The organism is Chryseobacterium sp. VD8 (assembly GCF_037149975.1).
In the GTDB taxonomy this organism is placed as follows: domain Bacteria; phylum Bacteroidota; class Bacteroidia; order Flavobacteriales; family Weeksellaceae; genus Chryseobacterium; species Chryseobacterium indicum.
Genome location: NZ_JBBCQL010000009.1, coordinates 1 through 40,608 on the forward strand (window position 1 = coordinate 1; position 40,608 = coordinate 40,608).

Below are 40,608 nucleotides of genomic sequence, written 5' to 3' on the forward strand. Positions count from 1 at the left end.
TTTCGTCTTTCTCATTGTTTCTGTACCTTATTTAATGATTATTTTTTCTTTCCTTTTGCTGGTGCAGCTGGTGCCTGACCTGGTTTAGGTCTCTTAGCTCCGTACTTCGATCTTCTCTGCGTTCTCCTATTTACACCTGCAGTGTCTAATGCACCTCTTACGATGTGGTAACGTACTCCCGGTAGGTCTTTCACCCTTCCGCCTCTAACCAATACTATCGAGTGCTCCTGAAGATTGTGTCCTTCGCCCGGGATATAGGCATTCACTTCTTTACCGTTAGAAAGTCTTACCCTTGCAACTTTTCTTAGTGCAGAGTTAGGTTTCTTAGGTGTAGTAGTATATACTCTCGTACATACACCACGTCTTTGTGGACAAGAATCTAGGGCAGCCGATTTGCTCTTCTTGGCAAGCGTGGCTCTTCCTTTTCTTACTAATTGTTGAATAGTAGGCATTTAATTGCTTTTTATTTTAGGGTGCAAAAATAGTAATATTTTTTTAATTAACAAGCAGTTATATAGAAATAATATTTTTATTTAAAATTTAATTAACAGATAGTTACGGTTTATCAACAATTGCAACACGAACATTCCTATTCCAGTGAAAATCTTTGATATTATTTTTAAGTTCTTCCAGATTATTTATTAATACAAATGGGTATTGTTAAAATAAGCAGTGGCTCCAGCATCATTATCTACAATTTTTGACTTTACTATATAATAATATGTATATAGAACAGGGTTATTAAATTGGTGCCACAAATTGGAATGCAAAAACTACCACATTTAAATTCATTCTAAAAATATCAAAGATAAGTATCATCAATCATGAAACCGCATTTTCGGCACAATATTTACTTAATTTTGTTTCAGAAAAATAAACTACAATATAGATATGAAAAACGCCAACATTATCGGTCTTAAAGAAACCGACTGCAAAAAGATTTCAGAAAAATTAAATATTCTTTTAGCTAACTATTCCGTATTTTATCAGAATACAAGAGGCTCTCACTGGAATATTAAAGGAGATCAGTTTTTTACACTTCACCCTAAATTTGAGGAACTATACAACAGTCTTGTTTTAAAGATTGATGAAATTGCAGAAAGAATTTTAACATTGGGTGCTACACCGGCTCACAATTATTCAGACTACCTGAAAGTATCAACCATAAAAGAAAGCGTGGAAGTAAGCGACGCTACGAAAAGTGTTGAAAACATTTTAAATTCATTCAAAGTAGTTATTGATCTTCAGAGAGAACTTTTAGATATTACTGATGCAGCGGGAGACGAAGGAACAAACTCTCAGATGAGCGATTACATTACAGAACAGGAAAAAGAAGTATGGATGTACAACTCTTATCTTGGGAAGTAAAGAAAAAAATTTTCCTTAAAAAGTAAAAAAATCACCTTACATTTAGGTGATTTTATTTTTAATAACTATATTTGCGTATAAATTACACAATTATGCACAACGTACGATTAAACTCTATTTTAGATAACGACTTTTACAAAATAACCATGCAGAATGCGGTAGTAAAATTATTCCCAAGCTCTGTAGTAAAATATGAATTCATTAACCGCGGAAAACATCAGTTTCCTGAAGGTTTCGATGTTGCTTTAAGAGAAGCGGTTAATAAAATGGCAGAACTGAAGTTGACGAAAGATGAAAAAAAATTCATGGCAAGAACCTGCCCTTACATTGATCTTCCCTACTTAGATTTTCTGGAAGGCTATCATTATGATCCTTCCGAAGTTAAAATTCATCAGGAAGGAAGCGATCTTTCTGTAACGGTTGAAGGACTCTGGTACAGAACAATTCTTTGGGAAGTTCCTTTACTCGCACTCATCAGCGAGCTTCATTACGAAATGAACCACATGGAAAGAGATTCCAATGAAGTAGTGATGAATAAAACCTTGGAAAAAGCAGAAACACTGGCAAAACTGGGCGTTAATTTCGCAGAATTCGGAACCCGCAGAAGACATTCCCATAAAGTTCAGAATCTGGTTATGGAAGCTTTAACACAAAAGAAAGAGTCTACATTTATAGGTTCTTCCAATGTGCATTTCGCAATGAAGTATGGTGTAAAACCTATCGGAACCCACGCTCACGAATGGTTTATGTTCCATGCTGCGGAATATGGTTTCAAGATGGCAAACGAACTGGCTCTGGAACACTGGGTAGATGTTTACCGCGGAGATTTGGGAGTTGCCCTTTCAGATACCTATACAACGGATGTTTTCTTTCAGCAGTTTGATAAAAAGTTTGCAAAACTTTTCGACGGTGTTCGTCACGATAGCGGCGATCCTCTGGAATTCGCAGATAAAACCATTGCCCATTATGAAAGACACGGCATTAATCCGCTATTCAAATATATTATTTTTTCAGACGGTTTAAATCTTGAAAAAGTAGAAGAAATCACCAATTACTGCAAAGGAAAAATCGGAGTTTCTTTCGGAATCGGAACTAATCTTACCAACGATGTCGGCTTAAAGCCAATGAATATTGTCATGAAACTTATCGGCGTTCAGGCTCCGAATAAAGAATGGATTCCAACTGTAAAATTATCCGATGAACACGGAAAATATACCGGAGATCCTAAAATGATTGAATTGGCGAAAGAATTTTTAAGAATAAAAGATTAAAACAGAAATGATGAAAAAAATTATCTTATCAGCTTCAATTTTTGCAACAGCATTTTCGTTTGCTCAGAAAACTACAGAAAAACCGAAGTTCAACGAAAAATTAGCTACAGAACTGGGAGCCGATAAATACGGAATGAAGCCGTACGTAATCGTAATGCTGACGACAGGAACTACAAAAATTGAAGACAGGACAAAAATGGCTGAATTAATGAAAGAACATTTAGCCAACATCGGAAAACTTGCTAAAGAAGGAAAAGTTGTAGTGGCAGGACCGTTTACCTCAGATAACAAACAAAATTTTGAAGGGATGTTCATCTTCAATACAAAATCCCAAGAAGAAGCAGAATCATGGGTAAAAACAGATCCCGCTGTAAAAGCAGGAGTCTTCGGATATGAAATCTTGCCATGGTATGGATCCGCAGCTCTGCCTTTATACCTGAAGCACCATGAGGAAATTGCAAAAGAAAATCCTTAATTACTAAGGTCAATGAGAAAATTATCTTACGTTTTATTGTTACTATTATTAATTAACTGCAAGAATAAATCTTCCGTATTTGAAGTAAAAATAAATCATGTTTCAAAAAATATTATTGATGAACTTAAGCATTTAAAAGAAGAGGAAACCAACTTTTCCGGATTACTTTATAAAGATAAAAAATACGAAGTGCGGAAAAGCTGCTCTGGTGAATGGGGAGGAACTGTTTATTTTAAAAACAGACAAAACAATGTCATTCATTATGCCGCTGCAACCTGCCCTGTTTCTGTAAATAAAATAGATGGAAAATACTACATTTCAAATTCTTTAGCACATATGCAGGGATTTTCAGAAATTCTGGAAATTTCAGATCCTGAAAAAATGGAAATAGCTAAGAAAATTCCAGTTTATCATCCCGATATTATAACTCGGGAATATGAATCAGAATCAACTTTAGGAACAAAAAAAATTCTTGACACAACCAGAGTTCTCATCATATCAAGTTTTGTATATAATAAAAAGCTGTATTCAATAATTTCAGGTATTGACGGAACAAAAACAACCATTTCAGAATTAAAAAATAACCGGTTTGAAACAGTAACTGAACTTCCTGAAAAGATTTTTTATTCAGAACCCATTATTGTTAAAAAAGCAGAGAATGATCTTGAATTGTATTTCCAACATCCCCAAAAAGGAATTATGAAACTTCATGATAATAAAATTCAAATAACGTATTACGAAAAATAAAAAACAGGCTGTCAAAATTATGACAGCCTGTTTTTCTAATAATCAATGCAAATATAAGGTTTACGCGCAAGTACACAACAATAAGGATTACTGCAGAAGGTATATCCCGGATTACAGACTCCGTATTCTAAAGGAACTTGACAGTTTTCATAAAGCCCTCCTGAAATTGTTTTCAGCTCTTTTCGGCTTAAAGATTTTAAATTTTTCATAGTATTTTGTTTAATTTGCTCCTACTCTTAAGATTTTCGGACACCTCTATAATAATTCCTTTTATAGAGATTTAAATATACAAAATATTTTTACACAAGGTTTTCTTATCTTTATAAAAAACAAAACAACATGAAAACCATTGAAGAAGTTCTGAAAAAATTAGACGAAATCATTATTTGGGCGAAAGAAAATCAAAGTCCTGTCGGATATTTTGCTTGTACCTACAGAATTATGACGGCGCAGGTTCTGAAAGGAATTCAGCAGAAAAAATTTGAAGACAATCCGAGAATGACTGTACTGGATATCGCTTTTGCCACACGTTATCTTGAAGCATGGGAAGCCTATTCGAAAGGACAAAAATGCACCAACTCCTGGTTTTTAGCTTTTGAAGCCGCAAAAAACAAAAATCTGCTCATCTTACAGCATATTTTCTTAGGCATGAATGCTCACATCAATCTCGATTTGGGAATTTCCGCTGCATCCATTATGCCTTACCGAAAAATCAACCCGCTGAAAAAAGACTTCGAAAACATCAACAATGTGATTGCCTCCATTAACCAGAAAGTTCAGGATTCTTTAAACAAGATTTGTTATCCAGTAGAATTAATTGACAAATTTTCCAACGGAAAAGACAACGCTGTTCTGGACTTTGCCATTTCAAAAGCGAGAGATACCTCTTGGGCGACTGCCGTTATTGCATCGAATACACCCAACTTTCTGAGAGAAAACGTGATCGGAATCGTAGATTACGCCGCCGCAAAAGTTGCCACCCAAATTTTGAATCCTAAAATTCTCACTCCTTCTTTATTAAAGGAATTGAAAAAATGCGAGAGCAGTGACGTGGTGAAAAATATAGAAATTCTGGCTTCTACCAAAAATGTTTAACTTCTTATGTAACCTTACCATTAATTTAATTCGATTAGAGCAAGACTCTTAGTTTTTGCCTAGTTTTTTCAAAAGAATAGCTTCCATCTTTTCGTAGCCTTTTGCTGTAGGATGGATCTCATCTTCGGTGTAGATTTTATCCAGTCCGTTTCGGGAATCTTTCATTTCCGAATGATAATCCACGTACGGAATATTATTCTTTTTCGCATACGCTTCGATCATTTTATTCAGGGCAATTACTTTTTCCGCCGGATGCATATCTTTTCTCCAGCCGAAATCATAAGCAGGAAGTACCGAACAAAGTACCACTTTTATATTATTCTCTTTTGCAAGTTCCACCATCGAAACAATATTTCCAAAAACTTTATCCAGAGAAATCGGTCCCTGATTTTCCGCAATATCATTCGTTCCGGCAAGAATAATAACGCGTTTCGGTTTTAGATTGATGACATCTTCACGGAACCTTAAAAGCATCTGCGAAGTTACCTGTCCGCTAATTCCCCTTCCGACAAAATTATTCTTTGTAAAAAATGAAGGATCTGTAGAAAACCAGCCTTCCGTAATAGAATCCCCCATAAAAACAGTATTGGGAATTGTCTTCTTTGCTAAAACTTCCTGATTTTGCTTTTCATATTTAGCATAATTGGCAAAATCCTGCGCTGAAAAAATGGATGAAAACATAACCGCTGCAATGCTTAAGAATTTCATGAAACTTATTTTTGATTTGAAAAGATGAAATAACGGAAAACAAATTGATCCTGCAAATATCTTTCCCGAAAAACCAAAACTTTTAGTTGATTAATTTTTAACCACAAAGTCACAAAAGATTTTTAATTTTTTATTATACCGAAAGTTTTGAATATCGTAATCAACGTATTATAATGATCTTTTGCAGCTTTTGCGGTTAAAAAAAATAATTTCTAATATAAAACTTACGGTTTTCCATAAAAGAAATCAATTTTCCTTTTTGTAATTTTGAAAAATGGAGATGACATATTTAATTATAGGATTTATAGCCGGAGGAATTCTTGGTGCGGTTATTTTATATTTCGCCCAGAAATCGTCTACCGTTTCGAGGAATTCTTACGATGAACTCAATAATTTACACATTAAAAACAGTTCCGATTTAGAAAATTCCAATCAGAAAATTCAGGAATTAACACAGAATATCAGCAAAGAAAAAGAAATCAATGCACAGCAGAGCGACCTTCTGAATGACCTGAAAAATGAATTTGCCAAAATTTCTGCGGAACACGCTTCTTTAAGCACTCAGTTTTCCGAACAGAAAGAATTTAGCGCTAAACAGAATCTTCAGATCGAAAATCTTTTAACAGAAAAACAGACTTTATATGCAAAAAATTCAGAGCTTTCCGCGATTAACGAAAGCTTACAGAAATCTTTGCAGACGCAGAAAGAAGAAATCGCGAAAATTCAGGAGGAATCTAAATTGCAGTTCGAAAATTTAGCCAATAAAATCCTTGAAGAAAAGACAGAAAAATTCACCACCTTAAATCAAAACAACCTTAAAACCATCCTTGAACCATTTCAGGAAAGAATCACGGAATTGAAAAACCGCGTGAATGAAGCCTACGAAAAGGAAAACAAAGAGCGTTTTTCTCTTGCCGAAAAAGTAAAAGAATTAGCAGAACTGAATCAGCAGATTTCTGAAGATGCAAAAAAACTGACGAGAGCTCTGAAAGGCGAAAGCAAAACACAGGGAAACTGGGGAGAAATGATCCTCGAAAGCATTCTTGAAAAATCCGGTCTGGTAAAAGGTAGAGAATATTTCCTTGAACATGAGCTTCGTGATGAAGACCACAAAGCATTGTTCTCAGAATTTTCCGGTAAAAAAATGCGTCCCGATGCGGTTATAAAATATCCCGATGAAAGAAATGTCATCATAGATTCTAAAGTTTCGCTCACAGCTTTTACCGAACTGGTAGACGAAACCGATCAGGATGTTTATTTAATGAAACTCAATCAGCATTTATCTTCCATTAAAAATCACATTACGCAGCTTAGTCAAAAAGCATATGATGATTATGGAAAATCTCTGGATTTTGTGATGATGTTTATTCCGAGCGAACCGGCTTATATTGCAGCGATGCAGGCAGACCAGAATCTTTGGAATTTTGCCTACGAAAGAAGAATTCTGCTGCTGAATCCAAGCAACCTTATTACTTCTTTAAAACTGATTGCCGACCTTTGGAAGCGCGAATATCAGAACAGAAATTCCATGGAAATTGCGGAAAGAGGAGCAAAACTCTATGATAAATTCGTAGGTTTTATCGAAAATCTGGAAAAAGTAGGGAAAAATCTGGATCAGGCAAAAAATGTTTATAACGATGTTTACAAACAGCTTTCAACAGGAAATGACAATTTGGTGATCCAAACCCAAAAGCTGAAATCTTTGGGGATAAAAAATAAGAAAGACCTTCCGCAGAGTCTGGTAGAAAACTCCCAGACCGCACTGGAAAATTTAGAAGAATAAAATGTACAACCTCAGATCGGCTCTGAGGTTTTTATTTAACTGCAAATTTTAACTAATTTTGCAGGATGTTAATAGAAAGCTTTCAGAACGAAAAAGTAAAATATATTACCAAACTTCTTACCGATAACAGATTCCGTAAAAAATCGGATGTTTTTGTGGTGGAAGGACAGCAGGAAAACGACCGCGCTCAGAAGTATCATTTTGAACCGCTGGAATTTTTTATTTGTGAAAGTATTTTTCAGAAAGAACTTCCCAAAGGAAAAATTCATCTCGTTAGCGAAAAAGTATACGAAAAAATCGCCTATCGCGGAACTTCGGAAGGAATTATCGGGGTTTACAAAACAAAAGAAGCGGATTTATCTTCATTTAAACCAAAGGAAGATTCTACGATCATTATTGTAGAAGGTGTTGAAAAACCGGGAAATCTGGGTGCCATTTTGCGCAGTTGTGAAGCCTTCGGAATTGATGCTTTGATTGTTTCAGACGGAAAAACCGATTTTTATAATCCGAATGTAATTCGCTCAAGTGTTGGTTGTTTATTCGGAATGGAAGTTTTTCAGGCAGAAAACCATGAAACATTAGATTTTCTTCAGAAAAACAATTTCAATATTTACACAACGATTATGGATGAAACTGCCGAAGATCTTTACAAAAGAGATTTCAAGCAGAAATCTGCCGTTTTATTCGGGACAGAACATTCGGGCTTAAGTGATTTCTGGATCGGGAAAGGAAAGAACACATTGATTCCGATGGCAGGAAGCATTGATTCTTTAAACCTGAGCAATGCGGTAGCAATCACGTGCTACGAAACACTGAAGCAGAAGAAGGGATAATTTGGCTGTTGGAGATTAGTTGATTGTTTATCGTTGATCGTGATCAGATCAACTGACAATCGTTACAATATAAGCATAAAAAAACCGTTCCACTGAGTGAAACGGTTCTTTTATTTTTAAGCTTAGATTATTTCTTAGCAGCTTCTTCTTTCTTAGCTTCAGCTTTGATTTCTTCTTTAGCAACTTTTGCATCAGCTTTAACTGAATCAGTAGTAGCAGCACCAGCAGCTTTAACTGAATCAACTTTAGCAGTTGTAGTAGAATCGATAGCAGCAGTAGCAGAATCTGTAGCAGCAGTTACTGAATCTGTAGAAGCTTCAGTAGTGTTAGCTTCAGTTTTTTTACAAGCAACTAAAGAGATTGCAGCGATAGCAGCTACGAATAATGACTTTTTCATAATAAATTAAATTTAATTTTGTTAATATTGTTTTATAAAATCTTTTCTCTGTTCTGTTATTTGAACAAGACAAAGGTAGAGCAGATAGAAAATTTGTTTAGGAAAAATAATTGTAATACCTTTGTAAAATAGTTTTACAAAAAAACATTACTGATAATCAATAATTTAATTATTTTAGAATAAATTGACGGACTTAGATCTATTACATTTTGAGCAGCTGAAAAAGGATGTCCAGGCTCAATATCTGAAAGAATACACTCCTTCCTATGACGATATTTCGAAATGGAAGGGTATCGACATCATTTATTTTCAGGAAGATCTCAGAAAAAAGGCAAAAGGGAACATCAGCGAAAAATCTTTTTATACTTATTTCAAGAATTCTCCGGTTACTAAACTGCCACGAATCGACATGCTGAATTTACTCAGTATTTATGCGGGATACGACTCATGGTATGAATTCAAAAAACAGCATCTTTTTGCAGGTGAATTGCTGCAGGATGATGAAGATTTGAAAGACGATGAGCTGAAAGAACTGGAAAAAACAGTTTCTGCATCTCTGGATTTGCCTAAAGATGAAGATTTGCCTAAAAAACAGGAATTTAAAACCCCTGAAAACTCCGATTTACAAAAATCAATACCTGAAAATCAATTAATTAATAAAAATTCAGAGACTGAAAAAATTTCTTTAGCAGACGCTGAAAAACCGAAGAAAAATTTCTTCAAAAAGAACGTTTGGGCAATTGTAACGACTATTTTAGTAATTCTTACCGGACTTTTAGGATTTAAAGATGCGATCTTCCAAAAAACTTATGTCTACTGTTTTACGGATGCCGACAGAAATTTGAGCATTCAGCGTGAAATAGAAATCAAGGTAATCAAGGAAAACGAATCTCCCATTCTTTACAGAATAAAACCCGGAGAATGTTTCAGGTATGCTACAAAGGATAAAAATCTTAAAATGCAGATCAGTTCTCCGTTTTATGAATATCTCGAAGTGAACCGAAATTTGGAAAATGCCCCTGAAGAAGAAACCATCGAACTTAAACCTGATGATTATAAGATGGCGCTTTATTATTTTTCCACAAAGGATGTAAAAGGCGGAAATTCTGAGGAGCAGAATGATCTTATCACCCAAAAAAGAAGACAGCTGGAAAACCGTATCAGCAATAACGCCGTAATTACACAGGTTTACGACAGCGATATTTACGGACTTGAAACTTTAGACAAGGAAGATTACATCACTTTAGTCACTACACCTACAACATCACTTAAAAACCTTAATGTTATCGAAATGAAAACAGATAACAAAGGAAAAATTGTATCTATTAAATTTAAAATCTCAGCCAATGAAAACAATAAATAACTTTTTGTTTTTTATCATATTAATAGGATTCACCATGACTTCGTGCGTTAAAAAGGAAGAAAACGGAGTACAGAGCGATCTGGAAAAACTAAGAAACACCAACAACAAGACAGTAAAAATGGATAGCACACAGGCTATTAATTCCATTACCTCCCAAAAAGTACAGGATGTTCTGGATTTGTCTACCTTATATCTTTCGGGACAGAGAAATACGGAAATTGATACGGCAATTTATTCCAAAATAGAAAAGTATTTCCAGTAGTCTGATTCTACTACCTTTAAGGATCTTTTTAAAGAACTAGAAAGCCTGAATGTAAAAAAAGTACGTGTCAGCAATCTGAATGTTTTCCAGAAAATAAAGGAAAAAGACACGCTGAATTTCGCCAAATTCAATGTGGAATATTTTGGGGATAAAAATAAATCGTTGGGAAATTTTGAACGGAATGCTCAATACACTTTGGTATCAAAACCGGCTCAGAAAAGCAAGGAATTTAAATTTTACTTTGTGAAATTTTACTCCGATGCTCTTGAAAAAGACAGTACATCATCCGGCGTTACCAAATAGTCGAGCGGAATATCATTTTTCCAGACATCATCGATATTTTCTTCGGGGTTAAAGTAATTAACTCCGATTTTTTTTGTCTTTTCCGAAAGTGTTTCAAAAAAGCCATCGTAAAAACCTTTTCCGTATCCCACCCTGTTTCCTTTAGAATCACAGTACAGCAAAGGGGTAATAACAAAATCAAAGTCCGGAACTCCCGAATCTTCATTAGAAACCGGCTCGGAAATTCCCCATGAATTTAATTCATATTCTGTATCGGAAAAAATTTCAACAGAGATCAGTTTTGTTTCAATAATTTTAGGTATAAAAACTCTGATCTTTTGGCTTAAAAAGTAATCGATAAAAATCTGTGTATTAATTTCCTTAAATTTCTCAATCGGGATGAAAATGTGGATTTTCTGGCTTTGAAAAGGTTTGAAATATTCAATGAAATTTTTAAAAATCTTTCCAGATAACAAGAAAGCCTCATCAATCGACAAGGCTTTTCTTTTTTGCATATATTTTTTTCTTAATTCTGCTTTTAACATAGTTTTTATGCGTTATCAGAATCGAGGATTTTATACAATTTATCAGACAGACGAACTCTGAAAGGAAGTTCGAAAGTAATCTGATCTCCTGATTTTGCAACATCGCTGAAAGCTCCGTTCACAAAGATCTGAGAGATGGTTATTTCCTGATCTCCCGTTGTCGGCCCGGAAATTAACACTTTATCTCCTACTGCAAGTTCATTGTTTTCAATTAAAAATTGAGCAATTTTAGATTTTGAATAATAATGTTCCGCCTTTCCGATCAAAGTCTTTTTAACTTTTATTTTCTGACGGATATCTTTTGTTTCAGCTTTTGCCAATGGTGCATCCGGCAAATTTCCTGACTTTTTAAATTTCAAAGCTTCAGATTTTCCTTTTCTGAATACTTTATTTCCTACCTGAAGACCCTTTCTTTTAGCAACCTGCTCTTCCCATGGCAAATGAATGGTTTCCTGACATTCTGTCGAACAGCAGTTTTCCATCGCCGCTTTACATTCATCACACTGGATAAACAATAAATGACACGCATCGTTCGCACAGTTCGTATGATTGTCACACGGTTTTCCGCATTGGTGACACTGCGCAATAATGTCGTCGGTAATTCTTTCGCCTAATCTATGATCGAATACAAAGTTTTTACCAATAAACTTACTTTCTATGCCTTCTTCTTTTATCTGACGGGTGTACTCAATAATTCCGCCTTCCAGCTGAAATACATTTTTGAAACCCTGATGTTTGAAATAAGCACTCGCCTTTTCGCAACGGATTCCTCCTGTACAGTACATCAAAAGGTTTTTATCTTCTTTGAAATCCTGTAGCTGCTCGTTAATAATCGGCAGACTTTCTCTGAAGTTTTCCACATCGGGAGTAATTGCTCCTTCAAAATGCCCTACTTCACTTTCGTAGTGATTTCTGAAATCAACGACAATAGTGTTCGGATCTTCAAGCAAACTGTTAAATTCTTTTGCTCTTAAATGAACACCTTTATTGGTAACATCAAAAGTCTCATCGTTCAGACCATCGGCTACGATTTTGTTTCTGACTTTGATGGTTAATTTTAAAAATGAATGATTGTCCTGCTCTACTGCTACATTCAAACGAATGCCTTTCATGAAATCATATACTTCGAGAGTGTCGCGAAATGCCTCAAAATTATCCGCAGGAACGCTCATTTGTGCATTAATTCCTTCGTGTGCTACGTAAATACGCCCAAGCGCATCAAGTGCATTCCAGGCTATAAATAAATCATCGCGAAATTTTTTGGGATCTTCAATTTTGGCATACGCATAGAAAGACAGAGTAAGGCGCTCTTTTCCGGCCTCATCAATTAATCGAGCTCTTTCTTCTGCGCTTAAGGTGTTGTACAGTTGCATGCTATAAACGTTTTAAGTGAGAAAATTTTTGCAAAGATAATTATTTTAAGATAAATCCGAAATATAAAATTTATCAGGTATACATTAAGATTGGTACTCTTTTGGCTTCCGTATTGTCAGCATGATTTAACTTGTGACATTTCAAACATCAATATGCCATAATGTCATTAAGATTTTTTTAAGGATCGTTAATTGAGATTTTAAAATTTATGGGATAATGCATAAATTATTGCAATCGCTGTTAAATTTTAGTTAAAAATGAAACATTACACACCAATTGCATACGTATTTAGCATTAAATTTGTTTACAGTAAAATGAAAAAGTTAACATCAATAAATAACAAAGAAAGATATACAATGAAGAGTACTTTAAAAAAACTATTACCATTTGCAGTAGTGGGAGTTATTTCCGGTGCTACTACGGTTGGAGGATTACAATATTTTAATCACGATTCCAACAGTGCAGATCAATCATATTTTACAAAATCTTCCAATGTTTCCTTTGCGGGAATGAATTCTGCTGCAGTAGGAGATGATTTTGTAAAGGCTGCCAAAACGACAGTTCCGGCAGTGGTAACCATTAAAAACTATCAGTCCAGAAGTACAAGCAGAGCTTCTGAACAGGATATGTTCGATTTCTTCTTCGGAGATCCTTTCGGAGGAAGAGGACAGCAGAGACAAAAGCAGCAGGTTCCCGATAATATGCCTTCAGGAATGGGATCGGGAGTAATTATTTCGCCGGATGGATACATCATTTCGAATAACCACGTTGTTGCAGGAGCCAATAAGCTGGAAGTTGTTTTAAGCAATAAAAAATCTTATATCGCCACTTTAGTAGGAACAGATCCGAACACAGATATTTCCCTTCTTAAAATTGAAGAAAAAGGATTGCCTTATTTAAATTTTGCAAACTCTGATAATATTGAAGTAGGACAATGGGTACTTGCCGTAGGAAATCCTTTGGGATTAAATTCTACCGTTACAGCAGGTATTGTATCTGCCAAAGGAAGAGGAATCGGAATTTTAAGTTCACAGGGAAAAGCAGCCAATCCGATTGAAAGTTTTATCCAGACCGATGCGGCTATTAATCCGGGGAATTCAGGAGGAGCTTTGGTCAATACAAACGGAGATTTAATTGGTATCAACTCCGCTATTCAGTCTACCACAGGTTATTACCAAGGGTACGGATTTGCAGTTCCTGCAAACTTAGCGAGAAAAATTGTTGAAGACATCAAAAAATTCGGTATCGTACAGAGAGGATTCTTAGGGGTAACTTCTTTAGATCTTTCAGACGATCAGCTTGTTGCAGCATACAATAAAGATAAAAAGACCAATTATAAATCCGGTTCAGGAGTTCTGGTAACAGGATTTGGAGAAAGCAGCGGAGCAGAAGATGCAGGATTAAAAGTAGGCGATATCATTACTCAAATTGATACAACACCAATTACAGATTTTGCAGATCTTTCCATTGCGATCGGAAGCAAACGTCCCGGAGATAAAGTGACGGTAACTTATCAGAGAAACGGAAAACCTTCCACAACAACGGTTACTTTAAGAGATCAGAAAGGAGGCACTTCTACAAGAACCAAAGCGGATCTTAGTGTAACGGAAAAAATCGGAGCCGATTTCCAGAGTATTGATGATAAAACAAAAGCGTATTATGGGCTGAACAGCGGAGTAATCGCCAAAAATGTAATTGAAGGCGGTGAAATGGCTAAAGCAGGAATCGTAGACGGATACATCATCACAGAAATCAACGGGAAACCTGTAAACTCACAAAAAGACGTAGAAAACATTCTGAATAAGTTCACCGGAACTGCTCAGATCAAATACATGGATGATTACGGAAGAGGATATCAGAGAGGATTTAAAATGCCTTAATTTACAGAGCTAAACTTCACTTCATATCAAAAACCCGGCTGCCTCAAATGAGGCAGCCGGGTTTTTTTAGTTTAATATTCAGAAATATCTTATTTATTGAAAAAGAAATCCTGCAACTGAAATCAGCAAACCAGCCTTCCGGAAAGCTTCCTGCAACCCTGCAACAGCTTTTCAGGGAATCGGGAAAGGATGTTTCACCCCTGCAGCAAACTTTCCGGAAACTGATACACAAACAAAAAACGCTGCAACCTGCAACGTTTTTATAATTATGATTTATTCATTTTTTCAGCGATTCTTCTTTTCTTCTTTCGTTCATAAATGACTTCTACAATCTTACCTCCGATCCACGAAAACGGGAAGAACGTAAGAAAAATAGAGATTTTATAGAAGGTAGGATGATAAGGAAAAACAATAACATCCAGCATGGCTATAAAAAGCATAATGAAACCGATAAGAATAGCATAAGCCACCTTAGCATATTTTACGATAATGGCAGTTGCCACACCTCCCACTGTAGTTCCCAATCCGGAAATAAACAGCAGAAAGCCGAAAAACGCACCGTCGTTCTGCTTGCTCTGAAGAAATCTCTGCCAATGCTCAAACGGAGCAAAAGCGTCGAAATTTACCCATTGCGGAAATGCTCTTATCCCAAGAGTAATAATGAGTCCTGCAATTCCAAGACCTACGATAACCGCAATTGTATTTCTTATAAAGTTCATTAATCCTGATGTGCAATCATAGAAATTTCAATATCCACATTTTTCGGCAGGCAGGAAACCTGTACCGTTTCGCGCGCAGGGAAGCTTTCAGCATCCAGATAGGAAGCATAAATATCATTCATTACAGCAAAATCATCCATACTTTTAAGAAAAATGGTAGCTTTTACAACATTTTTAAAAGTCATTCCTGCTTCCTTAAGAATAGCATCCAGATTCTTCATTACTTGATGCGTTTCCTTTTCAATCCCTTCTACCAGCTTTCCGGTTGCAGGATCTACAGGGATCTGTCCGGAAATATACAATATTCCGTTTGCCATATTGGCTTGTGAATAGGGTCCAATAGCAGCAGGAGCATTAACAGTGTTGATTACTTTTTTCATGAAAATTTATTTTGGATGCAAATATAAAATTTATATTCTATTTCTAGAATCAAATATTAGAAAGGTGCATTAGGCTGTGTAAAACTTCTGTCTTTATACTTCAGCGCATCGCTTAAGATATTGGCTTTGATGCCGATAAAGAAGTCATATACTTTATACTGCCCGAAAGGAACCCAGTTGAAATTAATGGTAAAACTTCGCTGATCTCTTGCAAAACCAATTCGGGTATATGCCAGTTTCTGCGTTACCATATCATAGTGCGTACTCCCATTGATGTTCCAGTACGGGGTAAGTTTAATACTCCCGTCGAGCCCTACAGAAGCAAGCTTGGTCGGGGTTCTGGATGCCGAACTTTTCGTGTAGGCATAATTTGCATTTACGTTTAATGTCCATGCCTGATTGAAATGCGCATAATTATCATCATCAAAATAATAATTTTCATTTCTAACCTCCCCCTTCGTTTTATACTTTTTGGCATAATCTGTTTTCTCACCAAAAATTTCGCTGCTTAAAGGATAAGACATCTGAACATTGAATCCCTGAACACTAAAGTACCCGAACTGCTCTGTTCGGATTCCCGCATCCTGCCCCGGAAGGAAGATAATTTTATACGGATCTAAAGATAAACTCGTATTAAGGCTTAGCTTATTATTAAAGAAAGAAGACTGCCCCGTAATCGTAATAATAGAAAAAGGGTGATCTTTTGCTGCAAAATTATAATTTCCGGAAAGGTTAAGAGATTCAAAAATCTTTATCTTCTTCACGCCTGTAGAATCACTTTTCGATCTTACTTTCATTTCCAGATTGTTTCCGATGTTAAAGCCTAAAGCTCCCACCAACCCTGTGGTCGGGCTTCCGATAATTCCGCCTTCAAAAATAGAATACGGGGTTAAAGCTCCGTTCGCGTCGTAATAATTTTTAAAATATCCATAGCCGGAACCTCCGAAATCCGGAGAATAGGTAAACCCGATACTTGGTGTCATCATGTGTCTGATGGCTTCAATCGCAGAACCTTTCTTAAAGTTTGCCTGTCCGTACAAAGTCGTCTGAATACTTGCTGTGGTAGAAAATGTAGAATATCCGGAAATTCCTTTATTGGTTTCCGTGATTACTTTATTCTGAAGCGGATCGTAGAATTTATTGATGGTTTTTGTAGTTAACGCATTATCAATATTCGCCCCTAAACTGAATGTGAAATATTTCGCAACAGTTGTATTGGTTCCTAAAGCAATGTTATTTTTAACTCCCGTCTGTAATTTATCCCACATTGCTGCTTTAAACAGTTCCCCTTCATTGGTCTGAACAAAATTAGATAAATTCACCCCAGTATTTACGGTTAAATTCTCAAGCAGACCGGCGCGTACTCCCGTTTTTGACTTAAATAAGTAAAACTGATTAATTGCCACGTTCATCTGTGGCAGACGCAGATCTGATAAACCGGTTGCAAAATTCTGAGAATACGAAGCTGTTCCCGTAATGGTAACCGGAAGTTTTAAAAATCTCTTTGTAATGGTAACCGTAGAGTTCTGCTGGGTGTTTAAAACATTCTGATTTAAGATATAATTGTTGTTCAGTGTATTGTTATAAAACTTCGTACTTACAATATCTACCGATGCCGAAAACGTGAGGAAAGGATTGGCTTTTGAATCCTGCGTATGTCTCCACGCAATTCTGTATGTTCCTGTTTTGCTGTAATTATCCAGACCTTTGATTCCGCGAACCATGGTTCCGATGTCCGCAGAAAAATTTCCGGAATAGCGGTATTTCTTTATATAATTCATCTCCGGCCGCAAATTCCAGCTTCCTTTCGTATAAATATCCGAAAGAATTTTCAGATCGAAATGCTCTCCTATCGGCTGATAGTAGCCCAGACTATTCAGGAAAAATCCTACATCCTGTCTTTCCCCGAAACTCGGGATCAGAATACCTGCGGATCTTTTGCTTGAAAAAGGAAGAATCGCAAAAGGCATGATAAGCGGAGTGGGAACCTGCTCTATATACATCTGAATCGGTCCCGAAACAATGGAAGATTTATTTTTTGTTTTTACAAGTTTAAGATATCTTGCTCTTAAAAAATAATCTGCCGCTGTATCTTTTTTCTTGATGTAATAATCGTCGGTTGTATAATCTGCGCGGCTCATCGCGAAAATACTGTCGTTGTATTTTTTGGTTTTGTTTGCCGTAATTACCCCTTCACTTTCTTCGGTTCTTGCATTATAGGCAATTGCCTGTCTTGTTAAGGTGTTATACTGAAATTCTGTGGTTTCATATTTCTTCCCGGCCTGCGTTGTAATAACAGGCTCGATAATTTTACCCAAAGAATCCTGTTTTCCGCGTGCATACATGAGATGTTTCTGCTCATCAATGGAAATATAATCCGCATCAATCTGCATATCCTGGTATTTCACCTGGGCATTTTTGTTCAGATACACCATTTTTTTCTGGAAATCTCTTCTCTGATAGTCCGCTTTTGTCTGCAGCACAGATTCCAGAGGCTCCTTTTTCAGAACAATGGTATCTTTTTTGGAAATAGTATCATTAACCGCATTTTCAGGCAATTTTTCAGGCTTTTGCTGTGCTAAAAAATTGTTAAAAATTAGGATAATTAAAATTTGTAATATATTTTTGGAGACGGTTTTGACCAATTTTTTGTTATATTTATATGTAAACAATTAAGGCTCAAAATTAATATAAATTTTAAAACTGTAAGATGCACAAAGTAAATTTTAAAATAATTTTATCATTTCTCTTCATCCTGTTTACCAACTTTATTTTTTCGCAAAAGAAATTTACCATTGTTTTGGACGCCGGACACGGGGGAAGTGATTACGGAGCTAACAGAACCTACACCGATATCGGAAGGATCTCCGAAAAGGATGTAACGCTTGCCATTACCCTTAAAGTTGGGGCAATGCTGGAAAAAAATAAAGATTTTAAAGTAATCTATACAAGAAAGATCGACGAATATCCTTCGTTATCCGACAGAACCAATCTTGCGAACAGAAGCAAAGCAGATCTTTTTGTTTCCATACACTGTAATTCTTCCAAAAAACCAACTGCTTACGGAACAGAAACTTATGTACAGGGACCGGATCAGAACGACACCAATCTTGAAGTGGCAAAAAGAGAAAATGATGTAATTTTCCTTGATGAAAAAGATAAGCAGACCTTTGGCTCTTATGATGCAAGCTCACCGGAGTCTTTAATCGCCCTGAAGCTTCAGCAAAGCAAATATCTGGAATCCAGTCTTCTTCTTGGCGGACTGGTAGAAAATAATTTTGTGAATAAAGACAAAAGAAGTTCCCGCGGGGTGTTCCAGAAAAACCTGCACGTTCTCCGTATGAATGCGATGCCTTCTGTATTAATTGAAACCGGATTCATCAATCATCCCGAAGAAAGCCATTATCTGGCATCTGAAAAAGGACAGGATGAAATTTCGGAAAGTATTTATCAGGCAATTATTGATTATAAGAAAGCGATCGACAGGAAATCCGGTGTTTCGGCAGTGGTGAAAAAACCTGAACCGGATAAACTGGCGGAAGTAGCGCTGAAAAACGATTTCAGAATCCTATTGCTTAGCTCTCCTGAAAAATACAACGACGGAGATCCTGCTTTGAAAGGTTTAAATTACATCCTGCCTATCAAAGAGAACGGACAGTACAAATATTATTACGGGGTTACCAACCTTGCTTCTGTAAGAGATATCAACATTAAAACAGCAAAAGACGCAGGGTTTAAAAATGCATATGCAGTTGGATTTATGCCGAACCAAAAACTGAGTACAGGATACTATACGATTGAAGTATACGTTGGTGAAAAACTGAATGGAAATTCTTTCATTCTTCAGACGCTGAAAGATGTGGAAAGAAATAAAGAAAGCGGAGTTTTCTATTATACATACGGAAAAGTGTATTCTCTGGAGGATGCAGTGAAATTACAGAAAGATCTTGAGGCTAAAGGAATTAAGAATACTGTAATTCAAAAAGTTTTCAAATAATAAAAAATAATTTTGAAGTTAAAAAGTTAATTATTACTTTTGCGACCTCAAAATTTGGCCTATTCGTCTAGTGGTTAGGACTCAAGGTTTTCATCCTTGCAACAGGAGTTCGATTCTCCTATAGGCTACCAAATTTATATCATGCCGGATTTAAAAATACAAGAAGCAAAATTGCTTTTTAAGAAAATCCACTCTAACCCAAAAAGTTACGATTTAAAAATCAATGAAGGCGGGATAACAGGCAGTGATGATAAAATAAGTTTCAGACTTGACAGGACTGGAGAAAGGGTCACTTTTGAAGTAACGATTGACGGACTTACCTTCACCAATACCACTGGAGAATGGAACAATGCGATAGTAATGCTCAGCAACACTATCAAAAAAATAGAAAGAGAAGAAGAGAATATTAAAATAGAACAGGCAATAGATAAACTCAGAAAATATTTATCCGAAGAAAATTAAAAATTTTTGAAAATAAATTTGGAGAATAAAAAAAAAGTTTTTACTTTTGCACTCACATTTGAACGATATGGCAAATCATAAATCAGCATTAAAAAGAATCAGACAAAACGAAGTAAGAAAACTTCGTAACAGATACTACCACAAGACTGCTAGAACAGCAATGAAAGTGTTAAGAAATGAAGAAGATAAGGCTGCTGCTGCAGAGCAATTGCCAAAGGTTATCTCTTTGTTGGATAAGTTAGCTAAGAAAAACATTATCCACAAAAACAAAGCAGCTAACTTAAAAAGCAAATTAACTAAGCACGTTAATAAACTAGCTTAATAAGTATAGTTGGCCCGTTCGTCTATCGGTTAGGACCTCAGATTTTCATTCTGGTAAGAGGGGTTCGATTCCCCTACGGGCTACAAGACTTAATTACTACTCTAACCTGGTAATTAATAAGAGTTGAAACTTATAAAAACAAAAAAGCTAACCCTGTGATTATTCGCAGAAATTAGATGGCCCGTTCGTCTATCGGTTAGGACCTCAGATTTTCATTCTGGTAAGAGGGGTTCGATTCCCCTACGGGCTACAAAAGAGATTCATTATTGGATCTCTTTTTTTGTTTATTCATCTTGCAGAAAACCATCTATTTCATCTCATTCTTAATATTAATTACTACAGTTTAGAAAAGAAAAACCTCCACTGTACAATGAAGGTTTTGGGTAGAATTATATATTAAAGTTATATTCCGAAATTCACGAAAACGCTGAAACGGGATTTGGCTTCTATGTCTCCTCCGGCAAGATTTGTGTAAGCAGGAAGCATTACTTCACTTCCCAAACTGAATTTTTTGTAGGAGGCTTCAAAACCCAGCTTTCCGTATAAAGCGCTTCCGGCGGTTTTAGGCATTACTTCTCCAAACTGTCTGTTCCAGTCGAAGACTTCCCCCTGCATTCCGAATTTTCCGGATATAATACTGTTTTCATTTTTCCAGAGTCTGTAAAATCCCGTTGCCGCATAATTCCACTGGTTTCCGAAACGGTAATGTTTTTTATTTTCTGTTTTTAAAGTATAATCGGTGTTCAGCAATACCGCCAGTTTATCTTTCTGAAATTTATAATTCAGAACCATCTGATAATCCCAGCTTCCGGTTCCGAGCTGAAAACTCGGATTTACTCCGGTGATTCCTTTTTCATCGAATCTTCCGATCGGAATTTTCACTCCGAAACCTCCGTTCAGTTGATGGGAAGAATCTTTGGAATCAATGATCTGGTAAATTCCCATCACATTTGCATCCCCGATTCCTTCAATTCTGATATCTCCCTGTAACGTTTTCTTGGTGTGAAACTGAAACGGAATACTTGCATACACACTTACATTTTTAGCAACCGGAATTTTTCCCCAAAGCTGAAGCGTATTGAAATACTGATCCTGCGTAAGATCATTGACGAATAAATTTTCTTTGGCTCTGTAATGTTGTGCAAAATATTTAACGCCGATAAACTGAGGATTTAGTAAAGATTCAAAACCGGAAGAACCGTTTCCTGCGGCACAGCCACACGCATCACAATCATCAAGTATAATTGGAATAAATTCTTTTGGAATAAATAAACTGTCGTGGATTTCTTTTGCCTGACTAAAAAAACATCCGGCTAAACCCAATGTTAAAAATATCTTCTTCATGATTTATTATTCTGCAAATTTTGGATTCGTTATAAAATTTTTATCGCTTAACGTTTTCAGAAATGCGATGATGTTCTGTTTTTCAGAAGCGGTCATCGGAATTCCGAGGTGCCCGTTTTGTTTCATCAGCGGATCGAGGTTGGGTTGATTTTCTACATTTTCAGAATAAAAATTCATGACTGCTTCTAAACTGTAAAATCTTCCGTCGTGCATGTACGGAGCGGTATATTCTACATTTCTGAGACTTGGAACCCGAAATTTCATATTATCATTCCAGTTCAGTGTTACACGATATCTTCCTCTGTCGTCAAACTGCGGATTATAATACATTCCTGTATTTCGGTAACTTTCGTCGGTAAATAAGTCTCCCGAATGACAAGCCGCACATTTATTCTGAAACAGAGCCATCCCCTGATTTTCTTCAGCGGTGAAAACGGCGTTTCCTTTTTTCATTTGGTCGTACTTTGAATCGGCGGAAATCATGGTTGCCATAAACTGGGAAATAGCTTTGAGAATTCTTTCCCCGGTAATATTTTCGTCCCCGAATGCGGCTTTAAACATTTTCTTGTAATTTGCATCGGCATTTAATTTTCCTACCGCTTCAGGAAGAGAACTGTCCATCTCGAAATCTGTGGTGATGGGAACCAGAGATCTTTCGTCCAGATTGTGACCGACTCCGTCCCATGTATAATTTTTCAGAAATGCCATATTCTGTATCGGCGGCGCATTTCGGATGCCTAATCTGTCATCGATTCCATGACTTACGGTATGACCGTGATGGGTGAAAGCATATTCCTGAATATGGCAGAATCCGCATGAGATGGTATTATTTCTGGATAATTTCCCTTCATAAAAGAGTTTTTTTCCAAGCGCTACTCCATTCACCGTGACCGGATTTCCTGTAATATCAAAAGTGATTTCCGGAAATCCTGATGGTTTGTCAAGACGATAGGCTTCATCTTTTGGCAAAGGTTCAATAACCTCATCATTTGTGCAGGAAATTGATGCAAAAGCTAAAAAGAACAGGAAAATCCAAAGAGAGCCGGATTGCCCTCTTTTGGATTGCTGGAAACAATTAATCATTGTGAACGTGGTCTACTTTAAACATTTTTGAAACATTGTTCGTCACATTCACCAGATGCTGGTTCGATCCCATTGCCATCTCATTGGAACTGTCCAATGTTAAAGCAGTTTGTCCGCTTAAATATTGATTAAGATCTGCCAAAATATGAACGGAAGGGGTTATTTCTTTTGATACTCTTGCTGTTGAAGGAAAATCAAGGGTGATTTCACGGTAAAGATCAGGTGTATTGTTGGCTGAAGTATTGCCCATATTTCCGCAGTGGTTCATGAATTCTGTAGTGACTGAAGAGGTTCCGTATTTGCCTTCGAGTTTTGTGAAGATGTATCCTGCCGCCCAAGACCAAGCCATTCCTGCTGTTTTTGCTTTCTGCCAGAAAACGCCCTGCCCGCTTTGTCCCAAAAGATAAGCGGACTGACTGATTCCCAAACCGATTCTTACTTTTTTGTAATTGTTTTTAGGAATTTCTTTCAGGTTGATGTAATTGATTCCGGCAACAGCTTCTGCCTGATCTACGATAAAGGCTCCGTTATCCGGATCGTTGTAATGGTATTTGAATTCTCCTCCGTTTTCATCGATTAAAGTGATGTTGCTGATGACATATTTCAGGGTTGAAAACTGGTGTTTTTGTCCGTTGACGGAAGTTTGTGTGGTCTGGTTCAACACAATGTCTCCAAGGTTATTGAATCCGTTTTCGAATTTTAGCTGAAGGTTTCCGGGAGTGGAATCTGCTGCCTCATTGTCATCGCCGGTTCTGCATGATGAAAGGGTAAATAAAGTAAGGGCAATAAAGAATAGTGATAAAAATTTATAGATTTTCATTGTTGATTTTTTAGTGATAAAATATATTGATATGCCCCATCGCGATAGGGATGGAAGCGGTTATCCTTTTTTTGGATTCTGACGAATGGAAGAATCTAAAAAAAGATAGTAGCGGACAGCCCGACCCGTGCAGCGGGAAAAGCCAGGGAAAGGGGATCGCCCAAAATGATAAAATGATGCACTAAAAAACCGGTGGTCTGAAAATAGGTTTTAAAAACAGAAAGGAATACGCGGTTTTGTACAGAAAATGAGCGTTTGAAAAGAATGCGCTTTCTGTTGTATGGATTTTGGTGATTTCAGGAAGAAGGTATATATCAAGAAGTTTCTGTCCTGAATTTTTTGTTTTGTTTAAAGGGGAAGAATCGGTGTCATTGGTTTTAGCAATCTCCTTGCTCAGGTAACATTTTCCGTTACAGTGAATTTCGGGATTGCTTTTATTGATACATAATACTTCGGAGATGTAATCATAATTTACAGCATATTCCACCAAGGGTACCAGAGGTCTGAATACCACAAATAAGGTAAGAAATATGCTGCAAATTAAGTTCATTGGATTATTTTTTGCTGATGGCTTCTTCGTATCTTCTGCTGATTTCTTTCCAGTTGGTTACGTTCCAGATCGCGGTTAAATAATCTGCTCTTTTGTTCTGATATTTCAGGTAATATGCGTGTTCCCAAACATCGATCCCGAAAATCGGTGTTCCTTTTTCTTCCACAACATCCATCAAAGGATTATCCTGATTGGGTGTCGACGAAACAAATAATTTTCCGCTCTTATCCACAGAAAGCCATGCCCATCCTGATCCGAAACGGTCGGCTCCGGCTTTTGCCATCTTTGCTTTAAAAGCATCCATGCTTCCGAATGTTTCGTTGATCGCTTTTGTAAGTTTTGCAGAAGGCTGTGTATTTTTTTCCGGGGTTAAAACCGTCCAGAACAACTCGTGATTGTAATGTCCTCCTGCGTTATTTCTTACAGCAGCCGGTAATTTTGAGGCATTCGACATGATTTCGAACAAGGTCTGTTTTTCCTGCGGCGTTCCTGCGATTGCCTTATTCAGGTTCGCAACATACGCTGCTGCGTGTTTGGAATAATGAATTTCCATTGTCTGTGCGTCGATATTTCCTTCCAACGCATTGTAAGCATACGGCAACGGCGTCTGCTTAAACTGTGCAAACGCAAACTGCGCTGCAAAAACTGCACTGAGGGCAGCTACTTTCAAAATCTTCATAACGTTTTGTTTTTTGTGGTTTATTTTGGCTGGAGATGGGTGATGGAAGCTTGAAGTTCTCTACATACTCCATAAAACTTCCAGCCTCTGACTTCCATCTTCCAAATCTCTATTTCAATAATTTCTTAATATCTTCTATTAATATTTCTCTGTCGGGATGGTATTTTCCGGTAAGCTTCGGCGTTTTACCTTCCGGATCTTCATAATTTAATCCCGAATAATACAAAATCGGCATATTGTCTTTATTGTAGCGGCAACGGATATTTCCTTCTTTATCCACAAGGGCAATCATTCCGCTGTGATTAAGGCTTTCGCTTTCGTCTTCTTTATCTCCGACATAGATATTGAACTGATCTGCCAGTTTCCCGATATAATCTCTGTCTCCTGTAAGAAAATGCCAGTTCGGAGATTTTACTCCGATTCTGTCGGCGTGTTCTTTTAATGTTTTCGGCGTATCATTTTCCGGATCGATGCTTATGGAGATGATTCCGAAACCGGGATTGTTGATTTCTTCTTCAATGGCTCTCATGTTGGTGTTCATGACCGGACAAATCGTAGGGCATCTGCTGAAGAAAAATTCTACCAGATAAACTTTTCCGAGCATGTCTTTATTGGTGACGGTTTTGTTGTTCTGATCGGTTAATGTAAAGTCCGGAACTTTCATTACGGTGTACAGATTTTTTTTTAAATACCCCATTCCGACACCGATCCCCAGAAAAAGCAAAGCTATAATTACAATCGGAACGATTACTTTGCTTTTGGAATTGCTGGTCTTTTTATTTTTTGGCATATTTCTCAGGATTCTTTTTGAATTCGTCTTTACAGTAAGCACTGCAAAAACCGTACGTTTTATTTTTATAGACTGCCGTATCTTTCATATCGGCTTCAGTGGGCATATTGCAGATCGGGTCTACCGCATTGGCAAATTTCACTGTTTTTGTTCCGGAATTTGCGGCTGTTTTTGCTTTTTTATGCTTTACTTTAGGGGTTTCCTGTGCACATGCCATTAATGAAACAGACAATAATGCTGTTAAAATAAGTTTTGATTTCATTTTTATTTACATTGAAATTAATAATGTTTGAATGGATTGATTTCTTAACTAAACTTACTGATGAATTCCTTGCTTATCCTTAATTAATCATAATGCTTAATTTAAACGCAAAGGTCCGCAAAGTTTATTTTAACTACTAACTGTTTTTAAGTTTGCAAAGGCGTTCTACTTAGCAAAGAACCCAAAGATTTTTATGACGACAAATTACGGACAGTCATATATTGCTTAATTTTAACGCAGAGTTTGTAAGAGATTTTGAATAGTAACTTCTTTTTAAGTTCGTGAAGGTACTTCGACAAGCTCAGCATAAACTAAACACTTAGCGAGTGATAGCTAGAAACTTTATTCACAATTAATTCAGTTAAAGAATTAGCTGAAAATAATATTAAACTAAAGGAGGATGGAATATTCTGGAAAAATATTCTGAAGTATGGAAATTGATGTAACGTGAGTCTGAGTTTTTGTTTAAAACGCTAAACTGAATGTTATCTGAAAAGGAAAGAATTTCATGGGAGATAAAAACATCAATTCCTGAAATTTTTACTGTCTGATTGTTATTGGACTGTTTTTCTGTTTTTGCCAGTTCTTTGGCAACGTAGCATTTTCCTTTGCAGGTAGATTGTGGAATGTTTCTGTTTTCGCAAAGGTTTTTTACGATATAGTCATAATTAACGGCATAATTAATCAAAGGCAAAACGGGACGTAATGCAATCGTAAAAATGATAAATATGGAAACGAAAAACTTCAATGCGATATTCTACTCTACAAATATACTACTGAAATTTTGTTTAAAGGCAAATTATGATGAAAGTCAGTTTTGGTAATGGTTTAATTGTACGCTATATTTTCGCAAAGATTTCTTAGATTCCAAAGCTTTGGATAAATAATTTAAAGCATTAAAAATCTTAATAATCTGCGGGAGCTTTATATTTCTCACGCGGATTATGCAGATAAAGCTGATTATTATTTTATGATGCCCCCCGATTTTCACAGATGAGTAAGATACTTTATGATGACTAAAAAGAATCTGCGTAACCTGTAGGAGAAAAATAAATTTTGGCTAAAGCCGAATTGAAAAATTTATCCTTACAAACGGGCTAAAGCCCGTTCCTATTGATGTGTAAACTTATTTTGACAATATATGCGGAATACAATAAACTTCTATCATCCCACTTCCCTCTTCCGGCTTATTAAAACCTCATCTTTTGAATTCTCACGGCATTCAGGATAGCGAGTAAAGCGACTCCTACGTCGGCGAAAACAGCTTCCCACATAGTCGCCAAACCTCCGGCTCCGAGAATTAGAACAACGGCTTTGATAGAAAATGCCAGAATGATATTTTGCCACACAATTTTCTTTGTCTGTTTTCCAATGTTTATGGCCATCGGGATTTTACTGGGCATATCATCCTGAATGACAACATCTGCTGTTTCAATTGTCGCATCACTTCCCAATCCGCCCATTGCAATTCCGACATCGCTTAACGCAACAACGGGAGCATCATTCACTCCGTCTCCTACAAAAGCAACGGTTTGATTTTTTGCCTTTATCTCCTTCACTTTATTCACTTTGTCTTCGGGAAGCAGATCTCCGTAAGCATTCTGAATGCCTAAAATATCGGCGACGTGCTTCACCACAGAGGATTTATCTCCGCTGAGCATTGTGGTTTTTACTCCTAAAGATTTTAATTTATTAATGGTTAATTGTGCATCAGTTTTAACAGAATCTGCAATTGTTAAATACCCGACAAATTTGTTGTCATACGCAACCGCTATTAGAGTATACACGATATTTTCAGTCTGAATATCGTATTTGATACTGAATTTATCCATCAGTTTAAAGTTCCCGACAAGCAGCTCTTTTCCGTTGATAACTGCCTTCAAACCGTAACCCGCAATTTCTTCTGCATTTTCCAACAGAATCGAATGATCGACTTCTCCCACATATTCATGAATGGCGGTTGCTACAGGATGTGAGCTTTTGCTTTCCAGAGCATTGACGAGTTTTAAAATTTCATCGTTATTAAATTCATCATTAAAATTAACTTCCTGTACTTTGAACACGCCTTCCGTCATTGTTCCGGTTTTATCCATAACAACGTTTTGAACGTTTGCGAGAATATCTAAGAAATTGCTTCCTTTAAATAAAATTCCGTTTCGGCTTCCTGCTCCGATTCCTCCGAAATACCCCAAAGGAATAGAAATCACCAAAGCACAAGGACAGGAAATCACAAGAAAAACCAATGCTCTGTACAGCCACGCTCTGAACTGATACTCTTCTACAAATAAATAAGGTATAAATGTGATTCCGATTGCAAGAAATACGACAATCGGGGTGTAGATTTTCGCAAATTTCCTGATGAATAATTCGGTGGGAGCTTTTTGAGCGGTTGCATTCTGAACGAGTTCTAAAATTTTGCTCAGTTTGCTGTCTTTGTAAGCAGTTGTCACTTTTACTTCGCTTACAGTATTGAGATTGATCATTCCGGCTAAAACAGTTTCACCTTTTGTTTTGGTATCAGGTTTACTTTCTCCGGTTAATGCAGAAGTATTGAATGAGGCGGTTTCGGACAGCAGTTCTCCGTCCAGCGCCAATTTCTCTCCGGATTTTAATTGAATAATGTCTCCGATATTTACTTTTTCGGCTTTTACAATTTGTGGTTTTCCGTCTTTTAAAACGGTTACTTCATCGGGACGCTGATCGAGTAAAGATTTGATGTTGGTTTTGGCTCTTGTTACCGCCATTGCCTGAAAAACTTCTCCAACAGAATAAAAAAGCATGACTGCAACGCCTTCCGGATACTCTCCGATGGCAAAAGCGCCCACGGTTGCGATTCCCATCAGGAAAAATTCAGAGAATATATCTCCGTTTTTTATGCTTTCGAACGCTTCTTTCAAAACCGGAAGACCAACAGGAATATAGGCGATTAAGTACCAAACCAGACGAATCCAGCCGGAAAACCATTCTGCTTTGATGAAATTATCTAAAGCGATTCCTATTAATAACAATCCAAAAGAAATGATTGCGGGAAGAAACATCCTGAAAACAGACTGATCTCCTGTATCATGAGAATGATCGTGATCATGGTTGTGACCTTCATGATGATGTTGATGTTCTTTTTTCGGTTTTGTGTTGCAGCATTCTTCCATAACTTAAATTTTTATTCAAAATTACAGTCAAAATGCGTGCAATACTATTGCAAACTTTCCAGGCAGTTTTCGCAGATTCCTTTGGCAAAAAGTCTTATTTCATCGATCCTGAATTGGGTCTGAATGTTTTCGGGAAACGAAATATCTTCTTTACAGGTGGTCTGTTTGCAGATTTTACAATAGAAATGGAGATGCCAGTCTTTGTGGGTATGTTCATCACAGCCATCGTGGCAGAGTTTGTATTTTGTTGTTGTATTTTCCTGAATGCTGTGTACGATTCCTTTTTCTTCAAATGTTTTCAGAGTGCGGTAAATGGTTGTCCGGTCTGCACTTTCGAAATGATTTTCAATTTCCGAAAGAGAAAGGGCGGCTTCCTGAGAACTCAAAAAATCGTATACCAAAATCCTCATGCTTGTAGGCTTGGTATTCTTATTCATTAATTTATTCTCAATGTCCTTTTTCATACTATTTATATTTGATGGATCTGCCCTTTCAAAGTTAGCAGTTTTAAAATTTGTTTAATTGTTATAGAGCATAATTTATATAAACTTAGTGTAAGAATTCTTAATATTATCTCTGTTTACCTGAAAAATACAAATCTCAATCTTCCATACTGCGATAAAAATGTTCCACAGTGCAATAAAAATCTTCAACAGTGCAATAAAAATCTTCAACAGTGCAACAAAAATCTTCAACAGTATAATAAAAATGCTTAATACTGCAATAAAATTACGCAACACGGCTTTAAAGATGGTGTAAAAAGTAAAATTTATCCTAAACAATACACCGTTTCATGTAAATACTAAATTAAAAATAATCAACAGTATTAATAATCTTCTAAACAGTGCATTAAAACCATACAAACCTCTAAAGATGAGTGATTAAAGTGTATATTTATTTTCCGAATTTTTAAAATAATTATATAATGGGAATCTTAAAAGAAGAGTATGTACCGATTGCTGATGCATTACTAACTAGTTTAGCTAGAGACTTAGCCATTTTTGAAGAAGAAAATCATTTGTTCAATGCTTCCTATCTTTCGGCAATGCAAAGCAAGACGGATGAGGTAGGGCAAAGGAAACCGGAGACGCATTGCTGATACAGCAAAAGCAGACTACAAAAGAGCTTTATACATTGGGCAAAGAACTTTCTAAACCTATGAAACTGCTGAATCTGGTTTTTGATAAAGCGGGAATAAAAAATTCTTTAACCAGCGAGGTACTGAAAAAAGTAAACAAAAGAAATTTTGAAGGCGTCCTGGTGGGGCTTAAATCTCTGAAAGATGTTGTTGCAGCCAACAACGCTCTATTAACATCCTGTGGAATGAAAGCCGATACCGAAACGGTGCTTCAAAACGCGTTTGATGCCATTACGGCAAAAAGCAATGAACAGAGCAGCTACCAACAGCAAAGAAAAGCGTTTACCTCTGCCAACAAAGGCATTTACAGGGAGCTGTATGTCTATATAGGTGACGTGGCAAGATTGGGAAAAATTATATTTCAGGGAGAACAGAAGGCTTCTGAATACACTCTTGAAAACCTTATTGCTTTGGTAAATTCTTCCAGAAAAAACAAATCTATAGATGATACCCAAAATAAAGGATAACCTTTGAAAAAAATTTTGATGCGCTACAAAAAGTAATATTTTTATTTCTATATTAGCATCCATAATTTTAACGAAACAAGCGTAAGCTATCAATTTGTACAAAGAAAACTGCGAATCTTCTTAAAAGGACAAATTATGATAGACTTACGCCCGTGTACCTATAACTGGCACGGGCGGAGTCTTTCTTGTCCTTTGGGTTCTTCGCAGTACCTCTTTGTCAGATTGGCTTTTGCTCCGTGCCTTTTGCATGATTCTATCTCCTGATCAATTTTGTCTAAGGCTTTTTATTAAAATTAATACGGCAGCTTTTGTCGTACTGCAAATTTATTTTTGCACATGAAAATGTTTAATTAAAAAACTTAAAACGATGAAAACACTGAATAGGTCGGGATAAAATAAACCGTAAGACAAAAAATGTAAAATATAGGATTCTCCCTATGTTGAAATATCAAAAAAAATTATAATTTAACACTCGAAAAAAAATTAATAACAAAATGAAAAAATCTTATTTCATAATGCTTATGGCATTAATGTGTATTTTCTCCTGCAGAACAGAAAACACTTCAGATACTCTATCTGATCAAACGCACAAATCGAAGTTTGATGCAAGCTTTAAAGAAGTATTGCAGGCTACAAAATCTCCGGATGAAAGCTCTTTGATGGCAAAAGTACAGGACTTTACGGAAGATTATAATCCTTCTGATTTTATCATGGATACAGCCAAAATAAAGAAAACCTTAAAGAATGGCGAGGTTACCGAATACGCAATATATCTAAAAAAGAAAAATGAAACTGAAATCGGAGTCTTTTATAATCTGGTATTTACTAAAAAGATAGACAGCTGGAAAAAATATTTAGTAAAATTTACCCCTGCTATTATTCCTGAGACCAATAACAAGATTGGTTACAAATGCGAGTTTATTTCAAAAAAAGCACAGGCTTCCAAGTGCGGATCTTCTTTTTATATGACAGAGTATTTCCAATGTTGGGCAGGACATACAGACTCCAATGATGGAGATTGTAATGGATGCTGGAGATTAGGCTCTTATGGTATTGCAAATACCTGCGATGAGGAAGCTCCGGATGATTTTAACGGAGCAGGAGATAATTACGGTGGCGGTGTAACTCCTAATGTGGATGGGCTTATCCATGTGTATGCAGACCCTTCTCATTGGGCTCTGTATAACAGTTTATCGGCTGAAAATAAATTTAAATGTTATCAGGCTTTGCTTTTGTCGAGTGATACGAGTTATGTAAATTTTTCAATAGATTTCTTTAGTAGTAATCCTACGGTAACAATACAGCAGTTTCTGAATTGGTTTATGTACGATATACACATTACCACAGATATGGATGCGCGTGTAAAATGTATCCTGCAAAAGATGGCGGGTGATACCAATATTTCAGATGATAAAATTACGCTTCCCATTACTCCGGCATCAGACAATCTGTTTCAGAAAATGCTGCGTATGTTTAATGGCAATAATGCTCCAAAACTCACTTTTAAATATGATCCTAATCTTCCAGCAACAGGAGCATATGCTTCAACAAAAAGCTATGATGGCGGAGCATCTTATGAAATTGTTTTAGGAGCTGATATCCTACAAAGTTCTAATATAAGAATAATGACTATTTTAGCCCATGAATTAACTCATGCATTTATGCTAAATGATTTAACCCAACTAAACATGATTGAATGGTATAACGACGGAACAGCACATATTTCAACAGGGAATGCACAGAATGCTTGTAATCAGAATGATTTTTTCAGTAATAATCCTGATCATTATTTCGCGAATTTATTATGCTTATATATGACAAATTCGCCTAGTAGTCTAAACCAGTGGCAACACGAAATTTTTGAAACTCCAACTTTTGATATAAATTCTTATATACAAAAACTGACAAACTATGTGAAAAATAATCATGATTGGAATAGCGAATCTGCAAGCTGGACTTCATCAATGCAAACATATTATGGAAATAATTGGAAATATGAAGTAGCTTTAAATTTACAAATGGATGGAATTAGACAGACAAGCCATTTTGCAAGTTGGTCTAATAAAACTCCAACTCAATTTCATAATGAAATAGTAAGTATAATAGATAATGGTCATTTACCCAATACAAATAATAGTTATCCAGCAAATAAAAACTGCAATTAATTATGAAAATATATAGCTTTATAATAATTATTTCCCTATTGAAAATTAATTTTTGTTTTGCTCAGGAAAAGAAATCAGACACTCTATTTATTTTAACAGATTTTGCGAGAGAAAAAGAATTATATTTTAACAAAATTTCTCCCTTACAAATAGAAGTAAGGGAGGAAAAAGAAATTCCTAGGGTCTCTCCCAGTGGTTTGATTTCTTACAAAGAAAAAATACCTGCAATAAAAATTATTCCAAAAAATAAGGTTCTTTATGATTTGATGTCAAAGAAGCGGTTGAATACTTTTCCTATTGGCATTCAGAAAAATATTTGTTTTAGTGATAAGAAATTTCAGAAATCAGGGTGTAACGCTATACGTCAAGGAATTACTTTTATCCATAGAGATATAGATAATGAGTTTTTAAAGGATTATAATACCTATCTTGATGTAAAAGATACTATTGAGAAACGAATAGAGATAATTTTACTTCCTCATAAAACTCCAAGAAATACTTATGGTAAAATTATTATGAATTTAGATATTATTAAAAATAAATATAATTATACAGATCTTTCGGAATTTACTAAAAGAACTTTTTTCTTTGATTATCATGGATTAACTGAGCTGGCAAAAAAGTATAATACTATTTATATTGAAAGTGAAAGAATTGACCCTAATACCATTATTTTTGAGAAAGTAGAATATGAATATTATATTGATGATATGTAATTTATAGACAATAATAAATTCTATTGTTTAAGCAATTAAGATGAAAAGCCGCAAAAAATCTGCTGTTTATAATTTTTTAAAATATTATTGGTTCAACATTTTCCTTTTAAAATTACAAAATCATAAATAAGTATATATTTTTATTACGTATCGTTTTTATCATTGCATTCATAATTCATTTAATCATTAGATATTTGAATCCTTTTTCCGAAAAGGTAAATGATAAATTATTAGCAGTATCTCTTTATGTTTCTATTATAAGTCTTGTTAGTGTATTACTAATCTATATACTGAGAAATTATTTACGATTACAAGATAGAAAATAATAGTATGGAAATAAATGAATTTAGCCTTGGATTATTTGTATGGCAATCTATTATATTTTTATTGCTCATACTATTAATTTATTTTGTTTATAAAATTTACAAAAAGCTAAAATGAAAAGAAAACCGCAGAAAATTTCTGCGGTTTTAACTTTGTTAAATTTTAAAATACCATCAAATAAAATTTTAAGAATAGAGGAAATTTTGCATTTAAATGTGTTTTTAAAATGTGCTATCTTTGAATAAATTATTTTCAATGAAAATTCTTATCGTGAATGGTCCCAATCTGAATTTATTAGGAACCAGAGAGCCAGAAATTTACGGAACAGTCTCCATGGAGGATTATCTGGATCGTTTAAGAACCGATTTTCCTTCGCATCAACTGGAATATTATCAGTCTAATATTGAGGGTGAAATTATCAACCAGCTTCAGAAAAATGAATTTGATGCCCTGATTATTAATCCGGGAGCTTTTACACATTATTCTTATGCTATTGCCGACTGTTTAAAAAACATCCGTAAACCAAAAGTTGAGGTTCATATCAGCAATATTTACAAAAGAGAAGAATTCCGCCAGAAATCTGTTACAGCTGCAAATACGGATGCTGTCTTATCCGGTTTCGGAATGGATGGTTACAGACTGGCTATTCTGAGCCTGAAGTAATTTATTCAACGAAAATCTGCCGGAATACAAATAAAAAATCCTCATCGCATGATGAGGATTTCTATTTTTAGTTGGTTGTCTGCTCTTGTAACTGAGGACCGGAAGGAATTAATTTTTTACCTTCTTCGGTGTTGCAATACTGCTCAAAGTTTTTAATATATCTTGAAGCTAAGTCTTTTGCTTTTTCTTCCCATTCAGAAGCATCATTATATGTATTTCTCGGATCTAAGATTCCTTCAGAAACATTTGGCAATGCGGTAGGAACTTCAAGATTCATGATCGGAATTCTTGTTTTCGGAGCATTTTCGATAGAACCATCAATGATCGCATCAATAATTGCTCTTGTATCTTTCAGAGAAATTCTCTTTCCTGTTCCGTTCCAGCCTGTGTTTACCAGATATGCTTTTGCACCGTGTTCTTTCATTTTCCCGATTAATGTTTTAGAGTACATTGTTGGGTGCAATGTTAAGAAAGCTTCCCCGAATGCAGGAGAGAAAGACGGTTCCGGAGAGGTAATTCCTCTTTCAGTTCCCGCTAATTTTGATGTATACCCGCAAAGGAAGTGGTATTGTGCCTGATCTTCATCCAGAATAGAAACCGGAGGCAATACTCCGAAAGCATCTGCTGAAAGATAAACGATCTTTTTAGCGTGTCCTGCTTTTGAAGGCAGAACAATTTTATTAATATGATAAATAGGATAAGAAACTCTTGTGTTTTCTGTGATCGATCCGTCTGTATAATCTGAAACTCCGTTGTTTACCACCACGTTTTCCAAAAGCGCATCTCTTTTAATGGCTCTGAAAATATCCGGTTCTTTTTCTTCCGAAAGATCGATTACTTTTGCGTAGCAACCTCCTTCATAGTTGAAAACCCCGTTGTTATCCCAACCGTGTTCGTCGTCTCCGATCAGATATCTTTTCGGGTCTGCAGACAAAGTTGTTTTTCCTGTTCCTGAAAGTCCGAAGAAAAGAGCTACGTCTCCTTCTTCTCCTACGTTTGCAGAACAGTGCATTGAAGCCATTCCTTTTAGCGGAAGGTAATAGTTCATCATTGCGAACATTCCTTTTTTCATTTCTCCGCCGTACCATGTTCCTCCGATAATCTGAAGTTTTTCAGTAAGGTTGAACATCACGAAGTTTTCAGAATTCAGTTCCTGTGCTTCCCAGTTTGGATTCGTTGTTTTAGAACCATTGATTACGGTAAAATCCGGCTCACCAAAGTTTTCCAGCTCATAATGAGAAGGACGGATAAACATATTGGTAACGAAATGTGCCTGCCACGCTACTTCAACGATGAACCTCACTTTTAGTCTCGTATCTGCATTGGTTCCGCAGAAAGCATCTACTACATAAATTTTCTTTGCAGCAGCAAGTTGGTTCAGCACTAAATCTTTACAAGACGCAAAAATTTCCGGAGTAGTCGGCAAGTTTACTTTTCCGTCCCAGAAAATCGTTTCTCTTGTAACATCATCCTGAACTATGTACCTGTCTTTAGGAGAACGACCTGTGAAAATTCCTGTTTTTACTGATACTGCACCAGATTCCGTAAGCTCAGCTTTCTCAAAGCCCTGATTTTCAGGAGAAACTTCAGCCTGATACAATTCTTCGTAAGACGGATTGTACACTACTTCGTAATTTCCTTTAATCCCTAATTTTTCTAAATCTTGGATGATTTTAGCGTGTTTCATTTTACTTATATTTTCTATTTCTTTTTTGGGTATAACAAAATTAAATATTAATTAATTGTTAAAGGTGGTTAAATATAATGATATAAGTCAGAATGACAAATAAAAAATAAACCTTATAAAAAATTGAAAATCAAGCAATTATTTCAGACCATCCGAAAATTGTGTGAAAACCTTTTCCCCAAAAATAGTCCTTAAAGCCGTCAAATTTTGAGCTCATTACAAAATCTCCTCCCCAAGCTCCCAAACTTTTGACAAAAACAGGGCAATCTGCGAAAAATTTAGCCTTAACTGTAGGAATTTCAAGAAAATCCGATATTTTTTGCTCATGAATCAACATTAGTTCAGAAAAATTTTCCAATTTATTGCATAGTAAAATATTTCTTGTAATATCCGAAAATTCATCAACCCGTTTTTGGGACTTGGTTTTAGACTTGTAAAAATTAATTCCTTCACGGCTGTCCTGTTTTTGATTTAAATGAATAAAAATCAATTCATCTTTAAAAGAAGGATTAAAATTTACCTTTTCATATTTAATTTCAGGAACACTTTGATACAGAACCGCCGATTTCTCTTTTGCCACAGCAATATCGTATCCGCTTCCGCCCAGACTTATCTTATTCAAATAAAATGGATCGATCTCCGCCCACTCCGCAAGATTGGTCATTAAAGTAGAGCTGCTTCCTAAACCGTAATCTGCCGGAAACTGAAGGTTGGTCTTTAAATGGTAAGTAAAATTGTTTTTGAATGTAATTGTAGAAAGTGACTGAACGTTTTTTAAGGTTTTTAAAATAAATTCAGCACTTGCTGGAATGTTGGTTTCTAAAATCTGCCAGTTCTGATAATCGATGACAGCTTTCAGCCATAATTTGTTCTGATGATAAGCTTCCCACACAATGAGAGATTTTTCATCATGGATTTCTTCAAAAGAAAACTCTTGTCCCAGCTTGGTAGGTACCGCTAAGACAAGAGCTCCGTCCATTGCGAAATATTCTGAAGTAAGCATCAGCTTTCCCGGTGAAAATATCTCGCCCATGATTTTTATTTATTAGATTGCAGAAGCTACATCTACAGAAGAATCAATTTTTTTGATAAGTCCCTGTAACGTTTTTCCCGGTCCCACTTCCACGAAGTTATTGGCGCCGTCTTTAATCATATTCTGAACAGACTGTGTCCATTTTACAGGACCTGTTAATTGTGCAATAAGGTTTTTCTTAATTTCTTCAGGATCAGAGATTGCAGTTGTTGTAATATTCTGATAAACCGGAATGGTTGCTTTTCTGAATTTTGTTTTTTCAATTGCCGCCGCTAATCTTTCCTGTGCAGGCTGCATCAATGGTGAGTGGAATGCTCCGTTTACCGGCAACAGTAAAGCTCTTTTTGCTCCTGCTTCTTTCAGCTTTGCACAAGCTTCTTCTACAGATGCCGTTTCACCGGAAATTACCAGCTGTCCCGGACAGTTATAATTTGCAGGAACAACAATTCCGCTGATTGATGCACAGATTTCCTCTACTTTAGCATCTTCCAATCCTAAAATAGCAGCCATAGAACTCGGATTGGCATCACAGGCTTCCTGCATTGCTTTTGCTCTCTCGGAAACCAGCTTCAGACCGTCATCAAAAGATAAAACTCCATTGGCTACCAGTGCTGAAAATTCTCCTAAAGAATGTCCTGCAACCATTTCAGCTCCAAGACCGTTCACGGCTTTTAAAGCAGCAACCGAGTGGATAAAAATTGAAGGCTGGGTAACCTCCGTTTTTTTAAGATCTTCATCCGTTCCTCTGAACATTATTGAAAGGATATCAAACCCTAAAATTTCATTGGCAGATTCCATCAGATCTTTGATGTCTTTTCTAGAATCGTACAATTCTTTTCCCATTCCTACGAACTGAGAACCCTGCCCTGGAAATACAAGTGCTTTCATGTATTAATTTAAAATATTATGCAAATATAATTATTATGTTAACAATATTCTTTAGCCTTTATAAATCCTTTTAAGGAACGAGTCTGATGACACGGTATCCCGTGTTTACATAAGCACCGTTTGCTTTGGATTTTACAAACTCAAATTTTGTAGCAAGCTGAGTCTGTACTTTATTCATCTGCCTGAAGATCTCTCCTTTTTTGTTTTCTCTGGTAAGCATATCATTCACGATATCAAAACCTACAATGGCAAACTTAGGAGGTGTTTTGCAGTATTTATTTTTATAAGCGGCAAGAATTTCTTTTTCAAAACTACCTTCTGTATTGATCTTTCTGTCCATAAGGTACACTAAGTGTGCCTGGCTAAGATCGTCTACTTTTCTCTCGAACACCGGAGCGTAATACATGCTGAATGCTTTTATTCCCTGAACTTCTTTAGACAAAGTGATTACTCTGCCGGCAAAAGCTTCTCCTGCTGTATCATTATCACTTGCTAAAATCGCGATCACCGGAGCAGACTGTCCTGTCATCATATTTTTATCAAGCTGAATATCCGCTGATGAATTTACGATGGTGATATTTGGATTTCTGAGTGTTTTCTCAAGACCTGCTTTAATATAATTGGCATTTTCTTTTTTAGAATCTGCAACTATATAGATTTTCTGATCCGAGAATGCAGATTTCACTTCTTCTACAATTTTATCGGCATAGGTCTGATCGTTTGTTTCCACAATAATCAGGTTGCTGTAGTTGTACAATTCCGGAGAGTTGGCAAATGGTGCAACAATCGGGATTTTCTGGTTCTTTGTAAAGTCCAGAACATCTACAACGTTCGACTTGAAGAACGGACCGATAATTAAGTCTGTATTATCCGGATTTATCTGGGTTAATGAATTTCGGAACGAAGCTTCATTTCCGGAATCCACAATTTTTATATCTAATTTTTGTCCGTTTCTGGCATTTCTTTCAATGGCAAGTTTTGCTCCCGTAAGGAAATCTAAAGCCATGGTACGATATTGTGTTTCTCCTGTGCTGTAGCCAAAAGGAAGCATCATGACAACGCTTAACGCATCTCCGTTTTTCTTTACGTAGGCAGGATCCAGTTTTTTAATTTTTAAAACCATTCCTGTTTTTAATCCTTTTGAAAGTTCAGGATTAAGAGCAATTAATTCATCAATGGTAACGCCGAATTTGTTAACAATCGAAAAAACGGTATCCCCCTGCTGAACAGTATAGGTTACATAATCGTCTTCCGAAGAAACCGCGCTAGATAAAGATTTTTCATTGCCTGAATCTACCTTTGTTTTCGGATTTGAATTTTCCTGAAAAACATCAGCTCCGGAACTTTTTGTTCCTGACTTCTTTACTTTAATAGATTCTCCCGGTTTTAAACCTTTTTCTTCCAGTCCCGGATTCAGGGCAAACAATTCTTCTTTTGTGATATTGAACTGTCTTGAAATTCTGTAGTAATTATCTTTCTGCTGTACAATATATTCGTCGTCCGAAGCTTTTACAGCATGAGTTTCTGCTGCAGGTTCCACAGGTTTTTCCACCGGAGAAGTATGTACGGCAACATTTTGTTCTCCACCATATTTCTTAATGCTTTCAAGAGGCAGGGTAACTTCATCCCCGATCTTCATGTGAGCATCCAATTCAGGATTCAGTTTTCTGAGGTCTGTTTCAGAGATTCTGTATTGTTTTGTGATACCGTAAATGGTTTGCTTTGGCTGTAGAATAATTTTTCCAAACTGGGAGTTACTTACGGGCTTTGAAGCAGCAGGTGTTTTTGATGAAGCAGAAGCTGCTTTATCATTTTTTACTGTAAGAACATCTCCAAGCGCCAATTTACCGTCCTTCACTTTAGGATTTAGTTTTAGCAATTCTTCTACAGTAAGTCCGTATTTTTTAGCAATGTTATAAGGAGTATCTCCTTTTACAACGGTGTGCGATTTCTGGGCAGACATACCCAAAACCATACATAAACTGGACAGAATAAAAAACCTCTTTATCATATTCGGTGATTATAAATGCAAAAATACTTCTTTAAAATTAAATGACAATAATTATTGGTTTTGAAAAGACTTTCTGTTAACATTCAGAGTGTTACTTTGGGATAGAATTGAATTTCTTCGTTATGCTCCAAATAATAGATCTTTCAGTTTAAGAATTATTATCCTAAGAATTTCAGAACATCTTTTTTGTAGACGAAAGAGAAGAATTTTTCTGAATCATTTCATTTATTTTTAAAACGCAATAATAGATTCTTTATCCTTAATAAGCAATAATTATAAATTCTGATTTTTCTATTTCTATTTTTTCTAAACAAAAATCTAACCACTGATATCCATGATCTGCAAAAAATACACTAAAATTATAAACCCTTTCCTGCCAATTCTTAGAAGGATTTACATCTAAAAACAGATTTTCCAGTCTTTCCATCAATTCGCTTTTTTTAATCTTTTCTGCATGAAGAAGACATTTTTTCATTCTTTTGAAGGATTTCAACTGTCTTATTTCTTCGGCTTTCACCATGTTTCCGAAAGATTTTTCGGTGGTTTCGGCGATATTTTTAAGTTCGGCAAACTGAC

Annotated in this window: 42 protein-coding genes, 3 tRNA genes and 1 pseudogene; 22 read left to right on the forward strand and 24 right to left on the reverse strand. The window is 36.0% G+C overall.

Annotation, left to right across the window (positions count from 1 at the left end):
• Positions 1-38: 38 nt before the first annotated feature.
• Positions 39-452 carry a 30S ribosomal protein S12 gene (rpsL, locus tag WFK35_RS01935; RefSeq protein ID WP_336731087.1) on the reverse strand — a complete coding sequence of 138 codons (414 nt, stop codon included), beginning with the start codon at positions 450-452 and terminating at the stop codon, positions 39-41.
• 439 nt (positions 453-891) lie between these two features.
• On the opposite strand from rpsL, the gene WFK35_RS01940 reads away from it, so the two are divergent.
• From WFK35_RS01940 to WFK35_RS01955, 4 genes are all read left to right on the forward strand, one after another.
• Entirely contained in the window at positions 892-1,368 is a 477-nt protein-coding gene (locus WFK35_RS01940; RefSeq protein ID WP_076391832.1) for a Dps family protein, read from the forward strand.
• 92 nt (positions 1,369-1,460) lie between these two features.
• Positions 1,461-2,639 (forward strand): nicotinate phosphoribosyltransferase, encoded by a 1,179-nt coding sequence (gene pncB / locus WFK35_RS01945; RefSeq protein ID WP_336731089.1) that lies wholly within the window; start codon positions 1,461-1,463, stop codon positions 2,637-2,639.
• Positions 2,640-2,649: 10 nt separating this feature from the next.
• Complete coding sequence (locus WFK35_RS01950; protein WP_336731091.1) at positions 2,650-3,114, forward strand: YciI family protein; 465 nt, start codon at positions 2,650-2,652, stop codon at positions 3,112-3,114.
• Positions 3,115-3,126: 12 nt separating this feature from the next.
• The gene (locus tag WFK35_RS01955; RefSeq protein WP_336731092.1) at positions 3,127-3,861 is read left to right on the forward strand and encodes a hypothetical protein; all 735 of its coding nucleotides are present in this window, start codon (positions 3,127-3,129) and stop codon (positions 3,859-3,861) included.
• A gap of 35 nt (positions 3,862-3,896) precedes the next feature.
• Here the strand turns inward: WFK35_RS01955 and WFK35_RS01960 are convergent, their stop codons facing one another.
• Positions 3,897-4,070, reverse strand: coding sequence for a bacteriocin-like protein (locus tag WFK35_RS01960; protein ID WP_336731094.1), 174 nt, complete (start codon positions 4,068-4,070; stop codon positions 3,897-3,899).
• Between the two features lie 130 nt (positions 4,071-4,200).
• On the opposite strand from WFK35_RS01960, the gene WFK35_RS01965 reads away from it, so the two are divergent.
• On the forward strand, positions 4,201-4,956 hold the full coding sequence (locus WFK35_RS01965; RefSeq protein WP_336731095.1) for a DUF5995 family protein: 756 nt from the start codon (positions 4,201-4,203) through the stop codon (positions 4,954-4,956).
• A 48-nt stretch (positions 4,957-5,004) separates the two neighbouring features.
• Here the strand turns inward: WFK35_RS01965 and WFK35_RS01970 are convergent, their stop codons facing one another.
• Positions 5,005-5,664, reverse strand: coding sequence for an SGNH/GDSL hydrolase family protein (locus tag WFK35_RS01970; RefSeq protein ID WP_336731097.1), 660 nt, complete (start codon positions 5,662-5,664; stop codon positions 5,005-5,007).
• A 280-nt stretch (positions 5,665-5,944) separates the two neighbouring features.
• On the opposite strand from WFK35_RS01970, the gene rmuC reads away from it, so the two are divergent.
• Positions 5,945-7,447 (forward strand): DNA recombination protein RmuC, encoded by a 1,503-nt coding sequence (gene rmuC, locus WFK35_RS01975; RefSeq protein WP_336731099.1) that lies wholly within the window; start codon positions 5,945-5,947, stop codon positions 7,445-7,447.
• A 65-nt stretch (positions 7,448-7,512) separates the two neighbouring features.
• A complete protein-coding gene (locus tag WFK35_RS01980; protein ID WP_336731101.1) occupies positions 7,513-8,280 on the forward strand; it encodes a TrmH family RNA methyltransferase in 768 nt (255 codons plus the stop codon).
• A 127-nt stretch (positions 8,281-8,407) separates the two neighbouring features.
• On the opposite strand, the gene WFK35_RS01985 is transcribed toward WFK35_RS01980, so the two are convergent.
• Positions 8,408-8,677 carry a hypothetical protein gene (locus WFK35_RS01985; protein ID WP_235133050.1) on the reverse strand — a complete coding sequence of 90 codons (270 nt, stop codon included), beginning with the start codon at positions 8,675-8,677 and terminating at the stop codon, positions 8,408-8,410.
• Positions 8,678-8,861: 184 nt separating this feature from the next.
• On the opposite strand from WFK35_RS01985, the gene WFK35_RS01990 reads away from it, so the two are divergent.
• Both WFK35_RS01990 and WFK35_RS01995 read left to right on the forward strand, forming a co-directional pair.
• Entirely contained in the window at positions 8,862-10,040 is a 1,179-nt protein-coding gene (locus tag WFK35_RS01990) for a hypothetical protein (protein WP_336731102.1), read from the forward strand.
• A complete protein-coding gene (locus WFK35_RS01995; protein WP_336731103.1) occupies positions 10,024-10,302 on the forward strand; it encodes a hypothetical protein in 279 nt (92 codons plus the stop codon). The genes WFK35_RS01990 and WFK35_RS01995 overlap by 17 nt, the downstream gene beginning before the upstream one ends.
• A gap of 251 nt (positions 10,303-10,553) precedes the next feature.
• Here WFK35_RS01995 and WFK35_RS02000 read toward each other — a convergent pair whose 3' ends face one another.
• Both WFK35_RS02000 and trhO read right to left on the reverse strand, forming a co-directional pair.
• A complete protein-coding gene (locus tag WFK35_RS02000) occupies positions 10,554-11,129 on the reverse strand; it encodes a 5-formyltetrahydrofolate cyclo-ligase (RefSeq protein WP_336731104.1) in 576 nt (191 codons plus the stop codon).
• A gap of 5 nt (positions 11,130-11,134) precedes the next feature.
• Positions 11,135-12,502, reverse strand: coding sequence for an oxygen-dependent tRNA uridine(34) hydroxylase TrhO (gene trhO, locus WFK35_RS02005; RefSeq protein ID WP_336731106.1), 1,368 nt, complete (start codon positions 12,500-12,502; stop codon positions 11,135-11,137).
• A 357-nt stretch (positions 12,503-12,859) separates the two neighbouring features.
• Here trhO and WFK35_RS02010 point away from each other — a divergent pair, with 357 nt between their 5' ends.
• Together WFK35_RS02010 and WFK35_RS02015 are read left to right on the forward strand one after the other, a co-directional pair.
• Entirely contained in the window at positions 12,860-14,383 is a 1,524-nt protein-coding gene (locus tag WFK35_RS02010) for a trypsin-like peptidase domain-containing protein (protein ID WP_214591173.1), read from the forward strand.
• 47 nt (positions 14,384-14,430) lie between these two features.
• Positions 14,431-14,649: a hypothetical protein gene (locus WFK35_RS02015; protein ID WP_336731108.1), complete on the forward strand. Its 219-nt coding sequence runs from the start codon at positions 14,431-14,433 to the stop codon at positions 14,647-14,649.
• Here the strand turns inward: WFK35_RS02015 and WFK35_RS02020 are convergent, their stop codons facing one another.
• From WFK35_RS02020 to WFK35_RS02030, 3 genes are read right to left on the reverse strand one after another with little or no spacing between them, the layout of a single operon-like run.
• Complete coding sequence (locus WFK35_RS02020) at positions 14,650-15,102, reverse strand: hypothetical protein (RefSeq protein ID WP_108409502.1); 453 nt, start codon at positions 15,100-15,102, stop codon at positions 14,650-14,652.
• Positions 15,102-15,482: a RidA family protein gene (locus tag WFK35_RS02025; RefSeq protein WP_214588314.1), complete on the reverse strand. Its 381-nt coding sequence runs from the start codon at positions 15,480-15,482 to the stop codon at positions 15,102-15,104. The genes WFK35_RS02020 and WFK35_RS02025 overlap by 1 nt, the downstream gene beginning before the upstream one ends.
• Positions 15,483-15,538: 56 nt before the next feature.
• A complete protein-coding gene (locus WFK35_RS02030; protein WP_214588313.1) occupies positions 15,539-18,127 on the reverse strand; it encodes a putative LPS assembly protein LptD in 2,589 nt (862 codons plus the stop codon).
• Positions 18,128-18,192: 65 nt separating this feature from the next.
• Here WFK35_RS02030 and WFK35_RS02035 point away from each other — a divergent pair, with 65 nt between their 5' ends.
• The 6 genes from WFK35_RS02035 to WFK35_RS02060 all read left to right on the forward strand — a co-directional run bounded on the left by WFK35_RS02035 (position 18,193) and on the right by WFK35_RS02060 (position 20,513).
• Positions 18,193-19,479, forward strand: coding sequence for an N-acetylmuramoyl-L-alanine amidase family protein (locus WFK35_RS02035; protein WP_336731109.1), 1,287 nt, complete (start codon positions 18,193-18,195; stop codon positions 19,477-19,479).
• A 56-nt stretch (positions 19,480-19,535) separates the two neighbouring features.
• Positions 19,536-19,610, forward strand: a tRNA-Glu gene (locus WFK35_RS02040).
• 10 nt (positions 19,611-19,620) lie between these two features.
• Positions 19,621-19,941, forward strand: coding sequence for a hypothetical protein (locus WFK35_RS02045; RefSeq protein WP_214588311.1), 321 nt, complete (start codon positions 19,621-19,623; stop codon positions 19,939-19,941).
• A gap of 67 nt (positions 19,942-20,008) precedes the next feature.
• Positions 20,009-20,263 (forward strand): 30S ribosomal protein S20, encoded by a 255-nt coding sequence (gene rpsT / locus WFK35_RS02050; protein WP_076391798.1) that lies wholly within the window; start codon positions 20,009-20,011, stop codon positions 20,261-20,263.
• An 11-nt stretch (positions 20,264-20,274) separates the two neighbouring features.
• A tRNA-Glu gene (locus WFK35_RS02055) sits at positions 20,275-20,346 on the forward strand.
• Between the two features lie 95 nt (positions 20,347-20,441).
• Positions 20,442-20,513, forward strand: a tRNA-Glu gene (locus tag WFK35_RS02060).
• Positions 20,514-20,665: 152 nt separating this feature from the next.
• Here the strand turns inward: WFK35_RS02060 and WFK35_RS02065 are convergent.
• From WFK35_RS02065 to WFK35_RS02110, 10 genes are all read right to left on the reverse strand, one after another.
• Positions 20,666-21,607, reverse strand: a complete 942-nt coding sequence (locus WFK35_RS02065) for a transporter (RefSeq protein ID WP_336731111.1) — start codon at positions 21,605-21,607, stop codon at positions 20,666-20,668.
• Positions 21,608-21,613: 6 nt separating this feature from the next.
• The gene (locus WFK35_RS02070; RefSeq protein WP_336731112.1) at positions 21,614-22,690 is read right to left on the reverse strand and encodes a cytochrome-c peroxidase; all 1,077 of its coding nucleotides are present in this window, start codon (positions 22,688-22,690) and stop codon (positions 21,614-21,616) included.
• On the reverse strand, positions 22,683-23,510 hold the full coding sequence (locus WFK35_RS02075) for an MbnP family protein (protein WP_336731114.1): 828 nt from the start codon (positions 23,508-23,510) through the stop codon (positions 22,683-22,685). The genes WFK35_RS02070 and WFK35_RS02075 overlap by 8 nt, the downstream gene beginning before the upstream one ends.
• Positions 23,511-23,691: 181 nt before the next feature.
• Entirely contained in the window at positions 23,692-24,060 is a 369-nt protein-coding gene (locus WFK35_RS02080) for a hypothetical protein (protein ID WP_336689130.1), read from the reverse strand.
• Between the two features lie 4 nt (positions 24,061-24,064).
• Positions 24,065-24,739, reverse strand: a complete 675-nt coding sequence (locus tag WFK35_RS02085) for a superoxide dismutase (protein ID WP_056012323.1) — start codon at positions 24,737-24,739, stop codon at positions 24,065-24,067.
• Positions 24,740-24,848: 109 nt separating this feature from the next.
• Entirely contained in the window at positions 24,849-25,529 is a 681-nt protein-coding gene (locus WFK35_RS02090; protein WP_336731117.1) for an SCO family protein, read from the reverse strand.
• Complete coding sequence (locus WFK35_RS02095; RefSeq protein ID WP_029297872.1) at positions 25,516-25,791, reverse strand: YHS domain-containing protein; 276 nt, start codon at positions 25,789-25,791, stop codon at positions 25,516-25,518. Before WFK35_RS02095 ends, WFK35_RS02090 begins: the two co-directional genes overlap by 14 nt.
• A gap of 385 nt (positions 25,792-26,176) precedes the next feature.
• Positions 26,177-26,539 (reverse strand): hypothetical protein, encoded by a 363-nt coding sequence (locus WFK35_RS02100; RefSeq protein WP_336731118.1) that lies wholly within the window; start codon positions 26,537-26,539, stop codon positions 26,177-26,179.
• A gap of 442 nt (positions 26,540-26,981) precedes the next feature.
• A complete protein-coding gene (locus WFK35_RS02105; RefSeq protein WP_336731119.1) occupies positions 26,982-28,940 on the reverse strand; it encodes a heavy metal translocating P-type ATPase in 1,959 nt (652 codons plus the stop codon).
• Positions 28,941-28,984: 44 nt separating this feature from the next.
• Positions 28,985-29,404 (reverse strand): Fur family transcriptional regulator, encoded by a 420-nt coding sequence (locus tag WFK35_RS02110; RefSeq protein ID WP_336731121.1) that lies wholly within the window; start codon positions 29,402-29,404, stop codon positions 28,985-28,987.
• A 461-nt stretch (positions 29,405-29,865) separates the two neighbouring features.
• Here WFK35_RS02110 and WFK35_RS02115 point away from each other — a divergent pair, with 461 nt between their 5' ends.
• The 5 genes from WFK35_RS02115 to WFK35_RS02135 all read left to right on the forward strand — a co-directional run bounded on the left by WFK35_RS02115 (position 29,866) and on the right by WFK35_RS02135 (position 34,413).
• Positions 29,866-30,039, forward strand: a complete 174-nt coding sequence (locus WFK35_RS02115; RefSeq protein ID WP_336731123.1) for a hypothetical protein — start codon at positions 29,866-29,868, stop codon at positions 30,037-30,039.
• Positions 30,033-30,545 carry a hypothetical protein gene (locus WFK35_RS02120; protein WP_336731124.1) on the forward strand — a complete coding sequence of 171 codons (513 nt, stop codon included), beginning with the start codon at positions 30,033-30,035 and terminating at the stop codon, positions 30,543-30,545. The genes WFK35_RS02115 and WFK35_RS02120 overlap by 7 nt, the downstream gene beginning before the upstream one ends.
• Positions 30,546-31,039: 494 nt before the next feature.
• Positions 31,040-32,710: a hypothetical protein gene (locus WFK35_RS02125; RefSeq protein ID WP_336731126.1), complete on the forward strand. Its 1,671-nt coding sequence runs from the start codon at positions 31,040-31,042 to the stop codon at positions 32,708-32,710.
• Positions 32,711-32,712: 2 nt separating this feature from the next.
• The gene (locus tag WFK35_RS02130; protein WP_336731128.1) at positions 32,713-33,426 is read left to right on the forward strand and encodes a hypothetical protein; all 714 of its coding nucleotides are present in this window, start codon (positions 32,713-32,715) and stop codon (positions 33,424-33,426) included.
• 579 nt (positions 33,427-34,005) lie between these two features.
• Complete coding sequence (locus WFK35_RS02135; protein ID WP_336731130.1) at positions 34,006-34,413, forward strand: type II 3-dehydroquinate dehydratase; 408 nt, start codon at positions 34,006-34,008, stop codon at positions 34,411-34,413.
• Between the two features lie 67 nt (positions 34,414-34,480).
• Here the strand turns inward: WFK35_RS02135 and pckA are convergent, their stop codons facing one another.
• From pckA to WFK35_RS02160, 5 genes and pseudogenes are all read right to left on the reverse strand, one after another.
• Positions 34,481-36,100 carry a phosphoenolpyruvate carboxykinase (ATP) gene (gene pckA, locus WFK35_RS02140; RefSeq protein ID WP_185207735.1) on the reverse strand — a complete coding sequence of 540 codons (1,620 nt, stop codon included), beginning with the start codon at positions 36,098-36,100 and terminating at the stop codon, positions 34,481-34,483.
• 130 nt (positions 36,101-36,230) lie between these two features.
• Positions 36,231-37,133 carry a GYDIA family GHMP kinase gene (locus WFK35_RS02145; protein ID WP_336731131.1) on the reverse strand — a complete coding sequence of 301 codons (903 nt, stop codon included), beginning with the start codon at positions 37,131-37,133 and terminating at the stop codon, positions 36,231-36,233.
• A gap of 12 nt (positions 37,134-37,145) precedes the next feature.
• The gene (gene fabD / locus WFK35_RS02150) at positions 37,146-38,021 is read right to left on the reverse strand and encodes an ACP S-malonyltransferase (RefSeq protein WP_214588298.1); all 876 of its coding nucleotides are present in this window, start codon (positions 38,019-38,021) and stop codon (positions 37,146-37,148) included.
• Between the two features lie 70 nt (positions 38,022-38,091).
• Positions 38,092-40,032: a LysM peptidoglycan-binding domain-containing protein gene (locus tag WFK35_RS02155; RefSeq protein ID WP_336731133.1), complete on the reverse strand. Its 1,941-nt coding sequence runs from the start codon at positions 40,030-40,032 to the stop codon at positions 38,092-38,094.
• 259 nt (positions 40,033-40,291) lie between these two features.
• Positions 40,292-40,608, reverse strand: a pseudogene (locus tag WFK35_RS02160) (bacillithiol biosynthesis protein BshC); the annotation flags it as partial.

Excerpts from the sequence above, each read along its gene's own strand:
- WFK35_RS02125 (WP_336731126.1), top strand. The coding sequence starts at position 31,040 with ATGAAAAAATCTTATTTCATAATGCTTATGGCATTAATGTGTATTTTC.
- WFK35_RS02095 (WP_029297872.1), bottom strand. The coding sequence starts at position 25,791 with ATGAAATCAAAACTTATTTTAACAGCATTATTGTCTGTTTCATTAATG.
- WFK35_RS01995 (WP_336731103.1), top strand. The coding sequence starts at position 10,024 with ATGAAAACAATAAATAACTTTTTGTTTTTTATCATATTAATAGGATTC.
- WFK35_RS02000 (WP_336731104.1), bottom strand. The coding sequence starts at position 11,129 with ATGTTAAAAGCAGAATTAAGAAAAAAATATATGCAAAAAAGAAAAGCC.
- fabD (WP_214588298.1), bottom strand. The coding sequence starts at position 38,021 with ATGAAAGCACTTGTATTTCCAGGGCAGGGTTCTCAGTTCGTAGGAATG.
- WFK35_RS02025 (WP_214588314.1), bottom strand. The coding sequence starts at position 15,482 with ATGAAAAAAGTAATCAACACTGTTAATGCTCCTGCTGCTATTGGACCC.
- pckA (WP_185207735.1), bottom strand. The coding sequence starts at position 36,100 with ATGAAACACGCTAAAATCATCCAAGATTTAGAAAAATTAGGGATTAAA.
- WFK35_RS02080 (WP_336689130.1), bottom strand. The coding sequence starts at position 24,060 with ATGAACTTAATTTGCAGCATATTTCTTACCTTATTTGTGGTATTCAGA.
- WFK35_RS01950 (WP_336731091.1), top strand. The coding sequence starts at position 2,650 with ATGAAAAAAATTATCTTATCAGCTTCAATTTTTGCAACAGCATTTTCG.
- rpsL (WP_336731087.1), bottom strand. The coding sequence starts at position 452 with ATGCCTACTATTCAACAATTAGTAAGAAAAGGAAGAGCCACGCTTGCC.
- WFK35_RS01985 (WP_235133050.1), bottom strand. The coding sequence starts at position 8,677 with ATGAAAAAGTCATTATTCGTAGCTGCTATCGCTGCAATCTCTTTAGTT.
- WFK35_RS02155 (WP_336731133.1), bottom strand. The coding sequence starts at position 40,032 with ATGATAAAGAGGTTTTTTATTCTGTCCAGTTTATGTATGGTTTTGGGT.
- WFK35_RS02135 (WP_336731130.1), top strand. The coding sequence starts at position 34,006 with ATGAAAATTCTTATCGTGAATGGTCCCAATCTGAATTTATTAGGAACC.
- WFK35_RS02020 (WP_108409502.1), bottom strand. The coding sequence starts at position 15,102 with ATGAACTTTATAAGAAATACAATTGCGGTTATCGTAGGTCTTGGAATT.
- WFK35_RS02130 (WP_336731128.1), top strand. The coding sequence starts at position 32,713 with ATGAAAATATATAGCTTTATAATAATTATTTCCCTATTGAAAATTAAT.
- WFK35_RS02015 (WP_336731108.1), top strand. The coding sequence starts at position 14,431 with ATGAGGCAGCCGGGTTTTTTTAGTTTAATATTCAGAAATATCTTATTT.
- WFK35_RS02070 (WP_336731112.1), bottom strand. The coding sequence starts at position 22,690 with ATGATTAATTGTTTCCAGCAATCCAAAAGAGGGCAATCCGGCTCTCTT.
- pncB (WP_336731089.1), top strand. The coding sequence starts at position 1,461 with ATGCACAACGTACGATTAAACTCTATTTTAGATAACGACTTTTACAAA.
- WFK35_RS01970 (WP_336731097.1), bottom strand. The coding sequence starts at position 5,664 with ATGAAATTCTTAAGCATTGCAGCGGTTATGTTTTCATCCATTTTTTCA.
- WFK35_RS02105 (WP_336731119.1), bottom strand. The coding sequence starts at position 28,940 with ATGGAAGAATGCTGCAACACAAAACCGAAAAAAGAACATCAACATCAT.
- WFK35_RS02035 (WP_336731109.1), top strand. The coding sequence starts at position 18,193 with ATGCACAAAGTAAATTTTAAAATAATTTTATCATTTCTCTTCATCCTG.
- trhO (WP_336731106.1), bottom strand. The coding sequence starts at position 12,502 with ATGCAACTGTACAACACCTTAAGCGCAGAAGAAAGAGCTCGATTAATT.
- WFK35_RS02075 (WP_336731114.1), bottom strand. The coding sequence starts at position 23,510 with ATGAAAATCTATAAATTTTTATCACTATTCTTTATTGCCCTTACTTTA.
- WFK35_RS02110 (WP_336731121.1), bottom strand. The coding sequence starts at position 29,404 with ATGAAAAAGGACATTGAGAATAAATTAATGAATAAGAATACCAAGCCT.
- WFK35_RS02010 (WP_214591173.1), top strand. The coding sequence starts at position 12,860 with ATGAAGAGTACTTTAAAAAAACTATTACCATTTGCAGTAGTGGGAGTT.
- WFK35_RS02145 (WP_336731131.1), bottom strand. The coding sequence starts at position 37,133 with ATGGGCGAGATATTTTCACCGGGAAAGCTGATGCTTACTTCAGAATAT.
- WFK35_RS01955 (WP_336731092.1), top strand. The coding sequence starts at position 3,127 with ATGAGAAAATTATCTTACGTTTTATTGTTACTATTATTAATTAACTGC.
- WFK35_RS02115 (WP_336731123.1), top strand. The coding sequence starts at position 29,866 with ATGGGAATCTTAAAAGAAGAGTATGTACCGATTGCTGATGCATTACTA.
- rmuC (WP_336731099.1), top strand. The coding sequence starts at position 5,945 with ATGACATATTTAATTATAGGATTTATAGCCGGAGGAATTCTTGGTGCG.
- WFK35_RS02090 (WP_336731117.1), bottom strand. The coding sequence starts at position 25,529 with ATGCCAAAAAATAAAAAGACCAGCAATTCCAAAAGCAAAGTAATCGTT.
- WFK35_RS01940 (WP_076391832.1), top strand. The coding sequence starts at position 892 with ATGAAAAACGCCAACATTATCGGTCTTAAAGAAACCGACTGCAAAAAG.
- WFK35_RS02085 (WP_056012323.1), bottom strand. The coding sequence starts at position 24,739 with ATGAAGATTTTGAAAGTAGCTGCCCTCAGTGCAGTTTTTGCAGCGCAG.
- rpsT (WP_076391798.1), top strand. The coding sequence starts at position 20,009 with ATGGCAAATCATAAATCAGCATTAAAAAGAATCAGACAAAACGAAGTA.
- WFK35_RS01965 (WP_336731095.1), top strand. The coding sequence starts at position 4,201 with ATGAAAACCATTGAAGAAGTTCTGAAAAAATTAGACGAAATCATTATT.
- WFK35_RS01980 (WP_336731101.1), top strand. The coding sequence starts at position 7,513 with ATGTTAATAGAAAGCTTTCAGAACGAAAAAGTAAAATATATTACCAAA.
- WFK35_RS01960 (WP_336731094.1), bottom strand. The coding sequence starts at position 4,070 with ATGAAAAATTTAAAATCTTTAAGCCGAAAAGAGCTGAAAACAATTTCA.
- WFK35_RS02045 (WP_214588311.1), top strand. The coding sequence starts at position 19,621 with ATGCCGGATTTAAAAATACAAGAAGCAAAATTGCTTTTTAAGAAAATC.
- WFK35_RS02065 (WP_336731111.1), bottom strand. The coding sequence starts at position 21,607 with ATGAAGAAGATATTTTTAACATTGGGTTTAGCCGGATGTTTTTTTAGT.